Below are 57,671 nucleotides of genomic sequence, written 5' to 3'. Positions count from 1 at the left end.
CCTAACCTCTCGCCCTGATCTAGCAGATAGATGGGCGCCCACAGATCCATTAGGCTGTTCGGTGCTGGCGTTCCTGTTAGGCCGATAACACGCTTCATCATTGGCCGAACCCGGCGAAGTGCCCGAAACCGTTTAGACTGGTGATTCTTAAAGCTACTTACCTCATCGATGACTACTGTATCGAATGGCCATTTGCTTCCGTACTCGCCTACTAGCCACTCCACATTCTCCCGATTGATTACGTAGATGTCGGCCTCAGCTTTTAACGCCTTCCGTCGTGCTGCAGCGCTACCCAATACTTTACTAATGCGGAGATGCTGCAGATGATCCCACTTGTCAATCTCCCTTGCCCATGTGTCGTCAGCCACTCGTAGCGGCGCTATTACTAGAACCTTCGTGGCTTCGAAGTAGTCATTCAATAACAGGTCGACTGCTGTTAGAGTCGATACAGTTTTTCCAAGACCCATCTCCAAAAACAACGCGATGTATGGTGTGTCCAGGATGCGGGACGTCGCATACTCCTGATACTGGTGCGGCTTATATCTCATCCAGTATCACCTTCGCTATAAATCTGTTGATACCCTCAACCGAATCTATTTTATAAACCTTGTGACCTAACTCTTGAAGGGTACGAGCCCATTTTTGCTGTAGAGGTCGTAATGGCTTACCGGGGGCTTTCATCTCTACGAAAGCCACTCTGCCACCCGGCAGAATTACAATTCGATCTGGTACGCCGCTATTACCCGGACAAGTCCACTTTTCTGCTCGCCCGCCTACCCTAGCAACTGCGTTCACCAGCTGTCGTTCCAGTGTTGACTCCCTCATGTTTTATCAACCTCCGCATGTATCAGCAGTAACACTCGCACGCGCGTACTGCGTTTTTTCGCGTTTAACTACGCTCTACGTATACTTAATCTATCTTTTATCTAATCTAAAGGAATTTACTGATACAACTGATACAATCGCCTGAACCGCTTGATCTTAAAGGCTTTACGGTGTATCATTAATTTATTTTTTACTGTTACATCACTGATACAACTGTTACATTTTTTGTATCAGTGTATCAGTGATGTATCATTTACTGATCGGGGTTACTGATACATCTTTCAAACACGGTTTGGAGCCCATAACCCGAAACTCGCGCTCTCCCTTTTCGTTCACGCCACCCCGGAATGCGGCGCAAGATGTCGCACACTTCTTTCGCTTCCCATGGCCGCATAGTACCTTTTTTATTGCCCAAGCACTCCGTCCATATCTGGGCTGCACACACACGGTCGCGCAGCTGGCCGTCTGGCTCGTCCGCCCATTCATCTTCAACAGGAGTTTCTAGCCATTCCTGTATGAGCCCTTCGCGTGGATCCGACTCCATATGCGCAGCTTGCTGCCGCTCCGCTTCCATGCGGGCTTCGCTATCCAGTTCCAAAGGTTCCCCCGCCTTAAACCAGCTCAAAACCTCCGCCCAGATTTGCCGTACCTCTTCATCGGTCAGATGATCCCAATGGCTAAGTTCTGCCCGTTCTGGCACAACCTCTACGGGCCAAAAGCGACGGTTCCCGGTTGCATCTCTTAGGAAGTCTCGTGTATTCGTTGTTCCGAAAAAAACACACTTCCGTGGGAACTCAGATACTTGCCGATCATATGCCACCCGATAACGGTCTTCCGTCTTCGAAAGAAACGCCTTAACCTCTTCGACTTCCGTCCGCTTCATGGCCGACAGCTCGCCAATCTCGAAAATCCATCCTGACTGCAGGTGTTCCCCAGCCTCTTTATTCTCAAATGTGCGTAAGCTATCGCTGAACCACTCACGGCCAAGCTTAGCCAGTAATGAGCTCTTACCTGCTCCTTGCGGACCAACAAGCACAAGCATCTGATCAAACTTACAGCCTGGATGATACAACCTAGCAACTGCAGCAAGCAGCATCTTACGTGTCACTTGCCGGATGAAATGGGTATCGGCTGCACCTAAGTAAGTCACGAATAACCGTTCAGCTCGCGGCACTCCGTCCCATTCCGCACTTTCAACAAATGCCTTGATTGGATGAAAGGTATTCATATGCACAACCTCCGTGAATGCATTTTGAATCGTCTTGGCCGAATTGATTCCATACACTTTAGCGAACCAGTGCTGCAGCCGTTTATCATCTGCCCCTAGCCATGGCTCATATGTCCGATTTGGCCGTTCCTGCTTTCTCCAAGGTAAAGCTTTACGAATGACTTCTGTATTTCCAAAAGCGTCATAGGCAAGCACATTACGCCAGAAGCCATGGGTTAGGATGATTTCAACATTGCCGGCAGTCGGAAGCGGTAAACCCGTCTTATGATGACAGTCAAGCTTCGTTTCCCAATCATCGCCCTCCGGCTCCTCTTCATCTTCAAAATCGGACTCGTCAACCATCTCCGCAAATTCAGCATGCCGTTCAGCAATACTGAGCTTCTTTACTTCTGGCCGATCAGCTGCCCAGCGTTCCATGGCCAAGTGACTTGGCTTCTTAGCATCCGGCGTATGATCTTTCACTCGCTCGTCGAGATGGCCGAATTTATGAACACGGATAAGATCAAATAGGTTATAAGTGCGCCCATCCGCTGCGGGATCGGAGTCCTGGTGCGAGTAAGCCAGATCCTGATCGGGATATATCTCTAGCCCATTGGCCGATGTACCGTGTTGATATGTGTAGCGATTAGGCATTGTACCAGCAACGTATATATCAGAAAGGAAAGTGTCGATACCTTCCTCAATTGTGTAAGAACGACAGAAGAGCCCTATTACGCCTTGCTTTTCCCGTGGATCCTGAGCACGTTTCCCCGTAAGCACAGGCCCAGCCTTTTCGTCTTTATGCCGAGGCCACTGCATGACATCTTGCCAGTCATCATACTGGGCAAGGATACTATTCACTCCGAGAGGCTCGCCCTCGTTAACTTCGAACACGGGATCAGCGTCCTTGCTGCAGCTTGGTAAATACATAAGTCTATGGACGTCGAAAGTCGTTTTGTCGAAGTAACCCATGCCGATCATCTCAGCCACTTTTCGGCTTGTAGCTGCGTACTCGTCTGGGCTCATTGCCCGATCAGCCGGAACAATAAGCCGATATTTAGGCTTAGCCGGGCGGTGACTATGCGTCGAGTACACGACATAAGCTGTGCCGCCCAGTACCAGCTCCACGGTGAAGAGGAAATCATCGTCTGCAAAGTCAGCGTCAAGGGTAATCAAACTCCTCGAGTCAATGTTCTCCTTCTTCCGCCGCCCAGTCCGTACAAGCCCGCCGACAAATGCTGGCCCGTCCTTGACTTTCCCTTTCCCTGCGCTGTGCATCTTCTCGTACTGCTCCATGGTTTCGTTCGTCCGGCGTACCTTGCGCAGCCGATCAACGAACTCATCCCAAGTCAGATATTCAGGTTTCCAGTTCGTGTCGGCACGATGTTTGCCGAAACTAATATCAAGCTCAACCATGTTTACACCTCACTCATCTATAGCCGCTCATTCATCTTGTTGATAGTTGTTCGCACAGCTCCTTTATACTTTTCGTGAAGCTCCGAATCGCCTTGCATTTCAGATAGAGTCGAGAGAATATCCTTGAAGCAACTCACCAAAAACTCGAATTGGTATTTGAACTTAACGGCTAAGTCATTACCAGGCTGCGCTGCTTTCTTCCGCAGCTCCTCGAGCTCCTTTTCCACGGCTTCAGGGATTTTCTCGACGACTGCCACATCAATCGGCTTTGCCTTGAGTTCACTTTCTAGCTGCTTAATTCGCTCCCGTGACTCTTGTATCTCAGCTTTGAGCCGCTGTTCCTGTTCTTCATCGAAGTCCGCTTGCGCTTCTTCCAACTGCTCATTGAGCTTCTGGAGTGCGGCGCGCTCTTTCTCCGCTGCCTTCAGCTGCTTCTCTAGCTGCTTCTTCTCCTTAATCACCTGCTGCAGTTCACGCGCTGACTTATCCTCATTCTCGGCAGCAAACTGTTCTCGCTCCTCAGTCGGAACACCAAGAAGGGCCAGTGCCTTCGTATAGCTCATATTGCCAAGCGCTTGTGAATTTGAACCGTATTCGTCGGCCAGTCGCATGAAGTTGTTCGCAGTAGATTGGCTGTATTCGACATTCTCCTTCAGCCAATTTCCCCAATCGCCGTGCGGCACTAGCTCCTTAACTTCCTTGAGCCGCTTTCCGATTTCCATCGCGCTGCGCAGAACCATCTCTCTGGCCTGAGCATCAATGCTACGAATCTCGGCCGCTATTATATCAACTGATCTCGTTACCTGTGTCATACGGCTACCCCCTGGATTGCCTTAATGCGTTTCTTCTTAGTCAGCTTCTCATCGATGAATTTCTCAACGAATGCTTTTACTTCTGGCGTCATGGCACCATTTTTAAAACCACGGCACTGCACGACCTTCCCGCCTTTTACCTCCACCGTGTAGAATGGTTTATCCGGTTCGGAAACACGTCGTATGAATAGCAGATCACAATTACCATCAGCGTAATTCTTGGTATACCCACCGACACAATGGCTCAGCTGTTTACCTTCTTGTACGAGTTCGGCACTGCTCGCTGCTGGCCGGATTATCAGACCATTACTCTCAAATCGATACTGACTATTAAGTTTTTTGTATCTATCAACAACCCGCAAATTGAGGGCTTGATCCTCCGCATACTTCACTTTTTTTATCGTTTTCTGGTGTGCTGTGTGAAGATTATTGGGGTACAAAACAGCATTTGAACCTGTATCCATGCCGAGCTTCTTACAGTCTGCCAAGTAGTCTCTCCAATCTCTAAGAACAGATGAGACATCATAGTAATGCTTATTAGCACCTGGACGGGAGAATTGTTTATAGATGTATTTCACAGATAATTCGAATGGTAGGTCCAGCTGCTTCAATATCTTCCAACCATCAGAGTGAGTAAGCTCGCTTAGCTCATGTGCTTTCTCAAAGGGCATAGGTAGTCCTCTCTTTTTATAGAAGTTGTAGCTGTGAAGATGTAAAGGCGTAACTTTGATATTCAAAGCCCTTAATTCCTTTATCTCTGCTTTGGATAGGCGGAGTACCTTTTCCATCGTCGTCCCTCTCCAATGGATCGCCCCGTACGTTCCCCAGCCATTGATTTTCCTTTCAATAAAAGAAGTGAAGCCCATTTTCACTAGATATTCTGTGCATGGATACTTGGCCGCGATTTCGAAGAACTTCACCAGATCCGTCCGAGGTTCCCCTTCGCGACGTGTTGTGCCAAAAAGACCGCCAACCCACTCGTCGAACAATCTATACGAGATAAACTCCTCCCATCCGCTATACTGAAACGGTGTGCCCTGTACAGCTTTCGAGATGTTATCTTCAGATAAGTAAAAAGGCGGTCGCCTCATAACGCTATCTCTTTCACTAAAAATAGATGAAGTCTCGTAGAAGTTTTGATAGTAATCTCTACGTATCATCCTTGCTGTCCCAAAGCGATCCTTACCAGCTGCTTTTGGATCTCCTGGAGTAAAAACATATTCAGCTTGTACATAGAATTGCGTCTCTACTTGTTTATAGTCACCTGTGTAATCACGTCGAACGTATATCCCGTGGGCAACAATTGATTTAGGATCCTTACGTGACTTGTCATACCAGACGATATAAGCATCGTCGATTAGTTTCTTTCGTCCTCTGCCGCTTGCTTTGACGGTACAGAATGAGCCACATTTCGGGCACATTTCCGTTTTGCCGTGACGGAATCCTTTAGTCGAGTATTCGTTCTTGCAATGGGTGCAGTAGCCGTACTGGTAACTTCCAGCTCGACGAGTGAAGATGTAGCGGCTATCCCCAAGCGCCTCCTCAATGACGTAACTATTTAGCTCCTCGCTAATCTGCTGAGGCATATGATCCGTAAAGTCTTTAGGAATCCCAAGTGACATGTCCTGCCCCTCCTCACTTCAACAAGTCGTCAAGATCGATATCAAAGTCGCCATCGTTAGAATCCACCTTAGCCGCAATTGGGGGCACCACTGGAGCAACTGGTACGGATCCCGGCGACTTAATGCCGTAATATTCGAACACGACAGCAAACCCTTCCTGCGGTGTCAACATGGCCACGTTGCCCTTTCTCTTCTTCTCAGCAGCTTTGCGCATGGCTTCCAGACTCTTTATGATCGATTTTTCTTCGACCATGACCTTGTCAGCATCTTTAGGATGGGACTCAATATGGTTAAGCAGGTATTGCCCTACGAACTGCACATAATCGTTATCTTTAGCTCCGGCCATTTCGGCCTGCAGCTTTGCTTTTGCTTGATCTAACATTCCAGCTCCTCCTCCGGATATTAGTCTTTTTGATAGAAATCACATTCAAACCCTGCTGCCTTCAGCGGCAGCCCCGGTGCCCACTCAATCGGCCGCCCCATTATCTCTGTCACATGCTCCACGGATCCTGTACCGATCGGCACATCCAAAACAACCTCGTCATGGACATGCATTACAATGCTGTACCCTTCAGTTGCCAATCCCTCCATACTGACGGCCAAGCAGTCCCGAGCAATGGCCTGAACCAAGTTCTCCACCAGCCGCCCGCCATATGTGCGGTGCGACATCCACTTTTTCTTGACCTGATCCATACCATCGAAGACAATCCCATCCTTGCTAAAGTTCGGATCCGTCTTAATTCGAGGGTTTACATATGCAAGGCTGCGGCCACTCGGTAGATCAGCGAACAGCATGCCTGCTTCGTATCGATACTGCACACCGTGTGCGAGCTTGACGGTCGTCTTCTCCCTCACAGCTGTAATAGCTGCCTCCTCAGCTTTATACCAAAGCTTTCGTATATTTGGATTGGCGTCTCGCCATTGCTTTACTAGCCTAGGGTAGTCATCCGGATCAATCTCTTTTTTCGAGTCCATAGCGGCCATGGCATTCGGCCCGCCTTGATACCCGCAGGCTAACACCGCTACCTTGCCGCGTGCCCGCAGCTCGTAATTCGGATGCCCTTTTGTAATCGTCTCGAACTGCACACCGAACATGTTCGATGCCGTTGCTTCATATATCTTGCCGTGCCCGCGAAATACGTCGAGCACCCACTGCTCATCTGCCAACCATGCAACGACACGTGCCTCGATGGCTGCAAAGTCTGAGACAATGAACCGGCAACCTGGTGACGGTATGAATGCGGTGCGGATAAGTTGGGAGAGGATGAACGGCGGCGCACCGTAAAGCATCTCAAGTAGCTCGTAATCGCCACAGCGTAATATCTCCCTTGCCAGTTCCAAGTCATCAATCTTGTTCTGTGGTAGGTTCTGTACCTGAATGAGCCTTCCAGCCCAGCGCCATGTGCGGTTAGCTCCACAAAACTGCAGCAGCCCCCTTGCCCGTTCGTCTTCGCATATTGAGCGATTCATAGCGTTGTATTTATCGACGCTCGTCTTTCCCATCTCCTGGCGCAGCTCTAGCGCTCTGCGTGTGTCGTCGTCTGGAGCAGCATCCAGCAGGGTCGGCATATGTTCCTTTGCCAGACTCTCTGCTTCTAAGCCGTGTTCTGATAGCCAACCCTTGAGCTGAGTATCGCTGTTCGGGTTATCAAGTCCGGTGAGCTCCTTGGCCTCTTCCAGCAGCCGGACCCCATATTGCATGTCGCAGTCGATAGCAGCTTTGAACAGCTTGGGATCCAACCGAACACCCCGATCGTTGATTTGCTGATCGAGTGCCCATAGATGCCACTCATGATCTGGAACAGGGAAGCGTTCCAACTTGCGGCGAATCTCGCGTTCTACAACCACGTCCTGGCGGCAATAGTCTATGAACTGCTGCCATTTCTCCAGATCGTGGTGAGGGTGATTCCGAGTTCGCTGCCCATTCACTTTGGTAGGCTTACACGGTACAGAGAAGTATTTAATGAGCGCCTTTCCCTTGGCGTCCTTCTTCGCCTCTAGCTTCAGCACATCTGCCACACCTTCTAGGTAACCAGGAAGCCCTAATGTGAGTGCGTGAACTGACGTACATTTCCAATGCTGTGGTTCGCATCTAATCGCCAAGTGCTTGCTTATGCAAGTTCGTTCGAATGCTGCGTTGTATGCCGTCTTTATTACGTCCATCCGAAGCGCGTCCAAGACGTCTCTCGGAATGTCCTCGAATGCGGTTAGGTCAATGACTTGTACGGGATCATTGTCAAAGGCGAATCCAAAAAGCAATATCTCGAAATCCGAGGCTTCTACGTAACGATGGACACCGCATTTAATTAAATCGATGCTGCTGTATGTCTCAAGGTCAATCTGCAGAACTGTCACTCTCTCATCTCCCAGAACTTTATTGAGAAAGGGGACTCATTGCTGAATCCCCTCTAAGAAATGCGCTAGTTCAAGAAATCTTCCTCAACATCAACGTCGATATCAATATCGAAATCCTCGTCACTGAAATCATCGTTCAGGCTGCTGCGGCCGCCCAGGAAGTCGCCATCCTGAACTTTAACGATATTGTTCAATCCGGCAGCGACGCCGCGGTTTCCTTTTGCGTCGAATGGATAGAAGTTGAGAGATACTTTGGCATAGCAGCCGCTGTAAACTTCCGTTGTGTCCGTAATCTCTTGGAATTTTGTTTTTCCGTTGCTGTCCTTGCCGATAGGCTTTGCGATACCTGGCTTGTTCTTCGAAGTAGCATTCAAGAAGTAGTGGCCAGCATATGCTTCATCGTCTGGACGCTCCTCGTCGCCATCACGCAGCGGTGTCTTGCAGTTGGCCGGGATCTTCCCGCCCCATTTACCCTTGCCGAGCTCCTTCGCTGCATCAACTGCTGCCTTGATCTTACGCAGCGTCTCCTTGTCGCTCTTTGGAATCAAAATGGCCGTACTGTATTTCTCATCGCCACCGTCGATAGATTGCGGTTCAAAAACATGAGTATAAGAAAGACGTACCTTTCCCGTGATTACCTTTGTTGCTTGATTGTCGATTGCCATTTGAACATTTCCCCTTTTCGTTGTTTTATAACTTCCTACAGACCATTTGCCTGAAGCCATCATGTCTACGTGGTAATCTGCAATATCACCCATTCGCTATACCTCAAATTCCACGTTAGAAAATTCATCTCCTAAGCTGTTCAGCTCAGAGCGTGGATCAGTCTCAGGAACGAGGACTGGCTTGCCTTGAGGCTTCACTATCAGCCCGTCCAGAAGCTTTGTCAGCTCTTTCTTACCGATCCGCTTCTCAAGCTCACCAATGCCATAAAGCTCCTGTGGCTTGAGGTACTTGTCCGATTCTAGTTTTGCAGCTCTGAAAGCTGCCCACGCCGCATCCTTATCGGTGATTGTTCGATTACTCCGCCCTTCGACAAGCTTCCACTGAGGGATACGGTTACCGATCATGGCTTGCCCGAAGGCGTATTCCTGAACATCTTTTGCCCATGCCTGCAGTTGTTCAGCGACAACTAGAGTCAAGCCGATTTCCTCCAAGGAGAGCAGAGCCGGATCCTTGAACTCGTGTGCCAACGCCTTCATGTTCTCGTCAGCTCGGGCACGGCAATTACCTTTCACCTTGCACCAGCGGCAATGGCTTCCCGCCATAAAAACCCCCTCGCCAGCAAAAGCGAGTGCCGCTGCAGGTTTGACCACTGTTTCCGCCCACTGTAGCAACTCGTCGACCAGCAGCGTGTCCGTGCTGACACTATCGAGGCGTGGCTGTACAATGGTCATGCGCACCTCTTTGATATCAAACATCCAGTTATAAGCGGACCAGGCACCGAGGCCATACAAACGAAGCTGAGGGTTTCCGACAGCACTAACGGGAACACCTTTCCCGTATTTGAGATCGATGATCTCCAGCACCCCATCCGCTATCAGAACCACGTCTCCGGTGCCGTATCCTTCTGGAACCCATTCCGTAAAATCCAGACGTTCCTCCAGCATTACCACTGCGTCAAAACTACGGGCTTTCGCTTCCATGAATCTCTCCTCGACTACTTCAACGTATCGCTGGACAGCGTTCTCCATCTCAGCGTTGTAGTATTCGTTTGTTCCCGTAAAGAGCTGCATAGCGGCTTCTAACTCTGCTCTTGCCTTTGAGTTACACGGGAATATACTACGCTTAAGCTTCAACTCTGACAGCTCATGCGCCGCTGTCCCCTCGTCTGCATACTCACTTCGTCTATCAGGAATACTCTCGCAAAGCCGTGCACTAGGCGGGCAGTTGATCCAACGATCAGCCCCAGAAGCACCAAGCAATGCGTGAGCACGTTCTGCATGTGCTGGCTGTGTCATAGAGCTTTCAACCGTTCCAGGAACGCAGCTCGCTTCTCCTCTGGTACTTCAGAAAGAGACTTACTCTCAAACTCGTCGAGCAGTGCCCTAATGGCCGCCTTGCCGTCGGACGTCGCTCCCTTCTCCTTCCCTACGGCACGCAAATCTTCAAAGGTCGGTATATCCTCACCAGTGCCCTCACCAGTAACCTCAGCAGTCGACTTGTCTTTCGTTTTTCAACCGATTCAGTTTCCTTCGTCGATTCTGGCTTTGGCTCAGTTTTAGTGGTGCGCTGGCGCTTCGGCTTTTCTTCTTGCACAGGAGCAGCGGCAGTTACAGTGTTGACCGCCCCCGTGAATGCTGTTGACAGTGCTGCAAATTCCTCAATGGCTTGACCGGCATTTTCGCCCGTTATTTGAATCATGACTGGCATCTATAAGTCCTCCTTGAATTTGGGTATGAATTAGTGATAAACTTGCTTTGAATTGAGACTAAATTTCTGCAGCTCCTTGCGGCTCCTACCCCGCTTGGAGCTGTTTTTCGTTTTTGAGCCTGCTTGCAACCATTCGATACTGCCTACGGTACATTTGGCGCGTTCGAACCGATCCAGACGACATGGCCAATACAAGCAATTTCAAACATACTCCCAGTCGTTTCGCTTGTGACACCCTCTCTATCACCTCCCTATTGGAATCTAAAACCCAACTTCTCAGCCTCGACGGACGCCCAAGCCCAGAACGGATAGTACGCCGGATCGATTGCCGATTCACAATACACGTCAGCCAGATGATCCAGAAGCTTATCGGGTATCGGCATATTGCGTACCCTCCGTCCCTGCGATAACTGACTTCACCTTTGCTTGCTGAATCATACAAGGGACGGAGCAACATAAAGCATGCCCCTCTTTCCAAACACGTTGACCGAACATGATTTCTGATTTACATGGCGGACAGTAGTCGATTACTTCCCTAGACACTTGATCCAGAACTTTACTCATGCGGAATTCTCCTTTCCCATCAAAATGCGTCCATCGACGCCTGAAGCTTTTCAATCTGGCCGCAGATCTCATGCTGCCAATCTGTGTCGTTCATCTCGTAAGCATGCTGGCTAAGCTGCTTGAGGCCGTCTAACCGTTGAATCAGGTTCGCGTTGATTCGCATGCAGTGAACTAATTCCATCATTTCGAAAGCTGTCCATTGTCGCTTCTGTTGGATTAAGTGAAGCTCTGCCAGGCGACGGTGGACAGGGTGAATGCCGATCATGGTAATTCCTCCTTAGCTCCAAAAATCAGGTTGAAATACTTATCTAGGAATGCTGCCATCTTTGACGCCTGAAAAGCCCAAGCTTGACCCTGCACCTTTGGATAAGAAACGAAGCCGCCATGCTCAACATCTAGGATTTTTCTAAACCGAGAAGGGTAGAGAATGTTTTCTTTTAACCAGTCCATCCTTCTCCCTGTTCGCTTTTCTAAATCCTTAGCTCCCCAGTACACTCCTGCTAACTCACATTCCTTGAGTTTGAGAAACTCAACTTTAGTGATGATGATCGAATCTTCCGGTATAGGAATTGATAGTTGAACATTAAGATGTTGCATTTATGTAGCACCTCCCCTCATACAGGAAATCATGGTTTCTATTTTGAAACCTCGGGGCGTAAAAAATATTCATCTGCGCTGATTTTGAATGTCGCGCAGATGAGTCTCAGCTCAGCTACAGAGAAATCGCCACCAGTTCCATTCAAATTCTGATTGAGAGCTGATGTTGACTTTCCTAGTAAATGAGCTAGTTCCTTTTGCTTTACGCCAGTTTCATCTAAGTATGCTTTAAATTTAGTGTAAGGAGTGTGTCGACGACTCTTAATCTGGTTCAATACCTCACCTCCTCTTTTTGGGGTTTCTTTTTCGAAACCTAGGTCAAGAATAACTCTGCATAGTTTCAAAGTCAATAACATTTTTTCTATTTTTCTAAAATAATGTTGCATTTTTGAAACCCTAGATGTAATATGATTTTAGATACATCTAAATTAAGGGAGAATGAAAATGACATTTCAAGTAGGTAAAATGATTAAAGAGTTGCGTGTAAAGCAAGGACTATCTCAGGATGATTTAGCTGAAAAGTTAAACTCAAAATTCGGATCTTCTATCAACAAGGGCATGATCTCGAAATGGGAAAACGGTCTTGGTGATCCGCGCTTAGAGACTGTTCGGCACCTTTCAATGCTGTTCAACGTTTCCCTTGATCACCTACTAGGACTTGAACAGAAGGTAGAAGAAATAAGTACAATCGCTGCCCATCATGATGGAGAGGATTGGACTGAGGAAGAACTTGAGACTATCAAAAAATTTAAGGAATTCGTTAAATCCCAACGCAAATCGCAGGAGTGATTGCATGCATGCTATATGACAAGCTTCTCAGTGAAACTAGAGCAAATGTTTTTGAAGTGGACATGCCCCTCACTATAAAAGGCCTTTACTCGGACGGAAACATCTGGATTAACAAGCATATTGAAACAAGGGCTGAAAAGGCATGCGTACTTGCTGAAGAAAACGGACACGATTATACATCATTTGGTGATATTTTAAATCAGAATACTATCATTAACCGGAAGCAAGAACTTCGAGCTAGACAGTGGGGTTATGAATCTGTAGTCCCTTTGGAGTCCTTTAAGAGGGCACATCAAGCAGGAATTCGTACCCGTCACGAACTAGCCGAGTTCTTGGATATTACTGAGGAATATTTATTAGCTGCAATTGAACGATACCGTCAACGATACGGACTTTATGCTGACATGGGTGATCATTTCATACACTTCGATCCGCTCGGAATTACATACTGCTTCCGCAACATTGAATAAAACTTACAACACCAGCCGCAAGGCTGTTTATATATACCACGAAACCGAACATATGTTTCTAAAAAGTAAAGGAGATGGATCATAATGGCATCTATCCAAAAGCGTGGAGACGTGTGGAAATATGAGGTGAACCACACCGAGGATGGAAAGAGGAAAAGAGTAAGCAAAAGCGGATTTAAGACCAAGAAAGAAGCCGAAATAGCTGCTTCTGAAGTTGAATTGAATTCGCGATCCCAAAGAAGGGAGTAGTCCGAATGGCAAGCTTCACAAAACGCGGGAAGACATGGCAATATACCGTAAGCCACATGGTAAATGGAAAGTCCAAGCCTATTCGCAAGGGCGGTTTTGCTACTAAGAAAGAAGCCCAAGTCGCGGCTGCAGAGGTAGAAACAGAACTTAGCAAGGGAATTGTTCCGCAGCTCAAGCCTGTACCTATGGCTGAATACTTCGAAGAGTGGTTGAAGCTTTATAAAAAGAATGTTGTTGCTCAGAATACCTACCAACGTTATCTGAACACGTTCTCGACCATTCAGGAGTGCTTTCCAGGCGTTCCTATTCAGAACATTACTAAACGTCAGTACCAGGCATTCCTGAACGAATATGGAGCCACTAGAGCTAAGGACACAACCAGAAAGCTAAATACACATATTAGAGCCTGTGTAAAAGACGCAATTGACGAGGGATTGATAAGAACAGACTTTACGCGTGGAGTTGTCTTGACTGGAGGTGTTCCTTCTAAGCGCCCTGAAGAAAAGCATCTTAGTTACTTTGACAGTAGACGGTTATTAAAAGGGCTGCACAGCAATCTGACATCTCTTACCCATTATCTAATTCTTCTCGGCTTAACGTCAGGATTGAGATATGCTGAGCTTGTTGGTTTAACTAAAAGCGATTTCAATTTTAACACCAACGAACTTAGAATTAATAAAACATGGGGCTATACAAAGAAGATGCATAAAGGATTTGGACCCACAAAGAATGAACAGTCCAAAAGAGTAATTAAGATTGACGCTGAAACAATGAATCGATTTAAGGAACTTTTCACAAAATTGTCTGACAATATTCATGGGCTAGTCTTCTTCAGTCCAGAATCAAAGTACAAAGTGTTGTGTAACACCGGGGTTAATAATGTGCTAAAAAACATTCTCGTTAACATGAACATTGACCCGATTACGGCTCATGGCTTACGTCATACGCATGCAAGTGTATTGCTTTACAAGAAAGTATCAATTTACTACGTATCTGAACGGTTAGGCCATGAGAACATCGAGACCACCATGAAGTATTATGCCCATATCGTTAAAGAACTACGAGCAGAAGACGAACAAAGTACAGTCGATATCTTCAATGCAATGGTTGTATAGAATTTTACACCGGAAAATCATTTTACACATATTTTACACAGCCTACCCCAAAACCCTTGAATACTCTGGGATTTCCCATTGATTATAGACGTCCTCCTGGGACGCCATTCATTGCTTACAATATACATGAGCAGCCTCGCAGAGCCTAACTTGGTATGTGAGGCTTTTTTTATATCCCCAAAATCTCTACGGACATCTAACTGCATAAGAGGCCCTGCATATCGCAGAGCCTTGAATAATTGCGCTTCATTTCAGAATCCAGCTTATTTATTGTGAAACTCCCAATGGTTCTTTTCGCCCGGATGCTTGAAGTTCTTCGACAGAACCGCATCCGCATGTTTCTTCTGATGCGCATATTTATTGCCCTTATTTTGCTTGAATTGTTCTGGCATATTTACTCACCTCCCTTCATCGTACATCAATCACCTTAGTATGAACACGATGATAAGAAGCAAACCAAGTTGTTTACCAATTCATTTGGAACAAGTCGTCAACCGCTTCCCGTACCTCACTCGATCCAAGCACTGCATCTACGATCGAATCCCGGTCGCTGCAGCTAATTTCGTTATTATTGATAAATGTCTCTGCAGCCACTTCCTCAAAGGCATTATGCAAATTATTGTCGTACCAGTCTGCTTCAAAATGTGAATCATTGCGCAGCAAGCGAACAATCTCATAACCGCCATTTTGTACAGGAGCCACATACGCAAGCAGGGGAGTCTCCTTGTCATCATCTGGGATAAGTCCTACTTCTGCACACAGACGCCCTTCGATTTCAACCGGACGGCGAAATTTTGCAGCCTTAAATTCCATCATTGTCTTCGCTCCTCACTTCTCGTAATTGCTCCACAAATTGCTTTGTTTCTGTGGTTCCGAATTTGTGTATGTAGGCATATACACTATTGAGGTTTTGCTGATACGGCTCGTTAATCATGTCATTCGATTTGCTTGTAAATAACATGAAGCTGTATACTTGATCCGTTTCGGCGTCTCCCACCCCATTCAGCAGCCTTTGAAGCTCATCCCTTTCTGCCTCATTCACATGGACTACAAATTCATAATCACCCGCATCTTGTTCCGCAACAACAGAACGATTCTGTACGGATACATAATAAGGTCGGCGCTCCATTAAGCACCTCCTTTCCTTAATAGAACCATTGCTTCGCTTTGTTTAGATCAGGTTTCAGCTTTTAAGGGAAGCTTTTTTATCATCTCCCGATGGACATACATCTTATGCCGATTTGCGCATACCCATGGTATTATCTCAATCTTCCAGCATACCGGTATTCGGTCTTCCGGGTGGACAGATTGGTGCGGAAAGGATGAACGTAACATGTGTGGAATTACAGGATGGATTGACTGGAACCGTGATTTGGCCCAATGTTCCGACGTTGTCGAGCAAATGACCGAAACATTATCTTCTCGGGGCCCTGATGCGAAGGGAACATGGATAACCGGTCCATGTGCACTGGGACACCGGCGCTTGTCTGTTATTGATCCAGCTAACGGCGCCCAGCCGATGATTCGGCACACGGAGCATGGCGTGTTCGCGATTGTGTATAATGGCGAGCTGTACAATATGAGGGAATTAAGATCGGAGTTAATGAGCCGAGGACATTTATTTGTAACACAGTGTGATACGGAAGTGCTGCTTGTAGCCTATCTGGAATGGAAAGAAGCATGCGTAGAACGGTTCAACGGCATCTTTTCTTTTGCCATATGGGATGAAGCTGGAAAGCATTTGTTCATGGCCCGCGACCGGCTTGGGGTGAAGCCTCTATACTATTCTCAAGGTGAAGGATGGTTCGCATTTGGTTCCGAGCCTAAGGCGCTGCTTGCCCATCCGGACATTGAGCCTGTCATCAGCTTAGAGGGAGCAGCTGAAATATGGATGATCGGGCCTGCCCGAACTCCAGGACACGGCATCTATCAAGCAATGTCAGAGCTGCGTCCAGGTCACACCTTGCAGTATAATCCAGATGGCCTGCGCATCCGCAGTTATTGGAAGCTGGAGAGCACTCCGCATGAAGAGGATGCCGAACAAACAGCCAAACATGTGCGCGAACTTCTGGAGGATACCGTTGAACGCCAGCTTATTTCTGATGTTCCTGTATGTACCTTATTGTCAGGAGGATTGGACTCAAGCGCGCTAACCGCCCTAACGGTTCAACATTATAAGCGTCACAAGCTTGGTCAGGTGCATACGTATTCGGTGGACTATGTGGATAACGACCTTTACTTCCAATCTCACGCCTTTCAACCAAATGCGGATGAGCCTTGGATTCGACGAATGGTAGAAGAGCTCGGAACGACTCACCATTGGATTCAATTTGATACCCCTGAGCTCGTTGCTTCGCTTGAGCACGCGGTAAGGGTTAGAGACATCCCGGGCATGGCCGACATTGACGGTTCATTGCTTTTATTTTGCAAAGAAATCAAGAAAGGCGCCACTGTCGCACTCTCTGGTGAAGCTGCTGACGAAGTATTCGGCGGATATCCTTGGTTCCACCGGAAAGAGGCGCTCAATGCCGGGACATTCCCTTGGGCGCTTGCTACGCCTCTCAGAGCCAGTTTGTTGAAGCCTGAGGTCGCTCATTTGCTCCGCGCAGAGCAATATGTAGCTGACCGCTATGCAGATGCGGTGCGCGAGGTGCCTGTATTGCCCGGAGAAGAGGCTCAAGCCGCGAAAATGAGAAATATGTCCTATCTCAACATTACCCGCTTCATGCCAACCTTGCTGGATCGCAAAGACAGAATGAGTATGGGCGCTGGTCTCGAGGTTCGCGTCCCATATACCGATCATCGGCTCGTCCAATATGTATTCAATATTCCATGGAACATTAAAACTTACGGCGGACGGGAGAAAGGGATCTTGCGAAAGGCGCTGGAGGGCGTTTTGCCAGATGATGTCCTCTATCGCAAAAAGAGCCCTTATCCAAAAACCCACAATCCAAATTACTTGAATACGGTTCGCCGACTGGCACTTGAGAGATTGGATGACCCTTCATCCCCACTCCATCAATTTGTCAATGCAGAACGAATACGGACGATTGCCGCTTCCGAGGAAGCAAGCTCAAATCTGCCTTGGTTCGGCCAGCTGATGTCTGGCCCTCAATTATTCGCTTATCTGCTGCAGGTAGATGCATGGCTGCGAGAATACGGCATCCGTGTAGCATGGTAATCTAACACTGAAATGCTGGTACCCACTGGCTTCCAACAAAAAGACACACGGTAAACGCTGCAGCGTACCGTGTGTCTTTCTTCATTTGTACATCGATTCTTATTTTACTGAGGCAGGCTGACTCGCGCGAATCGCCTGATCCAAATCATACAAAATATCGTCAATCGATTCCGTACCGATAGATAAACGTATAAGTCCTGGAGTTACACCGGCAGTAATTTGCTCCGCTTCATTCAATTGCTGATGCGTCGTACTTGCTGGATGGATGATGAGCGACTTGGAATCGCCTACATTGGCGAGATGAGAGAAGAGTTTGACATGATTTATTACCTGCCGCCCCGCTTCGATTCCACCCTTGATCTCAAATGTCAAAATCGCACCCTGTCCCTTAGGCAAATACTTCTGTGCCAACTCATAGGAAGAATGGCTTGATAGGCCGCTGTAGCTGACCGACTGCACCCCTTCATGCGCTTCCAAGAACTGAGCTACCTTCAAAGCATTCTCGCTATGGCGCTCCATGCGCAGATGAAGCGTTTCGAGCCCCTGCAGAAGCAGGAATGCGTTGAATGGAGAGATCGTAGCCCCCATATCACGCATCAATTGTACACGAGCCTTAATAATATATGCAATTGGCCCGACTGCATCCGTATACACTAACCCATGGTAGCTAGAATCTGGCTCTGTCAATCCAGGGAACTTATCAGTGGCAGCCCAATCGAACTTGCCGCCATCCACGATAATCCCGCCAATCGAAGTACCGTGGCCGCCAATGAACTTCGTAGCGGAATGTACGACAATATCCGCACCATGCTCAAGTGGACGAAGCAGGAATGGACTCGGGAACGTATTGTCCACGATGAGTGGAATGCCATGCTCGTGTGCTATATCGGCCACTGCCTCGATATCCAGTACATCGCCCTTAGGGTTGCCAATCGCCTCCGCATACAGCGCCTTTGTCTTATCCGTGATCGCCTTGCGGAAATTTTCCGGATCACTGGAGTCAACGAAGCGGACTGTAATGCCAAGCTTCGCCAATGTCGTTGAGAATAGATTGTAGGTTCCGCCATACAGACTCGTCGCAGAAACAATCTCATCTCCTGCTCCCGCGATATTCAAAATGGCATACGTGATCGCAGCTTGGCCTGATGCCGTAGCCAATGCCGCTGCCCCACCTTCCAATGCGGCTACACGCTTCTCAAATACATCTGTCGTTGGATTCATCAGCCGTGTATAGATATTGCCGAATTCCTTCAAACCAAATAAATCTGCAGCGTGATCGGTATCTTTGAAAGTGTAAGACGTTGTTTGATACAACGGGACTGCACGCGATAGTGTAGTCGGGTCGACCTCCTGTCCTGCATGTACAGCCAATGTTTCCAAGCCAAGTTCACGTGGCGCTTCACTCATCTTCATCAATCCTCCTTCGTCTTATTGCCCATAATTTTCTCATATTTTTCCGTTGTTGGAAAGTATAAAATCTGAGTATTTTGATAAGAAAAAAGGACACCTAAACTGGTCATCTAGTCAGGTGCCCTTCGCTGAAAGGTTTTTGCTTTTAATTTTCTTATCTTTGTTGTGTCATCACGCTTCGAAATACGCTCGATTGACATGGTTACACTTGCGAGTGCTCCTTCTGCAGTACATCAAGTAGCATACGAATTGCATTTCCACGATGGCTAATGCTCTGCTTCTGCTCCGGAGTCAGCTCCGCCATTGTCTTGCCGAATGCAGGAACGTAAAATAGCGGATCATAGCCGAAGCCATGTTCCCCGCGCGCCTCGTCCAAGATGAACCCATCACATGTACCGGTCACATCGACATACTGCCGCTCTGCAGGATCATACAGTACTAGGCAGCAAACGAATTGCGCAGCACTAAGCACATGCTCCGAAGCTTCTCCCAGCTTATCGTGCTCCACGCGGCGAGCAGGCAGCTTCTTCAGCTCCTCAAGAAGCTTAGCATTATTCGCCTGCGTATCCCCGTGCCCACCGGCATATCGTGCGGAGTATACGCCAGGCGCACCAGCTAAACGTTCTACACAAAGGCCCGAATCATCAGCAAGAACAGGAAGTTGTATCGCTTCTGCCACTTCCTTAGCCTTCTTGAGCGCATTCGCATTGAAGGTATCCCCATCCTCTACCACTTCAGGCAATTGAGGATAGTCGGCCATACTGAGCACACGCTTGCCGAGCGAGGCGAAGGCAAGCTGAAATTCCTTTAGCTTGCCTTGGTTGCTGGTTGCAACAATAATCGTATCACTTGCTAGATGCATGTCCGGCCGCCTCTCCGCGTTCTAACGCTGCTCGTGCAGCAATCTTGTCCGCAATTGGGCCGAGTGCCTCCTTCTGCATCTCAACAAGCTCCAAGATTCCCTTCTCCGCAATGGCCAGAAGCCCGTTAAGCTCTTCGCGCGTAAATGGACTCTCTTCCCCTGTACCCTGTACTTCGACGAACTTGCCCTGACCTGTCATCACGACATTCATATCAACCTTCGCCGTGGAATCCTCTTCATAATTCAAGTCAAGCAGCGTATTTCCTTGGATCACTCCAACACTAACCGATGCAAGAAAATCCGTTATCGGATATTTATTTAATGAATGCTGGCTCGCTACTTTATGAATCGCCATTGCCATCGCAATAAAGGAGCCGGTAATGGAAGTCGTACGCGTACCGCCATCAGCCTGAATAACGTCGCAATCAAGCGTTATCGTTCTTTCACCTAATGCATGCAAATCAACAACCGAGCGCAATGCCCGTCCGATCAACCGCTGGATTTCCATCGTACGACCGGTTAGCTTGCCTCGATTCGCCTCACGCTGGTTGCGTGTCTGCGTTGCACGCGGGAGCATTGAATATTCCGCTGTAATCCAGCCTTTGCCTTGCCCCTTCATAAAAGGAGGAACTTTCTCGTCAACCGTAGCCGTGCACAGCACCTTCGTGTCGCCTACTTCAATGAATACGGAGCCTTCCGCGTATTTGTTCGTGTTAGTTCGAATCGTAACTGGGCGGAGTTCATCCGCCTTTCGTCCGTTGCTTCTCATTTAATAGTGCCTCCTACATTTCCACTGTCGTCCGTAAAAAGTAACATCCCCTATTCTACCAAAGAGCTTGGCGAAAAGCATCTATCCTTTCCAAGCCATGTTCACAACAGGCCGCGAAACCGGCTCCGAATAGTTTATCTTGTCTGTTCCTTGAATATCCACATCGCCATTGATTTTCAACTTCACCTTCTTCACGCCCTGGCGCTCTGTAAGGGATAGAACGACAGCCTTAACCAACTCCGCAGGGACTTGATCTCCTTTTTCGAACATCGTGTCTGCCAAATCGATCGTAAGCATATCGCCATCAACCGCAATATCATTTATTTCCGTTTCCTTGGTTGCAACCATGTTCATCGATTTTTTGTCCAACGGTCCCGCTATCATCTGTTCGAGCGTTGTTCTCACTGGATCAGAAGATGGCTCAACCAATCTTGTCACAGGAATAAAGTAAGCTCTTCCCTCTTCGCTGTAGCTTGAGAAATATAAAGTCACCGGCATCGAGTGCAGGTAATTGACCGATAGATCCTTCTCTAAATTAATCCCAATTTGGCGTGACAATGGGGTGTCCATCGGCGTATGGTCAACCGGCATTTCGGTCAGTCTCTTGGAATCCATCCATAACTGCACCTGATCTACATTTGGCAGCGATGTAAGGGTCCAGGCGATAGACTCCATCACCTTGCGTTCATCGTTTTTGTCGTATGAAGCAAATTCCTTGGACAGCTCCACCAATGCGGTCTTCTGCTCTGGCTTGAGGGTAACCTTTAAACTCGTCCCCTTCGGAAGGGTAGCGGTAAATCCCGGAGGCAGCATTCCCTGATGCACACCATCCTTCACAAGCATCTCCAGTGATGCTTGGGCAACAACGGCAGGATCTTCAGAGCTCCATTGATACGAAATGGGCGCCAAATAGCCATGGCGATCTTGAGCGTAAACCGTCATATTTGCTTTCTGCTGCGCTGCATCAGTTGGATTGACAGCACGATCAACCGCACCGCCCTCTCCTCCTGCTGCAGACATCATTTTGGCTTCCACATCTGCTGGCGGCGGATCGATTGCACCGCTTGTGCCACCACAAGCCGTCAATAGAAAGGGCAGCATCAGTACTGCTGCCAGTACACCTTGTCGAAAATATTTTGTCCGCACCATAAGCGCAGCAACCTCCTCTATGCATCTATCGTGTGATCTGCGGGAGCCTGTCTACCTACATCGTGCATGCATAGGCGTCCCTTCGTCATACCCCTATATATACGATAAGGCTGTCCAAAACATGACGTAGTTTCATACATTGTAGCCTCAAAAAGCAAAAAGGAAGAGTAAGGAGAGAAGGGAATGGGTATATCATTGTCATATACCTTTCTCATGCTATGGTGAAGAATGAGTAGGTAGCATGCAATACGAATCAGAGATCGAGGTGACTTCCATGTCAGAACAAAAAGACACGAGAACAGCCAAAGCCTACAGCCTGGACAGCGAGAAGGTCGAAGCAGAAACACGCGAGTGGCTGCGCAAACGGGGAGTTCGTGTAGAGGATATTGCAGAATTGGTCATGTTCCTGCAGCAGAATTACTTCCCTGAACTGACAATAGACTACTGCATCTACAATGTGGAACAGGTGCTGAGCAAACGCGAAGTTCAAAACGCCGTCCTGACCGGAATCCAGCTTGATATTATGGCAGAAGAGGGCAAGCTTACACCTGCGCTGCAAGAGATGATTGAGAATGATGAAGGATTGTACGGCGTGGATGAAATACTCGCCTTCTCCATAGTCAACGTATACGGAAGTATCGGGTTCACCAATTATGGCTATGTTGACAAGTTGAAGCCAGGTATATTGGAGCGCTTGAACAATAAGGACAGTGGACAAATCCATACGTTCCTCGATGACATCGTAGGCGCAATTGCTGCAGCGGCAAGCAGTCGGATTGCCCACCGCAAGCAGGCAGAGCGTGAACAAGAAATGCAGTCCTTGTAATTCACTAAGATGATTGCCACCTTATGACTTGCTCAGAGTCCGTATTGGCAAGGCCACGACGTCTAAGCTCTACGAGATGAGCAAGAGTCTCACCCATGGCGAAACGGAACTGATGCACCGTTAAACGATCCAGCGTACCGAAGCTGATACAGCACAACTCGTAAGCCGTCATCGGCTCATGAAGCGCGGCCTGCATCTCCTGTAGCCGTGCTTCATGATGCCGGATCAGCTCATCTGTCCGGTTCTTATAATAAGGAAACGGATGCCGGTGTCCCGGAAGCGCCAGTTCAACATCGAAAGCAGCGAGCCGTTCCAACCCAATAAGGAAGGAGTACAGCGGCTCGGGATCACTATTCGGCATAAGGCTAACATTGGGCGTAATTTGCGGCAGAACGTGATCACCGCACAGCATAATGCGCGAATCAGCATGATAGAAGCTCATATGCCCCGGAGCATGGCCACCCGTCTCTATTGGCTGCCAGTAATTATCTCCCAACAGCAATGGTTCTCCATCTCTGATGAAGGACACTTCCGGCAAAGGAGAAACTTGGGGGATAAAGCTATTCATATGTATGCCAATTGATTCTACAACCTCTGCAGGCGCTCCCTGCTTGTGGAACAGATCCTGCATATCCATCGTCATTGCAGCAGTTCCAGCCCACATCCGTTCCACATGTCTCCACCCGATTTCTGATAACCATACTGGTGCAGCTAAGCGCTGCTGAAGCCAGCCTGCCATACCGCTGTGATCTGGATGATAGTGTGTAAGGACGATGGAAGCCGTGTTTCCAGCCTCTATATTCAACTCTTCCATCAGATCAAGCCATGCAGCCTCTGTTTCCTCAGTTCGAAGACCTGGATCGACGATTGTCCATCCGGTTGAGCCTTGCAGTAAATATGTATTCACCCACCGAAGCGAGAAAGGAAGCGGCATTCGAACCAGAAAGATATGCTCATTCACTTGCTGAAACTTCATCTTAGCGTTCCCCCCAGACTAGATTGAGTCAATCACGAACCACGCATGCCATTATTTTCCCATCTTATCATCAACAGTGCTAGCATACCAACATCTCAATATCTCATTCCGGACGGGATCCAACCATAATCATTCGGGAGGAAGTAAACTCATCATATAACGACCCGTCATACCCGCCATATACCCTATCCATATGCAGCCCAGCCTGTTCAATCATCGAATGAAAATCCGCCAATTCATACAAACGAACAATTTCTTCATAATGGCGCCGTTCCCCTGTAGACTCGTCTGTTAGTGTAATCTCCTTCTTCACGAACCCATCCTCAATGAACCGGCGCTCTTGAATGGTTACCTCTTCATCCCTACGCTCCGATTCTGGAACCAGATGCTGTGATACATAGCTTGGATTTAGGAAATCAATAATAAATCGTCCGCCTGGGCGAAGCACCCGATTAATTTCATGGAATACCTTTCCATTGTCTTTGTCCACTTGAAAATACCCAAATGAAGTAAATAAATTCACGACGGCATCAAACGGCCCGCTAACTGGGAGCTCCCGCATATCCCCGGATAAGAAGGTTACTGCATGCATCTCATCTTGCTTAATCGCTTCCTTCAAAAGAACCTCAGATAAATCCACTCCTGTCACCTTGTACCCTACTTCCGCAAGCGCAAGAGAATGTCTGCCCATCCCACAGCATAAATCCAGTACCCTCGCTGCAGGAGAAAGCTCCAGCCATTCCATCATCTGATGCACTTCCTTAGCTGCACCCTGAAAATCACGATGCTTATATACAACCAAATAGTCACGACCGAAGCTTCGCTCGTACCATTCTTTCATAACCATTCACCTCAATTTAAGTCTTCACTCCATTGTATCGAGTTGGGTTCGAAATGCAAAGATTCTTGCCTCATCCCTGCTGCAGGGTTTACACATATGATGGAAAAGGACTGCCCGACAGATAAGTAATTATCAGCGCTAGGCAGCCCCTTCCTATTAATTGCAAAGGCAAAAAAATTCTTATTCCCTATTCGTTCGATTCCCTATTACTTCCCTTTTCCTTGCACACTTTCGTTCTACTTCCCGGCAGGATTGATTTCAGTGAGCAGTACTTGGAGCTGATCAAACGAATAAGCGCTGTTGTCCTTCTCTTCCACAAAGCCACCGTAATTAGGGGATGAAGGGTGCTGTACAGCAAATGCATACATCCTGTGCTTCAATTGCTCAGCAAGCTCATGCTCATCCTTGTACTGAAGGAGTCTAACCGCAAGCGCATAGACCGATGGGGATTCGAATTCTTCTCGAACACTTCCATCCTCCGCATACACACTCGGAATCTTCCCTTTGTTTCTGCTCCACTCCTGTTTCAGAAATTGAATAGTTGCACTGACATCCTCGCCCTCTTCCGCCAAATAAAGCGCGGTATATAAGGAATCAATCATATTAATTTTCCCTGTTGAGGAAAAACCTGTAGAAGGATTCCAATTGGCCCTAAACAACCCATTGCCCAAAGAGGAATCCTTCATCAGATTCAAACTGTTCATTCGAACCGTCTCCCACTTCTTATCAAACGCAGCAAGCATCCCCATCGTATGGATATCCATATAAGACATTGTTACACAAGCCGAGCGGGATTTGAATTTCCAATCATAGTGATCGAACATGTAATCCTTGCTCACATTGCCATCAAGCAATGCCTTGCTGATCCCCTTCGCGATCCGTCTCGCCTCTTCAATTCCCCATTCCCGATCCGCTTCAAGCAATGCACGTGCAATGCGCAAATCATCGACTGCTGCATTCACCGCCGTCGGATCGTGCCGAGGGGAATACCGCCAACGGATATAGCCCTTGTCGGCTAATAGACGCCGCTGCAAAAAGGAAAACTGATTATCAAACAAATTGCGGTTGTTGATTTGTACCGCATGCAGCAGCATCAAGCCTGTTGATTCAGACAGCATCTGATGATTGGCCGCCTGATGCTCCGATTCGGGCAGATCATCACGTAAATTCGTGAAGATGCCCCCTTCTCCGCTCATCATGTGCTTCGTGACAAACAGCATGAGCGGGGATTCCTGTCCCGTCAGCTGGAGCGGCACTGCTGAAACCTGATTCGTATCTGACATCCATATATGTGCACCCACCCAAATGACTACAGTGAGTAGAACGGCCCCTACTAGCTTCCAAATAGTCGACCGAATTCTATTCTTTTTCAATGGAGATGGCTCCTTCCAAGTGAAATTCCGTTATTTCCGTCTCCTCTGTATTTCTCTTCAAATAAGCTCCGTTGTCCCTATAAGCACAATGCCGGACACTGCCGCTTTAGCAAACCGCACCTAATTGAACTTGCAATGAAGCAAGCCATTGCGTTCACCTTGCTTTTCCTTGATCAGATTATACGAACATGTTCGGTTTAGCGCATTAATAGCCATTACCTAGTCCTCGAGACGCATTGCCGCTGTCTTCATAAGTGATCTTTCTTATGAATATGCGTTCACGAGCCATTCTGCGGCGCACGCAATCATCATGCAATGATCCCCGCTCAATGCGGTCAGTGTGTATTCATCCGTACAGAATGGTTCGCACTTTAAGGAGCTGCATCATTTCAATTCTTCAATCCTTTTCAGGATGCCATACTTCCCCCTCCAGTGTCCACCCTTCACGCGAGCCAATGAATATCATCTTCTGATCCTGCCTACTATGCAGCTTGGAACTCAGAAGTCTATTGTTCCATGATGCATTCTCCATTTCGATGATAAAGCTTAATGCTGCAGGCATCTCGCACTAGGATGTGCTCGCTGTACGCAAAAAAACCTGAATGGCGAGGAAGCATGAGGCTCCCTTGCCATTCAGGTTGCGTTAGTAAAATGAATGAAATTACAGTCTAATTTCTCGGCCAAGCTCCGCCGATTCATAAATCGCATTCAGGATGCGAATCATATCTACACCTTGTTCTGGAGTAAATATAGGCTTCGCTTTGCCTAAGATGACGTCAACAAAATGATCAACATTTTCCTTATGTCCCGCTCCGTCTGTGAAACCTTCCGGCTTCATATTCATATGCTTGCCTGCTGCGACAGTGAACATTTGAAGCTCATTGTCATGCAGACTAAAGCCCGCTTCTGTCCCGCGCAGCTCAAGGAACGATTGCTCCTTCTCAATATGAGAAGCCCAGCTTACCTCAAGCTGAAGCGTCGCTCCATTGTCAAACCGGATAAATCCAGTCGCCAAGTCTTCTACATCGAACGTATCCCGACTGGCAGCAGGCGCTGCCTTATCCATGAAATGGCGGTATGTTGCTCCTGATACAGATACAGGCTTCGGATTGCCCATCAACCAAATAGCCAAATCGATCATGTGCACACCCAAATCAATGAGCGGGCCTCCCCCGGATTTCGATTTGGTCGTGAACCAACCGCCTGCACCTGGGATGCCTGATCTGCGAATCCAACCGCAGCGTCCCGTATACAACTGACCCATCTGGCCTTCCTCAATATACTGCTTCAAAAATTGGGAACGAGAACGGAAGCGGTTATTGCGCATTACCATCAGCACTTTGCCTGATTTCTCGGCAGCCTGCTGCATGCGAAGCGCATCTTCCGGGTTTGTCGCATCCGGCTTCTCGCAAAATACATGCAGCCCTTTCTCTAAAGCAGCAATTGCAACAGGCGCATGCAAGTAATTCGGGGAGCAAATATCTATAATATCCAGTTCCTCGCGTTCAAGCATCTCCTGCCAATCCTCATAAATCCGAACCTGACCAATGTGATCGGCAACTTCGCAGGCAGATGGCTTGTGCGGATCGCACACAGCGACGATCTGGACATGTGGATTTGAGAGAAATGCGGGCATATGCGCCCCACGGAATATGTTCCCTGCCGAAACGACTCCGACGCGTAATGGTTGTGTAGAATCTATTGATGTCATGTTAAATACCCACTCTTTCTTTCCTAAATTGCGAAATGCTTAATTCAAAGGCTCTAACGGCTGTGCATTCCCATACTTCGGATAAGGACGCTCCGACGGCTTCGCCCATTTCACTGCATTTGCGATTACACGACGAATCTGCTCATTGTAGTAAGTTGGATATGTCTCGTGTCCTGGACGGAAATAGAACACTTTTCCCATACCGCGGTTATAACAGCATCCGCTGCGGAATACTTCCCCGCCTGTAAACCAGCTGACGAATACCAGTTCATCAGGCTCTGGAATATCGAAATGCTCTCCATACATTTCTTCGGCTTCTAGCTCAATATATTCCCCAATGCCTTCTGCAATCGGATGCCCAGGAGATACGACCCACAGCCGTTCTTTATCATTCGCCTCGCGCCATTTCAAATCACAGCCGGTGCCCATAAGCTTCTTGAAAATCTTCGAAAAATGTCCGGAATGGAGCACAATCAGTCCCATCCCGTGGAGCACGCGTTGATAGACGCGCTCAACAATCGCATTGTCCACCTCGTCGTGTGCCTTATGCCCCCACCAAATTAACACGTCGGTATCATTCAATACTTCCTCCGTTAAACCGTGCTCAGGCATATCGAGCGTTGCGTAGCGCACATGAAACTCCTGACCCAGTCCTTCGCCGATAGCTGTATGAATTCCTGTCGGATAAATGTCAGCTACCGTTTTGTTGTGTTGTTCATGTCTGTACTCATTCCAGATCGTTACGTTTTGTTTTGTCATCGCTGCATGCTCCTTTGTAGTCGAATCGTCCATTCGATTATATAAATCCATGAACAGACATTTGCTATTGTTCGTAAAGCAAAACGCATCTCCCTAACATCCCCTTATGGACGAGAACGAGGAAGATGCGATGCAAGTACACCTTATTTTTCGATTATACCCACCACATCTCGCCAAGCGGTTCCTTCATCAGAATTGGCTTCACATTCTCAACTGCCTTCGTGAAGCCCTCATCAACCGACATTAAGCCGTCTTCATGCTCAATACTGACAACATAGTCATAGCCTACAAGACGGAGAGCACTAATTATATCCGCCCATGTCTTCATATCATGACCATAACCGACCGTGCGGAACTGCCAAGCGCGATCCAACATCATCGTATAAGGCTGCATGTCTGTAATCCCGTGCTTATGCACGTTCACAGGATCAATTGTCGTATCCTTCGCATGGAAATGATGAATCGCATTTGACTGCCCTAATATGCGGATCGCTTGAACAGGATCGATGCCCTGCCACCACATATGGCTTGGGTCAAGGTTCGCTCCAATCGCTTCGCCTGCTGCCTCACGCAGACGGAGCATAGTGCCTGGAGAGTGAACCGAGAAGCCGCCATGCAGCTCAAGTCCGATTTTCAAGCCGCGTTCAGTTGCTAGCTTGCCAACCTCTGTCCAATAAGGAATGACCTTCTCATTCCATTGCCAGTCCAAAATTTCCTGATAGTCATTAGGCCATGGCGCTACCGGCCAGTTCGGGTATTTCGCGCCCTCATGGTCGCCTGGGCAGCCGGAGAAGCCGTTCACCACCGGCACATCCAGCTTGGCAGCCAAATCCAGCGTAGCGATGAAGTCGTCATGATATTGCTTTGCAATATCCTTCTGCGGATGCAGTGGATTGCCATGACAGCTCAATGCGCTAATCGTCAAACCACGGGAAGCAACTGCTTCCTTGAAAGCCTTGAGCTTCGCATCGCTAGCCAGCAGCTCATGCGGATTACAGTGCTTGTTGCCCGGATAACCGCCAGTACCGATCTCTACTGCCTCTACGCCTTTGGCCGCTACCGTATCAAGCGCCTCTTCCAAGGGCAATTGTCCGTACAATACTAAGAATACACCTAATTTCATAACCGTTCTTTGCCTCCTTCGGTTCTCAGTAAGCTCGCCTTCGTTGTCTTCTTACCGATTTAGTCAAAGTCAATAGCGTTGCATAAAAGAATCCCACTGCAAATATTAAAGGAAAGATATTGTTGCAGATAAAATAATTTACAGTTTTCTTGCTTTCATATAAGCCAAAAAGTTAAGGGTTCTATGAAAGCAAGTAGCCGCGCCCATTTGGTAATATCTATCATTTCAAGGAACTATTTTCCTGAATCTTAGGTCTTTACGACTTTCTGCCGACCTTTGGAAGTGCGAGCAGGCTTCCGAAAAACAGCTTCTCTGAACGTTTCCCAGGGCTGATACAGCATTGAGATAAGTAGTCGATGTAGATCTAATAAGCTCTTCGTTGTACCAAGCTCCATTTTCATCAAGAGCTGAAGGCTATATGCGATCAAACAAATGAGGATCTGATTCCATACCGCGTTCTCTTGCTCTCCATAGAAACGCGTCAGCTTCAGATGCTGTTTAACCCAACGGAAGAATGTTTCTATCTTCCAACGATTGCGATACAGCTCACTGATCTCTTCTGCTGTTAAATCAAAGCGATTGCTAATGATGCGGATCAGCTTACCCTTTAAATCGGTCGTTTCTACAAGTCGCAATGCCTCTTCCATCTGTTTCTTTCCTTTACCGATTCGAACCATTTGATCCCGATGGATCAAGGAGTTTTCGGCTACTGGAAATTCGGAGAGCGTCTCCACGACCGCGTTGTTCTTCAAACGAGTTACGAAAAAAATGCCTTCCCTGCAGTAATGATCATACTTCTTGTAATCGACATAGCCGCGATCGAACACATAGGTGGCTCCGGTTTCATCAATAAGAGCATCCATTTGAGTACGATCCGCAGGCTTCGCAGGTGTAAGCACTGCCTTTTCTGGATAAACCGTGTCCGGATCGCAAAAGGTTACTCGCAAATGAAGTTTGACACCGGATTTTGTTTTTCGGTACGTTGCCCATTTGTATTTACTTAAACATAGGCTCATCGTCGTGGAATCTAGCAATTTTACTGTGCCGATTCGCCCTGAAGCAGGACGGCTGTGCTCGCTGATTTTCAAGACCAGATCCGCAAATATGCTTTGCAAAACCTCACTGGAAAGCTTGTTGTTTTTCCTTGATAGCTGTGAGGTGCTTATGGACGTAATTCCAAGTTCTTTCTGGAACGCTTCGTTACACTGCAATTCAGTAACGATAGTTCGTAAACAGTCTCGCTGCTGCAGCTGTGCATCCATAAAGATCAAGAGATAGGCCAGTGAATGCAGCTTTTTAACGTACTTATCTTCGCCGGTTTTATCCGTCCAATCTGAAATGATTTGTGCATTTAGTGGTGCGACCCATTTACCAAATGATGAAAGTAGTGTATCCTTGTCCATGTACGATCTCCTATGATTAGGGATTTGGACAGGACTACCTGCTCCCCTAATTATGGAGATTTTTTCTTTGAATGGACGTCGATAATTTAACATTTTTAGTACAATTTAGAATTTGTAATTAGGTCTGAAATTTAATGCAACGCTATTGAGTCAAAGTAAATTGCTTTGCCGGTGCGGGAAGATTCGTAAATCGCTTCTAGAATCTCCGAAACCACGCAAGCTTGCTCAGGCGTAATAATTGGTGTCTTATCATTGTCAATCGCGTCGATCCACATGCGCATCTCTACATCTGGCGGGTTCTCAGAAGCACCCTCATAGAAATCAACGCCGCCAGCGTTCAGCTCGAATTTTTGTTCATACAACTGGCCATACTTTTCGCCATTAATAGACAGACCGTCATTCATGTCCGCTCCGCCTTCTGTACCGCAAAGTGTGCACTTCGCTTCAATACCGGAAGTCACGTTCAGCGCCCAGCTTGATTCCAAAATAATGGTCGCGCCGTTTTTCATCACGATCATACCAAATGCGGAATCTTCTACCGTGAATTTTTCTGGATCCCACGGCCCCCAAGCGTTTGCTGCATTCTCGCGGCTGCTCAGCTTATGGTAAGCTTTGCCGAGCACAATATGCGGCTCATAGTTGTCCATCATCCACAATGTCAGGTCGAGCGAGTGGGTACCGATGTCGATAAGCGGACCTCCGCCTTGCTTCTCTTCATCCAGGAATACGCCCCATGTGGGAACCGCACGGCGGCGGATGGCATGTGCTTTAGCAAAATAGATGTCGCCAAATGTGCCGTCTTCACACAATCTCTTCAAGTAGCGGCTGTCGCTGCGGAAACGGTTGTTATATCCGACAGTCAGCTTCTTCCCCGTCCGCTTTGCCACTTCAACCATACGGCGTGCATCTTCTGCCTTCTTCGCCATTGGCTTCTCGCACAGAACATGCTTGTCGCTCTCCAAGAAAGCGATCGTAATTTCAGCATGAGAGTCGTTCGGCGTACATACGTGCGCGATGTCGATGCTGTTATCTTTCAAAACTTCTTTATAATCCGTATATATTTTCGCATCTGCCGTGCCGTATTTCTCTTTGGCTTCTGCCGCGCGCTCTTCAATGATGTCGCAGAATGCTACCATTTCCACATTGTTCAGCTTCGCCAGACTTGGCATATGCTTGGCATTCGCAATGCCGCCGCATCCGATGATTGCAATTTTATAAACCTTGGACATGAATCCATTCCTCCCAGAAAAGTGAATTAAATTGATATAAGATAAAAAATTTATCGTTCTATTTGTAGAGGCACGCACCTCTTGAAGTTCGTGTTACAGCCCAAGATTGTCCTTAATCCATTCACGGCTGCCGCGCACGCTATCAAGCGGAGCGCGCTGACAATCATCCTGCTCGACAATCAGCCATTCCGTTCCTGCTGCACGTGCAGCCTGTGCTACAGCTACCAGGTCGAGTTCGCCTTGACCAAGCTCCATCGTCATTGGATTGCCATTGTCATCATACTTCAAATCCTTGTAGTGAATGAAAGGAACACGGCCTGAATACTGATTGATGATCTCGAGCGGGTTATATCCGCCATGCTTCACCCAGCATACGTCCAGCTCAGTGAACAGCTTGTCTCCGGGCAACTTGCCAAACAGCAAGTCAAATACGGTTTCATCCCCGATTTTCGCTTCGAATTCATACCCGTGATTGTGATAGCCCAGCTTCATCCCATGAACTGCAAGCCGTTCAGCGACAGCCTCAAGCTTGCTTACTGACTCATTCAATATGTCTTCATCGGCCTCATGCAGCTTCGGGATACCTGGACAAATGATGTTACGGTTGCCAATAGCAAGATTCATTTCAATCTGCTCATCCAAATGATCTGTCAATTGCTCGATGCTGACGTGCGAACCTGCTGCCTTCAAGTTCAACCGCTTCAGTTCGCTGGCCAATTGCTCTGGCGTCAATCCACCGTAACCTGCAAATTCCACTCCCTCATAGCCCATAGCTGCCACTTGCTCCAGCGTTCCGATAAAGTCTCTGCCCATATCGTCGCGCAAGGTATAAAGCTGCACTCCAATTTTCAATGGATCCACCTCATTTTGTGTATGAATCTTTATGAAAGATAATGATATCAAGTTGTTTTTTGAAAAGGTTTTCAATGAGCTGACTTCATTGTGCCACATTGCAAATTGGGTGTGAATGAAGGATATCCTTTTAACATGAACAATCTTGCTATCTTTGCTATACTCTTTGTAAAAGAAGCGAGGATTCTGAATTATAGGCACCGCGGAGGAAAATATGACTGAACCTGCTGTCAAACAAGAAGAATTTACAATTATGTACTCTGGACATGCCAGACACACCAAGCCATTCACGCTCGGCATACCGAAGCTGGAGCATTATCTCATTCGGATTCAGCTAGAGGGCAATGCCCATGTTTGGCTTGATGAAAGATATGTCGAATTCAAGCCTGGCGATATGCTAATGCTGGCTCCAGGCAGCCACTATGACTTGAAGATTGGTTATCGCCAGCCTGAAACTGGCGTTCCCCATAAAAAGGTTCATAGCCTGGACTATTATTTTATCTTAAATGGGCCTTGGATACAGGAATGGTGGAATCAGATGAAACCGCTCGGAAAGGCAGACATCGGAATCGATGATCGCCTCCTTTCCATTTGGCGGGAGATTATGCAGGAGCAGCGTTTGTACGGAAGCCACAACATGAACGATATTGTTAAACACCTAAGCTTCGCGTACTTCCGCATGCTGGAGCGAACACTGAATGAGCGGGCACATCCCTCCTATTTGAATCGAAATCGAACAGAGCAGGTCGCCCATCACATGAAGCATTATATTGAGATGAATGTAACCGAGCCGTTCACCCTGCAAAATGTTGCAGACCGTGTCCAGCTCAGCGTCTCGAGAGCCTCTCATATTTTCAAAGAAACGTTCCATCAATCCGTCATGGATTATGCCATTCAACTACGATTGACGATGGCATGCGAGCGGATTCTGCACGGATATATGCCGCTGGAGCAGATTGCTGAAATGTGCGGATTCCAGAGCTATTCGTACTTCCATCGTACCTTCAAAAATCGTCTCGGCATCGCCCCAAGCGATTTCCGAGAACAGCGTCAATTGGACAACCATGCCGAATCAGGCAAGTGATTGGGGCAAGAGTTGTGAGGAAATTGTGGTATTTTGCATAACTTCCTTGTGTTTCTGCTATAGATTGACTATGATGATATTGAAATTATTTTCATGATTATGAGATTTATCACTAAAATTATTTTCACCATATTGATGTAAGAGGATGATTGTTTTTGTCTAGCATATTGCACGCGATTCGGCAGCAGGTTCAGGATTTCCATCCGCAGGAGCGCAAAGTGGCGGACTATATTTTGCAATTTCCGGGTAATGTAGTGACGATGGGCATCACGGAGCTGGCTGAACAGTCCGGCACTTCACCCGCAACCGTCACTAGATTTTGCAAATCCCTTCATTTTCGGGGTTATCCGGATTTCAAAACGAAGCTGGCAGCCGATATGGCACAGCAATCCACTCCACTCTCCTATCAGGACATTATCGCAGGCAATCCGCTGCGCGATATTGTTACGGCCATCGAGTCCAATCATATTCGCTCGATATCCGACACGACGCGGCTGTTAGACATGATCACACTGGAACGTGCCATGCGCGCCTTCCAGGCGGCAAGACAGATCGATATGTACGGGATGGCGACATCCGGCATTGTAGCCTTGGATTTCTATCAGAAGCTGATTCGCGTAGGCAAGCGTGCAACCTGCTTCTCTGACCCGCATATGCAGATTACATCTGCCGCCAATTTGAATGAGCAGGATGTGGCGTTCGCCATTTCCTATTCCGGAGAAACACCAGAAACGATTGATGCCTTGCAATGCGCGAAGGAGCGCGGAGCGACGACTATCTCACTTACGAAGGTCGGCGCCTACCGCCTAGCATCCCTGGCCGATATTAATTTATCCGCCTCCTCCTTGGAGGAGGGCATGCGCCGAGGCGATATGGCTTCACGCATCGCACAGTTGCACATCATCGATATCTTGTTCGCCGGAATGGTTAGTGAGAAATTCGATGATCATATTCCGAAGCTTGAGCAGTCGTATCGCATGGTACGCAAGTACCGTAAAGATAAAGGGAGGTAAACCTACTAATGAACATCTTGACTTTCCAAACGAATGAAGAATTGAACCAAATTGGTGCAGGCATCATTGCAAGCCTGGTTCAAACGAAGCCAAACGCCGTTCTCGGCTTAGCTACAGGCAGTACGCCAATCGGCATCTACCAAGAGCTGATTCGCTTGAATGAGAAAAAGCATGTTAGCTTCAAAAATGTACGTTCCTTCAATTTGGATGAATATGTAGGCCTTCCTGAAGGTCATCCGGAATCATACATGTCGTTCATGAACAAGCAATTGTTCGACCATATTGATATCAACAAGGACAACACTCGTGTACCGAACGGAAATGCAGCTGACTTGGAGCAAGAGTGCAAGCAGTATGATGAGATGCTCGCTGACGCATCTATCGATCTTCAATTGCTCGGCCTCGGCCACAATGGCCACATCGGCTTTAACGAGCCAGGCCAAAACCTGCATGCAGGTACACATCTCGTACAATTGAAGGAAGAAACGCGACAAGCAAACAAACGATTCTTCAATTCTATTGATGAGGTTCCTACCCAAGCGGTAACCATGGGTGTAGGATCGATCCTGAAGGCGAAAATGATTATGCTCGTCGTTCGCGGTGCGGACAAGGCGGACATTGTACATCGTGCGCTTAAAGGCCCGGTTACGACTGAAGTACCGGCATCGCTCTTGCAAACTCATCCGAATGTAGTAGTTCTGCTTGATAAGGAGGCTGCACAACATTTCCATGGCTAATTCAACATTTACCTTAACCAATGCAAATGTCGTAACACCGAACGGCGTATTGTATGATGGAGTCGTTCGGGTAGAAGATGGTCTGATTTCCTTTATTGGAAAGTGGTCGGAATTGCCACAGCCCGAGCAAGATGCTTGGGGCAAGGAAAGTGTAGACGCTAAGGGCGGCTGGGTGCTCCCTGGCTTTATCGATTTGCATATTCACGGAGGCTTCGGCGCAGACTTCATGGATGCTAACGCTGAATCCTATAATAAGATTACGAAGTTCCATATGGAGCATGGTACAACGGCTATGCTTGCTACTTCCATGACGCAATCTCATGAAGCATTGGATCAGGTTATGGCAGCCGTTGATGCTTATATGAAGCAAGGTATGAAATACACTCAACTGGCAGGCGTTCACTTGGAAGGCCCGTTCGTGAATCCGAAGTACAAGGGAGCGCAGAACGAAATCTACATGATCGACCCTCAAATTGATTGGTTCGAGGATTGGCATGCACGCTTCCCTGGATTAATGAAGCAGGTCAGCCTTGCTCCTGAGCGCGCCAACGCCACAGAAGCCATTCGCTGGCTGCGCGCTCACAACGTAAATGCTGCAGCCGCGCATACGGCCGCAACGTACGACCAAGTAACAGCCGCAGCAAATGCAGGCTTGAATCAAGCGGTTCATACCTTTAACGCCATGACGCCGATTCATCACCGCGATCCAGGTGTAGCAGGCGCTGTGCTGACAGATGACCGGATTACAGCTGAGATCATTTCTGATGGCATTCACGTGCATCCGGCTTGTATCAAAATGCTAAGTCGTACGAAGACTTCCGGCAAGCTTGTAATGATTACAGATGCTATGTCTGCAGCAGGTATGCCAGATGGCCAGTATGACCTGGGCGGCCTCGCGGTAACGATGAAAGAAGGCGTATGCCGCCTGACTGAGGGCGGTTCGCTCGCCGGCAGTACGCTTACGATGATTCAAGCTGTCAAAAATATGATTCAATTCACAGGACTTCCGCTGCATGAAGTATCGCGTCTTGCAAGCTTGAATCCTGCGAAGCAAATCGGAATCGACAGCTTTACCGGCAGCATCGAAGTTGGCAAACAAGCTGACTTAGTATGGACAGATGCTGATTTGAATATCGAACGCGTATGGGTGAAGGGCAGCACTCATATGTAAGTTATTTTTAGAAAACAAGCCTATAGGAAAAAAAGATGGCTTCCCGATCGATGCGCATCATCGTACTTCGGGAAGCCATTTGTTGATTGCAGGGCATGACCATCGGAACAAAAAATAAAGCGTATGGGCCACGATGCTCGTTCTACTGCAGCATGGATATACGCTCGAATCTATCCGAGTCTGTCATTCGGACCTACTCTCAGAGAACCTTTCTTCCCACATCAAGCGATATGTTCCAGAAGGCTGAATTGTCAGGGCGATGGGCTTAGCTTATTGTTAGATTTTTAACTCCCCAAGCTTGATTAGCTCGACAACCGCTTGCGAACGACCTTTTACGTTCAATTTCTGCATCACATTCGAAATATGATTTCGAACGGTCTTCTCACTGATGAATAACTGCTGCGCAATGTCACGGGTCGTTTTGTCCTGAACTAATAATTCAAAAACTTCGCGCTCACGATTAGTCAGTAGAAACTTATTTTTGTGATCGCTACCCTTCAAGTGTCACCCCTCCTTGCCCGAGTTTTTGTAATTTAACAAGGTTAAGGGATACAGTCAAATTTATACTATGAAGGGTCATTACACTTGGTGCGGTACTGCTCAAAAATGGGCTTACTTATGTGGTGGAAAGATGCATTTCACGTATAATTCCGCTTGCATGACGAATGCTAAGCCTTATGTGCGAATATGTAAACAGGACTCCGTCCTCAGCAGTTGTGAGGAATGAAGTCCGTTCGGAACGAAAATTAGCGAGTTCCTGGTGCCATGTTATGAATGCGAGTCGGTTGATTGTAAGATTGGCTCGCAGCATTTGTTGGGAACAAACGGTACACCAGTTCTTGGAACTCATTAGTAAACCCTGCGATTGGATGTCCGGCAGCCGCTTGCTTGCTGTAATCATTCATGCGGTTGACGAAGTCTGGATTCGCAGATACATACACATTATTACAGTTCGGAGCTTCTTTCTTCACAACGTTGGCAATATGTTCTTTGACTGAAGCAGGCATATTATCATTTCCAGCAGGTGTGCCGTCATACGTACCCAAGTTCCCTGCAGAGTAAGGACCTTGCCCATGGCCGGCTGGGAAGCTTTTGCTCTTCATGCCGGATGTTGTGTGATCCGTAACGACCGCCACATAAGCATTATTATTGTTCGTCAACATAACATGTGCCGACTTTACGCCCTTGACAGATGTCAGTTTTTTCGCAATCTTTTGGTTCATTTCCATCTTATTTACCGAATGAGCTCCATAGCGGCCTCCATCCATACGATTGAAGCCGTCCGTACGATTGAAGCCGTCCATTCGATTGTAGCCATAGTTGCGATAAGTACCGTTGCCGTAGTTGTAGTTGTTAGAACGGTAACCGTCTGGGCCGAAATCATTGCTGTAAGAGCGCAAACCGTCGCCTTGGAAGTTCGTATTGTAACGGTTCGCATTGTAACGATGATCCGTTCCAAGTGGATTTATGCCATCATAATTATGCTGGCGCACACTCTTCGTGGACATATTTCTATTTCCACAACCTGTAATCCCCATTGTCATCACTAATGCTGCCGTCAACGTTAGCAGAACTGCTTTTGCTTGCATCAATGTTCCTCCTTGTTCAGTTCATAATTGGGGTGCCACCAACTTTAGCATGCGCCGACGCTCTAATGTTATGCCGATAGGTTTTTCCGATAATTCCACTCCTTGACTTTCATCATGAAGCTTTTAACAGAATGAGGAATGTTAGGATAATACTAATGAGAACAGAAGCTTGGATTGACAATAATTAACGTGAAACGTATTATTTTAGTATTAGGACATAGTACCAGATACTAATTTTATTTCACAATTTCACATGCCCTCATTATGAAACGGATTATTCAGCCTATAACCCATCATTGATTAGGAGAGGATATACCCTATGCAAACGGTTAAGCTTCATACGAAAGCCCAAATCACAGCTTTTGGTACCTTTGTGCCTGAACGCCGTTTAACGAATGAGGATCTGTCGCAAATGGTCGATACGAATCATGAGTGGATTGTTCAACGAACGGGCATGATTGAACGCCGTATTGTTGATGAAGGAACCTATGCCAGCGATCTTGCTTACGAAGCTGCTAGAAATCTCGCCGACACGTATCATGTTGATCTTCATACGGTTGATGCGGTGCTTGTAGCTACATCAACACCAGACGCCTTCTTCCCGAGCACGGCTGGCATCATTCAAGGTAGACTTGGCATTCCTCATGCAATGGCACTGGATATATCGAATGCCTGTGCAGGTTTTGTTAGTGCCATGCAATTGGCAATAGGACTCATTGATGCGGGCATGCATCGGAAAGTATTGGTGATTGGCACAGAGGTTCTGACCCGTACGGTTGACTATGCGGATCGCAGCACCTGCATCTTGTTCGGAGATGGGGCTGGAGCGATTCTTCTGGAGGCTGGCACTGCTGAGCAGCAATCTTGTTTCCTTGCTTCTGGATCATTGACGACAGGAGATTTAGGCGGGATATTGCATCGAAAGGCTGTCGCCGATCGGATTGGCGATGTAGAGATGAAGCCTGACAACACTTTAGTTCAAAACGGGCGTGAAGTTCTGAAGTGGGCACTCCGCCAAGTTCCTGCAGGCATCCAAAAATTGCTGTATGATACTGGATATACAGCAGAGCAAATTGATATCTTTGTGCCACACAGCGCTAATCTGCGGATGATCGAATCAATCTGCGAACGCAGTGGGATTCCGCTGGAGCGTACCCTCACAAGTGTTCAGTATTACGGTAATACATCCGCAGCCAGTATCCCGCTAGCCATCGCTGAGGGATTACGTGACGGACGTCTAACTCCAGGAGCACTCACCTTGTTGTACGGATTTGGCGGGGGTTTTTCGCAGTCGATATTACTGATGCGCTGGCCGGAATTACGGACGTGACCATTTGTGATTTCCCTGTTTCCCTACTAAAATGAATCCTGCACAAATAACCCGGCTATGTTTTTTCATAACCGGGTTATTATAAAGTGCAACTACGCTATTCTGCTTTTTCCACTCCAGAGTCTATCCAGGCCTTGCATGTCTCGTCAAACGCATTCTTCGGAACAGCAAAGGCCCATGCTTCGCCCTGAGGGATGATCCATACCTTATCCCCTATTACATACCCTTCATAGCTCTTTTTCTCCGCTGAGCTGATCTCATCAGGCTTTAAGGACAGTTCGAGCTTCCAATCCGGATTGCGGGGTTTTCCGCCCAAAAGTTCTTTTTTTGCTTCGGAAGCTCATTCGTAGACCAATCCCGAAACTGATTCATAAGCACAGAAGCCTTATCCTCCGTAATGGGCTTGCCCTGAAGCTGCCAATCCAGCTCGGTTTGCTCTGTCTGTTCAGCTTGATCGGATTTCCCCTCACCTGCTGTAGTTGTATCCTGTTTTTTATCCGCTTGTGAAGGCTTGGATTCCTTCAATGGGTTCAATGTATAGGTCTTGCCTCCATAGCTCCACACGAACTGTTCTACACGTTCAAGCGGAAAGGTAATCGGCTCCTTCAGCACGAAATCATACGTACTCCGCTTCAGTCCCGACCATTCGGATTCCGAGACTTGATATACCTTGCCTTGATCATTCACCAAAGCGTAATAGGTGCCCGAAATCGGCGATTCATTGCCAATCTTGATCGTATACTTCGCTCCGTCTGCACCGATTGCCTCAAACGTCCATGCTGGCTGATCCAGTCCGTATTTCTCTAAATGATTGGCCTGTTCCTCTACGACAGACTCTGCCTTCGCCTTCGTCAAAAGAGAAAGCCAATCCTGTACTGGATAAGTGTTGAGCGGATATGCGTTAGGCTCAGTCATCCCCCATTGTCCATTTTTCTTATGAAACGATACCTTAGAGCCGTCTTCCGCTCCTGTTATTGTAAAAGAATTTACGTCCTGCTCCTGTAGCGATAAGAGCGACACGGATGTATCCTCCTTCTTACTACGGAAGAAATCATGAGAAGAAGCATATACATAGCCGGCAATAAAAACGAGCACCAGCAGCAAGGTTGGAATAAGCTTCTTTACTTGCGTATTCTTGTTCATGCAGCCCTTCTCCTTCTCCACCATAATGCAGCTCCGATCCCTAACAGGAGTACAGGGAAGCCGATAACTGTCGTCCAAAGTATCGTTTTACCTTGCCCAGGCGTGAGATAGGCGATTTGGTACGCTTCATTTTCCCGTGGACGAATCGTCACTTGATCTTGATTGCCTTGCAGCCAGTTCATGCTGTTCAATGCAAAATCACGATTGCCCTGCGTATAGAGATTCTGATCCTCAACATAGCTGGAACCACCGACAATGACTGCCTTCGGCTTCCCATCTGTAGTCGTCACAGCTGCTCCCAATGTCAATGGGCCCGCAATATCCTTAGCATCACGCTCACTCCCCTCCTGCATAAGGCGAGGAATATCTGTTTCACCATAGGAGTTGGCGGAAGTCTTCAAGATAGGCTCCACCTTTAGCTTATCTGTTCCCACTGCATCCAAATGTAGGCCAAGTGTAAGCAGCGTAAGCAAATTATATTGCGACAACTTGGATGTTAATTCATGCTCTCCGTATTCAGGCACAATTGTAAAAGGATCATACAGCGTGCTCTTCTTCGGCTCGACAGCGACTGCATGCTTGTTTGTCACACCTAGATGCTTCAGCAGACCATCGATATTTTTCCACGACTTAGCCATGTCCGGATTGAAGCCGAGCGCAATGTACAGTTTCCCTTTGTTGTCCACATATTGCTGCAGCAGCTTCGCTTCCTTGTCCGTTATATCCTTATTGGCTCCCAGCATCATGACAATATCCGCGTCTTGCGGGATTGCGCCCTCTCGATACAGGTTCAGTTCTTTCACTTGAATATTGTCCTCTTCCAGACTTGAGCGAAGTGCAGATATTTGCGATAACGGCAGTTCTTCATGTCCAGACAGTACGTAAGCTGTCGATTTATGATCATTGGTCAAGCTTCTTACTGCTTGCGTCATTTTTTCCTCACCGCTGAAACGATAAGCCCCGTATCCTTCACCACTGCTGAACATTTCATACAATCCCACCGTCTTGCGCTTCGTCCCGCGCTCGAACACAAGGGAGCTCCCTGCTAGCCCATATTGCTGAGCTAAGGATGGTTCCTTCATTAAATCAATCTGCTCGAACGTAATATGCTTATTCCGCTTCGCATACTGCTCCGCCATGTCAGCAACCTCCCTAACAAGAACAGCATCATCCTGCGGCGTATAGAACAGCTTCAAATTCACCTTATCCTCGATCGAAGATAAAGCCGTAGTCGTTTGCTCGGACAGTGTAAAAGACTTGTTCTTCGTTACATCCCATTGCCAACCCGTCATTGATTCCAAAAAATAAGTCAACAACACAAATATTCCGAGAACGGCAGCCGATCGCACAACCGCATTCGTTCTTCGCAGCCATTTGTTCATCATTCGTTACCTCCACCGTTTTCTTTCAAGCACTTGGATGCTCAGCACAACGAACACAAGCGCAAGTGTTAGGAAAAAGAGTACGTCGGATCCATTCAGTACCCCTTTCATAAAGGATTGCAGCCGGTTGTTCATCGAAAAAGGAGCAATCCAATCGCCGACGGCAGATGACGATACGGAATCTAACAGCCAGAACATCAGCAGGATCACGAATGCGGCAATGGCAGTTACCATCTGATGCTCAGACAGTGCAGATGCGAATAAGCCAATGGATGCCATGGCAATCGTTAGCAGCAGCAGGCCAAGTACTGAAGTCATCAGCACAGGCATGTCCAATTTTCCAAAGAACGACATGACAAATGGATAGACCAAACTAAATCCGACCAGTACAACCATTAAGACACATGCCGCTGCATATTTGCCAAGCACAATTTCACTTATTCGCGCAGGTGAAGTGAGCAGCAGTTCATCTGTACCATGGCGGAACTCATCTGCGAATAGCCGCATCGTCAGCAGGGGGACGACAAAGATATACATAAAAGTCGTATTACCCGTTACAAGCCGGAAGTCAACGATACTCGGCTGAAACAAAACAAAATTCAAATAGAACATAATCCCGGAAATCAGCACATACACCGCAAAGGCCGCATAGGATGTCGGCGATGTGAAATATGCAAGCATTTCTTTGCGAAATATCGCGCTACATCTACGCATCCCCAGACTCCTCCTCTGTCGTCAATCTTGTAAACACATCTTCCAGGCTTGTTGATTCCCGCTTCATTTCGAGAATTGGGAACCCTGCATTCGCCAAAGCAAAGAATAGGGCTTCCCTTACATCCGCCTGTTCTGTCGAGGTTATGCAAAGATGAACCTCTTGATCATGGCTTTCAGACTCAATATGAGCAATCTTCGGCACATTTGTTGCCGCATCTACTACCTCTGAAGCAGGGCCCTTCACGATTAGATGAAGTTTCGTTTCCTGACCTAGCGCCGCTCCCACCCGTTCAGGCAGTTCGTCTAGAACGATTTGCCCTTGGTGAATAATAATAACCCGGTTGCACAGCGCGTTCACTTCCGGAAGAATATGTGTACTTAGCAGTACCGTATGCTGCTCTCCCAACTCACGAATAAGCTGGCGTATCTCGACAATTTGGTTCGGATCAAGACCAGATGTGGGCTCATCAAGCACAAGCAGTTCCGGCTTATGAATGATGGCCTGCGCCAATCCCAGCCGCTGCCTGTATCCCTTGGACAGCCCACGAATAGTCTGAGTTTCTCTCCCTTGCAAGCCTAATCTGACTACCATCTCATCCATTCGTTTGCTTCGCTCTCGAACTGATACGCCTCTAATATCTGCTACAAAGCGCAAATACGACTTCACCGTCATATCTGGGTACAGCGGCGGCGTTTCTGGCAAATAACCTATCTTGCTTCTCGCTTGTTCCCCATGATCCGCCATGGAAATGCCATCAATCGAAATACTCCCGCTTGTCGGATGCAAATAACCCGTTATCATTCGCATCGTCGTTGTCTTCCCTGCGCCGTTAGGGCCGAGAAAACCCACGACTTCGCCGCGAGCCATAGAGAAGTCGATATGGTGAACACCTCGACGTTCGCTGTACAGCTTGCTGACGTCTTTCACTTCCAGCATCATAATCCCCCTTGTTCAGACTTAATACAAGGCGTACCTCGCCAGCAAGCATAAAGTACGCCTCTGTATGAATCGTTACTTCCATGTTATCGATCCAACTCTAAAGCAAGCTGAAAATAGGCTGAAAGGCAACTTAAAAACTTGTGTCTAATTTGTGAATAAAAAATCATAGCCCGCTTACGGCTATGATTCATTCAGTTTATATGGGAAGCATGATCATCATACGCAGTTCCTGTAATTTTCATAGTCGTTATTTCGTTCGCAAATCCTCCCATTCAGAGAGGACGAGTACATCCATATGCCTTGCCTGGCGCATCAGTGCCTCCATTGCCCCCAGCCTGCCCCAGCGGCGGGAGCGGATTGGCATACCTACGATAATTTGACTGGCACGAAGCTGATCGGCCATTTGTACAGCCGACTCAGCCCATTTTCCTCGCGTCACTGCCGCGCGCTCGTGGAACGTACCTCCAAGCCGCTCGGTCAGTGCCCGCACTTCGGACATTTCCCTCTCCAAAACAACAGATGTCTTGCGCTGCCCCCAGGGTGCAACCGGCAAATGAACGACATGCATGGGGGCCTTCAGGCGATGAGCAATCCGAAATCCATGCCGAACGAGTCCTTCTGGACGCACGTCAGGGCCAATGCAGACGAATATCACCTCTTGCCTCCGCCATGGACCGCGGAACAGTGCCCTTCGCTCCCACGATTCCAATCGCTCATCGACATCGTCAGCCACCTCTCGCAGCGCAAGCTCCCGCAAGCCGATCAGATTGGGAACGCGGAAGAAGTTCGATAAGGCTTGCTCTACTTTATCCGCCTTATAGATCAACCCAGCACGCATTCTTTCCTGTATCGTCTGGGGAGTTACATCTATTAATTGAATTTCCCGCGCTTGCCGAAGCACGATATCAGGCACAGTCTCGCGCACACGTACCCCGGTCAAATGCTCTACCGCGTCATTCAAGCTTTCTAGATGCTGGACATTGACTGTCGTGACCACGGATATGCCCGCTTCGAGCAAGCATAATACATCCTCATAACGCTTGGCGCGCATACTTCCTGGTACATTCGTGTGGGCCAACTCATCAACGAGCACGACTTCGGCATGAATGCGAAGCAGTTCTTCTGTATCCATCTCCTCCAGCATCTTGCCGTTATACGCAATACGCTTGCGCGGAACGATTGTCAGTGCTCCTACTTGAGACGCCGTTTCAGCTCTGCCGTGCGTTTCCAGCAGACCAATAACGACATCAACCCCTTGCTCAAGCAACCGATTGCCTTCTTGCAGCATATGATACGTTTTGCCTACGCCGGGTGCTGCACCAATAATCACCTTGAGCCTTCCCCGCTTCAAGCCAGCAGCCTTCTCTTGAATCCGCTGCTCCGTGACCCGCTTAAATAGCGGCTCCGCCTCAGCCGATGCAGCTAGGCGAGCAGGCAGTATCCGCTCTCCTTTCACGAGTGAATGATCGGCGATCAGGAACAAGTCTGTCGTTTCAATGCGTCTTAGCAGCGCTCCAATTAGCGAGCCATTCCACCACTCCTGCCATCGTGTCTGACGAGAGTGGCCGAGTACAAAGCGCGTGATGCCATGAATCTTCGCATACTCAGCTAATGCAGCGGCCATATCGCGGCGAGAGCGCGAAGGAATCTCCTCCCATACCGCTTCAGTCTTCATGGCCATCTTCTTCAGAGAACGGCGAAAAGCAGCCTGCTCCGTCGTTAATTCCATATCCGGCTGAACAAAGGTCACAATATAAAGCTCCCCGTTCAACCGCTTAGCAATCTGCTGCCCTCTTCGAACATATATCGAGCCATTCCAGCCGAATTGCGCGAGAACAAGAATTCGTTCGGATGCCCCCGATGGCCCCATAAGCCCCAGCTCATTTCGATGCTGCTCCAGAGAACCGTTCACATGATCAGCCATCGTTCGCAGTGCAAGCTCACGCAAGATGCTGATTCGGCTGCGTTCTTCTGCCCGGTGCTTCCGCGAATGACCCTTGCCTCTAAGCTGCCCATACGTTCTGCGCTCCATTAAAGACTCCGCAGACACGTCAAGGAGGCGGACTTCGTCTGCCTCCTTCAACACCTCACTTGGTACGGTCCATTCGCTGACGACCCCTGTCATTTTCTTGGCCGCCGCTTGAACACTTTCATCTTCATAGGCATTCATCGTCGCAATGACACTGATGCCGCGTCTGAGCAATTCCCGCACATCCTCTAGCCTTGTAGGACGCAAGGCAGCCATTCGATTACGATGAGCCAGCCCATCAATTAATACAACATCGGGCATCCGTGCCGTAATCGCCTCCACATCGATATCGTATCGATGCAGACCGTCCTTCTGCCATGCGATCATCGCTATTGCTTTAAGGGGAGGCTCTTCTCCGCCTGCATCCAATCCTACCTCAGACCATATCTCCTGTGTTGGCAGCGCTGTCCCATATACGACATCAAGCCCTTGCTTGGTGCAATTCCATCCTTCAAGCAGAAGCTGCGTAGTCTTGCCCGCTCCACTAGCAACGGCCATCAAAATACGGAGTCTCCCCCGCTTCATTTGCTCCAGCATGCGCAATATCATTTCTGGCGACTGCCGACGATATTCATCCCCTTCATTCACAGCCGACACCTAGCCTTTCATTTCGTGCTGCACTTCCAGGTTAAGCATAAATACATTGACGCGCATCTGTCCAAATACGCCCAAGTCCCTGCCTTCCGTATATTTCTCAATCAATTGTTCCAACCGTTCCTTGGAAATACCGCTTGCTTTCGCTACACGAGTCAGCTGTACGCGCGCCGCTTCCGGTGTGATATGCGGATCAAGACCAGACGCGGAGTTCGTCAACAAATCCTGCGGGATCGGCTTTGCAGCTACATCCGGATTCACCTTGCCCCATTCCTCAACCGACTTCACTACTCTCTCCTGAAGAGCTAGATTTGATGGAGCGTAGTTCGGCGAACCAGAGCCGGCAGCATCATTGCCAATGCTCGAAATTCGTCCATGAAAATATTGCGGTTCTGTAAAATTCTGTCCAATCAGCTTCGAGCCTAGCAATTGCCCCTTCTCATTGTATACCATGCTTCCATTCGCCTGCTTCGGCATGACCGCCTGCGCAAGCCCCGTCATCGCAAATGGATAAGCTAGTCCGCACAGCAGCAGTAGACCGATTGTCGTCCGTACCATCGCTCCACCAATATTCATACGCTCTCCCATGTTCGTTCATCCTCTCTTCTTCCTTGATCGAACCCGAAATCATATATTCAACAATATTCTCTATCTATGTCATTGCCGCCAAACACCCAAGCCGATGCTACACCAGCATTCCCACAATCAGATCGATCAGCTTAATGCCGACGAAAGGAGCTATCAGCCCGCCCAAGCCATACACGAACAAGTTACGCTGCAGCAGTTTAGCCGATGACATCGGCTTATAGGCGACGCCTTTGACCGCCAACGGAATTAATAACGGAATAATAATGGCATTAAAGATAAGTGCCGATAAAATGGCCGATACTGGCGAATGCAAGTCCATTATATTCAGGGCAGACATTTGCGGGATGGCAATCATAAACATTGCGGGTATAATCGCAAAATATTTCGCTACATCATTTGCAATACTGAATGTCGTCAGAGCACCGCGCGTCATTAGCAACTGCTTGCCGATAGACACCACTTCAATAACCTTCGTCGGATCAGAGTCGAGATCAACCATGTTCGCAGCTTCCTTCGCTGCGGCCGTACCGCTGTTCATCGCAATGCCGACATCGGCTTGCGCCAGCGCAGGAGCGTCATTCGTACCGTCCCCAGTCATTGCTACAAGCTTGCCCTCCGCTTGCTCCTTGCGAATAAGCGCCAGCTTATCTTCCGGCTTGCTCTCCGCGATGAAGTCATCGACACCAGCTTCCCGCGCAATCGTCGCCGCCGTCAACGGGTTATCCCCTGTACACATCACGGTACGGATGCCCATGCGGCGAAGCTGCTCGAACCGCTCCCGCATCCCGGGCTTCACCGTATCCTTCAAATAAATTAAGCCATATATGTCACGTCCTACGGCTACCGCCAGCGGCGTGCCGCCGGCAGAAGCGATCGCATTCGAATTGGCATCCAAATCCTGAGGCACAGTACCTCCTTGGGCGATAACCCAGCGTTTCACCGCATCGACAGCTCCCTTGCGCACACAGCGTCCATCCTTCAAATCCACGCCGCTCATGCGCGTTTCCGCTTTGAAAGGGATGAATTCTCCTTGGACAGCAAGCTCAGCATTATACGTAATTCCTGCCTTGGATACCCAATCCACGACGGAGCGCCCTTCAGGCGTTTCATCATGATGGGAGGCAACTGCCGCCCATTCAGACAAGGTATTCACACTCACGCCTTGAACCGGAATGAGCTCATGAGCCAAACGATTACCGAACGTAATGGTTCCTGTCTTATCCAAAATAATCGTATGAATATCCCCGCACGCTTCAACCGCCTTGCCTGATGTTGCAATGACATTAAAGCGGGTTACGCGATCCATACCAGCGATCCCGATAGCGGACAGCAAGCCGCCAATCGTGGTTGGAATCAAGCAGACCAGCAGGGCAATCAGTACCCCGGCATTCAATTCAACCTGCAAATAGTTACTGAATATAGGCAGCGTAACGACAACGACCAAAAAGATAAGCGTCAAGCTGACAAGCACGGTATGAAGTGCAAGCTCATTTGGTGTCTTCTTGCGCTGTGCGCCCTCTACAAGCGAAATCATCCGATCCAGGAACGATTCTCCAGGGTCGCTTGTAATTCGAACACGAATCTCATCACTGATCACTTTCGTTCCGGCCGTTACGGAGCAGAAATCCCCGCCTGCTTCTTTCAATACAGGAGCAGATTCTCCCGTAATCGCCGATTCATCAACAGAGGCCAATCCAGAGATTACCTCACCATCTCCAGGAATTGTTTCCCCTTCGCGAACAATTACGACATCTCCCTTGCGCAGCTCGGATGAGGATACGCGAACCGTACCTGCTTCCGTAATTTTATTAGCCCATAAATCCCGCTTCGCTTGCTTCAAGGAATCTGCCTGTGCCTTGCCCCGACCCTCTGCAAGAGCCTCAGCAAAGTTGGCGAACCACACTGTAATGAACAAAATGAAGCTGACTGTGCCGTTGAACCAACGCGGCATTGGCGAGCCAAATGCATCTGGTGCGAATGTAAGCAGCAGCGTAATGACGAAGCCTACCTCGCAAATGAACATCATTGGATTTTTAACCATCTGACGCGGATCAAACTTTCGCAGCGCATCGATCGAGGCTGCCCGCATTAAGCTGCCTTGGAACATGCTCCGTTCCTTCGTATCTGTAGTATGTCTGCGCGCCGGTTCATATGGTGCGGGTGTTTTCATCTGTTTTTCCGTTCTCATTTTCCGTTCCCCCTTATTTCCACAACGTCAGATGTTCTGCGACCGGTCCAAGCACGACTGCCGGGAAGAACGTCAGAGCACCTACAATAAGCACTGTGCCGACAAATACGATACCGAACAGCGCCGTATTCGTTTGGAACGTACCGCTTGTATTCGGAATCGGCTGCTTCTTCGCCATCGAACCGGCTACTGCCAGCAGCGTAATGAGCGATACATAGCGCCCTAAGAACATGACGATCCCTGTGGAAATGTTCCAAAATGGTGTTGCGTCGCCCAACCCTTCAAAGCCGGAACCATTGTTCGCAGCCGAGGACGTAAACTCATACAACGCCTGAGACAATCCATGGAACCCTGGATTGGACAGCGTATCCGCCTGTGTAGCAACTGCAATCGCAGTCGGTACAAGAATCAGGATCGGATGCACCAGCAAAGTAACTGCCAGCAGCTTCATTTCCCGGCTTTCCAGCTTGCGTCCCAGAAACTCAGGTGTTCGTCCGACCATGAGACCGGATAGGAATACGGCAATCATGACGTACAGCAGCACATTCATAAAGCCTGCACCAACACCGCCGAATACGGTGTTCAGCATCATATTCGCCATCGGGATCAAGCCGCCAAGCGGTGTCAGCGTATCATGCATATTATTGACGCCGCCCGTCTCTGATGCAGTCGTAACGACCGAATATAGCGAGGATTGAGCAACGCCAATGCGTACTTCTTTCCCTTCCATGCTGCCAGATCCGCTTAATCCCGCAGCGTTCAATACCGGATTCCCCATATATTCCGCCGTAAGAGAGGAACTAAGCATAATTAGGAACAGGATCGCCATCGAGACGAATAGAACTCGTCCTTCCTTCTTGTTGCCGACCATACGGCTGTAGGTAAATGGAAGTCCTGTACACAGCATTAGCATGAGTAAAATATGAATTAAATTCGTCACACCATTCGGATTCTCAAATGGATGAGCAGAGTTCGCTCCAAAGTGGCCGCCACCATTGTTGCCAAGCTCCTTAATCGACATCATAGCTCCTACAGGGCCAAGCGGAATGTGCTGCTCTGCTCCTTCAACAGTTACTGCACTTTCCATTGGACTTAAGGATTGCGGTACCCCATTCCAGATGAACAGCACACTGGCAACGATCGCAATTGGCAGGAAAATACGCGTAATCGAACGTACAAGGTCTGCCAAGAAATTGCCGAGCGGTTTGCCAGTCAAACCGCGAATAATCGCCATCACTGCCGCAAGAGCTGTAGCAGGAGACGTGAACATTAAGAAAATAATGCCCATCATTTGCGACAGCAGGGACAGCCCACTTTCACCGCTGTAGTGCTGCAAGTTCGTATTCGCCATGAAGCTGATCGCCGTATTGAATGCCACTCCCGGTTCCATGCCCGGAATCCCATTCGGATTAAGCGGCAATACCCCTTGAAGGCGGAATATTGCATATGTCACCACAATCATCAGCACGTTGGTGGCAACTGCCGTAAAGGCGTATGCCTTCCAGCTTTGCGATTTGTCCTTAATGCCGAAACATGTAAATAAAAATCGATCTATCGGCCCAAATACAGAGTCCAGCGGTCTTGGAGCTCCGCTATTATCAAACACCCCTGCCATATATATTCCGATCGGACGCGCTATCGCCAAGGCAAGCAATAAGGTAATTCCAATGGCGATCCATTCGATTGCACTCATCGTTCCGTTCCACCCTTCTCTAATGTACAAATATCAACAATGATTCTGCCTAAACTAAAATCGTTCCGGCTTGACTAAGGCATATAACAAGTAAATGAACAAAGCCGTAATCAAGGTGAATAAGACGATCATCATGAGCGATCACCTCGTTCTTCCACTTCCGCCTTGCACCAATGGAGAATTCCCAATACGCTCAGTCCAAGCAGCGCGATAAGAATCATCATGACTGCATCAAACATTGTCCCTTCCTCCTCCTGAATAAGGTTCTCATCTTACAGGCAATGCTGCCGCGATCCCGTTCTTATCAAGCCTTATTGGCTCAATAAGAACGCGCAGGCAACACAAAAAGCCACACGGAAAGAGGGACCCTTTCCGTGTGGCTTCACTCACGCATTGTCAAATAAACGTACGCGTAATTGTTCCACGACGAAATAAAGGCTGCCTCCTTGGACGCTTACGAGGTTAGCTGACGGATTCGGGCGCGAAGAGTCGCCCTACCAGCCAGGAACGGATTCCTGTGCCGGATTCACCCCTTGCGCGAACTGTAAATGTACAGTTGGCGCACTAACGTTGGTTCCCCCGTTCCCATGAATGGGATTCAGCGGTGAGCATTGCCTATATGGATAAATTAGATGATATCAGATAGTAAAAATGATACTTGATCCGATTGCGTATAAATGACGTAATTCGCACCAAGCAATCGGTAAATCGACTGCGGATGATGACGCTTCGTTACGATTGTGATCGGCTCCGTCGTCCATTGTCGGCATATTTGAAGCAGCCGGCAGGATAGTGCAAAGCTTTGTTCAAATACATAGATTCGGCCAATTGGAACATGAGGCACAGCCCACGCCTTCGGCTCCGTCGTATTGATTCGACATACCGGAGTAACTCCAATACCTTCCAATCGCTTCGCCAACCGTCCATTATGGGCGATACCCGCTATCGAATATCCTGCTCCTTTCAATTGGCGTATAAAGTCAATTCCCATCTCACAGCCTGCGAACACTGCAATGACCCGGTCCGCATCGTACATATCCATTTCCTCCTGTTCATCTGTCCGAAGCCCTGCTTGCAAGAAAGAGGTACGTCGCCATCTGATCAGGCGCGCCTCTCCCGTACGCTTACGAGGTTAGCTGACGGATTCGGGCGCGAAGAGTCGCCCTACCAGCCAGGAATCGATTCCTGTACCGGATTCACCCCATGCGAACGTTGGCTGCTGACTATTACTCAGCTCTGCATTCGCTTTATTGGTTCCCCCGCTTCCGCTTTCTGCGCAATTCAGCGATTGAGACGCAACGGATATCGTTGTTGTTGCTGAACTGAATCTTACGCCTTTCCCCCTCCTGCTGTAAATGAAATGAAAACCATAATTTCTCCATTTCCAAGCAATTGTGATGAACTAATCCCATCTTATCTCTCATTACAGCCTTATTACCTCGCAATTTCTCCACTTTGCTTGTACGGCGATGATTTCATGAGAAAAACAAAGAAATTTAAATAAATACCCGTATGTAAACGCTTTGCTTGACAATTCATTTCAAAATCATGGATTGGCATCTATTTACAATCTTTGTGCCAAAAGGTAGGATACGCAATACGATCGAATGGCTTTCCCATTGCCGTCGGTACAGACAGATTCAATGCATATGTGTAGCGCTTCAATACAAATACAGGAGGATGGACAGAATGTCATACGCAGAGCTTGGCGAGTCCCAAAAATACAAGCTTACAGAACAATGGAAAATTTGGAACGACCTGCATGGCGAACAGCTATTCCAGCCGCAAGATACACAAATTTATATATCTGACGAGCTTGTTTTTGTTCGAATGAAGCCCGCTCAGCTCCATGCCGACTACATGCCTAGCAGGATCAATAAGCACTTACTCCAACGGGCGCAGCGCGCCTTTTCCCAGTGGGAGCAGCAGCAGCGCGGCATCATGTGGGAATCAATTATTCCCCGCGCCCTGGGAGTTCATATTGCACGCATGTGGCTTTCCATGCCTTTGCAAGGAGGTTCTACGTTGGATGTCATTCAGCTTGAGGTGCGGCCAAAATAAGAGATCGTTACAATTAGGGAGATGTTGAAAACAGCGAAATTCGCAATTCAAAAGGGGATGCCATCACCGAAGACTTTATGTCATAAAACACAAAAAACAGCCCTCCTCTTGCTTCGCAAGCGTCAGACTGTCTTTGATCCTATACTTGATTGGAATATATCAGGTGATGGCCATCTTCGAACCCCTTGGCAAACCCGGCTTCGAAGCCATCTCGATACGCAGTTGCTTCAGCTCCCTTATAAATGTTCGAATGCGTCTTCTTTGTCAGCTTAGATTTTCGGTGTCGAATACGTTGCTTCAGTCCCGACAATTGTCTATCCGTTTGTCGGATTTTCCGTATCCGCTTCATTTTATCCAATCGTGTTCTCCCCCTTTCTGCCGCCATTCAACTGCTGCTTAACGGACTCATTTATAACAGATGCAAATGAATTTCTGGAGCTGCCATAATGGGGAGCCCTTCCTCAAGGGCTTCCTTGTCGATCTCGGTACGCTCCACTACTTTCTCAGTCAATTCCCAGCGCGTTAAAGCATGCTCACTCATGAATTCCCTGTATAGATCCCCTTGTCGTTGATAATACCTTCCGGATTCTGTAGTAAACACACTGCCCTCCGCGATTCCCCCATCTTCTGTATGTGATTCCTTCCATTTCTTCGTCACGCTTTCCGCGTCTACCGTTGATCCTGTCGGCCATCCCCTCAGATCAACCTGACTTACGCTTACGATCGGGATGGTTAGGTTCCCTTCAACCGGATGCTTGGTACCCTGTTCAATCCAATAGACAGTCTCTGACAATCCCGCCACAGCCACATGAGTCGGATAGAATGTCTGGCAGCGTTCACCGTTTTGTTTGCCATAACGTTCACGAACACGATGCATCCAATTATAAGGGTTCCGCCACTTTTTCTGGAACAGACTTGCATAATTATCATTTGTGGATTGAGATTGATCCCCAGATGCAGTTGTCCCTTTACTGACAACCTGATATATGCATGTATCCTGAGCGACGACTAGCTTCCGACCACTAAGCCTGATTCGGACATTGTAATCCTCGACCTCATAATATACATGACCATAGCCCTCGTCAAAATAGCCAGTCTCTTCAAATAAGCTACGACGGAACAATAAACAACCGCTTTCCAAATGATCAGCACTGTTCCATTTACTAGGATCCAAAACAGGGCTAGTGGATTCTGAATGATAGTGATGCAAATTTTCCATCTGTTCATCGGTATCCGCAAGCTGCTGCTTCTCATCCAGAACGTACGTCACTGGGCCAACCATTCCAATCTCAAGATCACTATTCAGACATGCCAGCATATTCGTCAGCCAATTGGATGTAACGAACGTGTCTGGGTTCAAAATACATATCGACGTGCCTTTTGACATCATCAATCCTGTATTCACAGCACCAGCAAATCCTCTAACTTTCTCATGAATATAAAACCGAAATTGTCCGGATTTCTTATTCAAAAAAGCAGATGTACCATCCGTAGACGCATTGTCAACGACGATAATCTCATAAGGCACTTCCGTATAGGCGCGTATGCTGTCTACACACTGTTCAAGAACATCCACCTGATTGTAAGTAGGTATGATTATACTCGTACCCTCAAACTGCTCACCATACTTCTCCTGTCCAGCTTGAAGACCTTCTATATATCCGAGCGAATAGCCGTATTCATAACGTTCAGTCAGCCTTTCACCCTTGCGCTTTCCTAGTAAATGGCGAGCTATTCGCTGGCCTTGAGCCTTTGTCTGCCGAGATGTTCGCGGCAACGGTCGGCGTTTTTTGAACATATCTTTCGGCCCCTTTTTCTATCGTTTTACCAATTGTCACTCTTGTTCGTTGAAGGCAGCCGCTGCTTGCTTGAACCAAAAACTAGCGGCTTTCTAAATACGCATTAGAGCGCACTCGCTCACACCATGCTTGATTCGATACATACCATGCAACCGTCTGGCGCATCCCCTGTTCAAGCTCAATTTGGGGACGCCAGCCTAATTCTCGCTCACTCTTACTAGGGTCAATAGCATACCTCTTGTCATGTCCTGGACGATCCGAAGTAAACGTAATAAGAGATTCCGGCTTATTAAGCACTTGAAGGATCATCCTCACGACATCCAGATTCGTCCGTTCATTATGACCACCTATGTTGTATACCTCACCGACTTTGCCCACTCGCAAAGCAAAATCAATCGCAGTGCAATGATCTGTCACATGCAGCCAATCCCGTACATTTGATCCGTCTCCATAGATAGGAATCGGCTCGTCATGCAATGCCCGCAAAATAATAGTCGGAATCAGCTTCTCCGGAAATTGCCGCGGTCCATAGTTGTTCGAGCAGCGTGTAATAACAACAGGCAGTCCATACGTCTGCCCATACGCGCGGGCAAGCAAATCGGAGCCGGCCTTGGATGCGGAGTAGGGGCTATTAGGTGCAAGTGGCGACTCTTCCGTGAAACACCCGGTATCCTCAAGCGATCCATACACTTCATCTGTGGAGACATGGATAAACTTCGAGACTCCGTGCCGTTTGGCAGCCTCCAGCAGTTGAAACGTCCCCCATACATTCGTTCGAACAAACGCCTCTGGATCAGCTATACTTCGGTCAACATGGGATTCTGCCGCAAAATGCACAACCGCATCGTAAGCCGTTTCAGCGAAAATACGCTCCAGTTGCACGTGATTTGTAATGTCTGCCTTAACGAACCGATAGCGCTCAGAAGACGACACCTCTTCCAAGTTATCAGGATTGCCTGCATACGTCAGAGCGTCCAGATTCGTAATGCGTAAGTTGCTATATTGGGACAGCATGTAGAGGATAAAATTGCTCCCGATAAATCCCATGCCGCCTGTTACCAGCACATGCGTCATAACTGCACCTCCCATAGCTGCTGAGATGCCTCAGACAAGGAATCAAATGTCCCCGCATCGATCCACCATTTCTCCAGCAAGTTGTAATGCAGCTTGCCAGCTTGGGCGTAACAGTTGTTCACGTCTGTAATTTCCAGTTCTCCTCTGGTAGAAGGAGCGATCGACCGAATGTGCTCAAATACATGAGTGTCATACATGTAAATGCCGGTTACACAATAAGAGGAAGCAGGGACTTTCGGCTTCTCAACGATTCTTACAATGCGATCCTGGCGCTCCTTATCGAAAATCGGTACGCCATATCGATGCGGATCCTTGACCTTCTTAAGCAAAATACGCGCTTCCCCAAGATCCTGATTGCGATATTCGTCTACATAAGGCGTTAAATTATCCAAAAATAAATTGTCTCCTAACAAGACAACGAATTTTTCATCTGGCGGAAGATAGGGCTCTGCTAGCGACAGCGCCTGTGCAATGCCTCCTGCCTCTTCTTGAACTGCATACGTAATATTGACCCCCATGGATTGTCCGCTTCCGTAATATTCGGTATATAGCGCAGCTGACGTTTTGCCGATGACCATGAAAATATCCGTGATACCCGCTGAGCGAAGACGCTCAATCGCATAACTGACCATAGGATGCTTCCCAACGGGTATTAAGTGCTTATTGATCAGCTTCGTCAATGGATAGAGGCGTGTCCCCGTGCCTCCAGCCAAAATGATGCCCTTCATTACATACACCCTCCCTGAGTGGAACATATAGAAATGAGCTCTCACGTCATAGATTTTACTCATCGCTCGTGTTCAATTGTGACATGTGCGGAAAGTCCATTATATGTGGGAACAATTTGTCATGTGAGTAGATGTTGGTTGGCAAGGATAGAACGCAACCGCCAGCTGCCACAGATGAAGCTGACGGTTCCGGTAAGCTGGGAATATGGGAGTATCACACTCCGTTACTCCTACCCAATTGCTATCCAAGACACCAATCCATTCGGATGTGGGCTAATGCGTGTTCGCATAATTTCGATAATAGCGTGATCAGTGGATTGGGATTTCATTACGGCGTAACATGCAGAATGATTCGTCATCGCTACCAGTACATAATTCTTATTTTGATAGGGCTCATCAAATGAAATACGCAATTCGATCATCTCATCAAGATCTCGGAATGAAAATGGCACCGTGCCAAATTGCTGCAGAGCGGCAGTATGAGTCGATGAGGCTCGAATTGGTGTAAATGCACAATGTTCTGTTGTGATTACGCCAGGAGTGATATCCGCTGAGCCAATTAACGGTTGCTCAGATATTTTGGAATCCCACGTTTCGGATAACATAAGAAACAGTTCCTCATCCAAATGCTCGACACTTATTACTCCCGACGCCAGATGATCACGCTCAATCGACTGTGCTTGAATATGCGATCCACTGACTGCATGCGGAGCAATATGGTGCTGTTGAACCGATTCTACTGCTAGATGATGCGGATGCACGGCTCCTTCGGCCAGATGTTGCGGATGCACAGCTCCCTCTGACAGATGTTGCGGGTGCACGGCTCCCTCTGCTAGATGATGCGGGTGCAACGCTCCTTCGGCCAGATGTTGCGGATGCACGGATCCCTCTGACAAATGATGCGGATGCACGGATCCCTCTGACAGATGTTGCGGATGCACGGCTCCCTCTGCTAG

Annotated in this window: 61 protein-coding genes and 2 riboswitches (1 of these 63 running past the window's edge); of the genes, 12 read left to right on the top strand and 49 right to left on the bottom strand. The window is 48.1% G+C overall.

The window, feature by feature from the left end; all coding sequences use genetic code 11:
* The 16 genes from PAV_RS13975 to PAV_RS13910 form a co-directional block, all read right to left on the bottom strand.
* Positions 1-548, bottom strand: the 5' end (the start) of a protein-coding gene (locus PAV_RS13975) for a DEAD/DEAH box helicase (RefSeq protein WP_005547248.1). 829 nt of this gene lie to the left of the window's left edge; the window shows 548 of its 1,377 coding nt (coding positions 1-548); its start codon is at positions 546-548; its stop codon lies beyond the left edge, outside the window.
* Positions 538-825, bottom strand: coding sequence for a VRR-NUC domain-containing protein (locus PAV_RS13970; protein ID WP_005547247.1), 288 nt, complete (start codon positions 823-825; stop codon positions 538-540). Before PAV_RS13970 ends, PAV_RS13975 begins: the two co-directional genes overlap by 11 nt.
* A gap of 253 nt (positions 826-1,078) precedes the next feature.
* On the bottom strand, positions 1,079-3,448 hold the full coding sequence (locus PAV_RS13965) for a virulence-associated E family protein (protein WP_005547245.1): 2,370 nt from the start codon (positions 3,446-3,448) through the stop codon (positions 1,079-1,081).
* Between the two features lie 17 nt (positions 3,449-3,465).
* Positions 3,466-4,260, bottom strand: a complete 795-nt coding sequence (locus PAV_RS13960) for a DUF3102 domain-containing protein (RefSeq protein ID WP_005547243.1) — start codon at positions 4,258-4,260, stop codon at positions 3,466-3,468.
* A complete protein-coding gene (locus PAV_RS13955; RefSeq protein ID WP_005547241.1) occupies positions 4,257-5,882 on the bottom strand; it encodes a PcfJ domain-containing protein in 1,626 nt (541 codons plus the stop codon). The genes PAV_RS13960 and PAV_RS13955 overlap by 4 nt, the downstream gene beginning before the upstream one ends.
* Before the next feature lie 13 nt (positions 5,883-5,895).
* Positions 5,896-6,264, bottom strand: coding sequence for a hypothetical protein (locus PAV_RS13950; protein WP_005547238.1), 369 nt, complete (start codon positions 6,262-6,264; stop codon positions 5,896-5,898).
* A gap of 20 nt (positions 6,265-6,284) precedes the next feature.
* A complete protein-coding gene (locus tag PAV_RS13945; protein WP_005547237.1) occupies positions 6,285-8,237 on the bottom strand; it encodes a DNA polymerase in 1,953 nt (650 codons plus the stop codon).
* A gap of 65 nt (positions 8,238-8,302) precedes the next feature.
* Positions 8,303-8,902 (bottom strand): DUF2815 family protein, encoded by a 600-nt coding sequence (locus PAV_RS13940; protein ID WP_036619939.1) that lies wholly within the window; start codon positions 8,900-8,902, stop codon positions 8,303-8,305.
* A gap of 96 nt (positions 8,903-8,998) precedes the next feature.
* Positions 8,999-10,198, bottom strand: a complete 1,200-nt coding sequence (locus tag PAV_RS13935) for a DUF2800 domain-containing protein (protein ID WP_005547232.1) — start codon at positions 10,196-10,198, stop codon at positions 8,999-9,001.
* A gap of 130 nt (positions 10,199-10,328) precedes the next feature.
* A complete protein-coding gene (locus PAV_RS13930; protein ID WP_005547231.1) occupies positions 10,329-10,610 on the bottom strand; it encodes a hypothetical protein in 282 nt (93 codons plus the stop codon).
* A gap of 85 nt (positions 10,611-10,695) precedes the next feature.
* Positions 10,696-10,845 carry a hypothetical protein gene (locus PAV_RS34660; RefSeq protein ID WP_157266860.1) on the bottom strand — a complete coding sequence of 50 codons (150 nt, stop codon included), beginning with the start codon at positions 10,843-10,845 and terminating at the stop codon, positions 10,696-10,698.
* Between the two features lie 16 nt (positions 10,846-10,861).
* Entirely contained in the window at positions 10,862-10,993 is a 132-nt protein-coding gene (locus PAV_RS36900; RefSeq protein ID WP_005547228.1) for a hypothetical protein, read from the bottom strand.
* Entirely contained in the window at positions 10,977-11,174 is a 198-nt protein-coding gene (locus PAV_RS13925; protein ID WP_005547225.1) for a hypothetical protein, read from the bottom strand. Before PAV_RS13925 ends, PAV_RS36900 begins: the two co-directional genes overlap by 17 nt.
* 19 nt (positions 11,175-11,193) lie before the next feature.
* Positions 11,194-11,439 (bottom strand): DUF7667 family protein, encoded by a 246-nt coding sequence (locus tag PAV_RS13920; RefSeq protein ID WP_005547223.1) that lies wholly within the window; start codon positions 11,437-11,439, stop codon positions 11,194-11,196.
* Entirely contained in the window at positions 11,436-11,771 is a 336-nt protein-coding gene (locus PAV_RS13915; protein WP_005547220.1) for a DUF771 domain-containing protein, read from the bottom strand. The genes PAV_RS13920 and PAV_RS13915 overlap by 4 nt, the downstream gene beginning before the upstream one ends.
* 38 nt (positions 11,772-11,809) lie before the next feature.
* Complete coding sequence (locus PAV_RS13910) at positions 11,810-12,046, bottom strand: helix-turn-helix domain-containing protein (RefSeq protein WP_216633983.1); 237 nt, start codon at positions 12,044-12,046, stop codon at positions 11,810-11,812.
* A gap of 169 nt (positions 12,047-12,215) precedes the next feature.
* Here PAV_RS13910 and PAV_RS13905 point away from each other — a divergent pair, with 169 nt between their 5' ends.
* The 4 genes from PAV_RS13905 (at position 12,216) to PAV_RS13895 (ending at position 14,394) form a co-directional block, all read left to right on the top strand.
* Positions 12,216-12,560, top strand: coding sequence for a helix-turn-helix domain-containing protein (locus PAV_RS13905; protein ID WP_005547216.1), 345 nt, complete (start codon positions 12,216-12,218; stop codon positions 12,558-12,560).
* 8 nt (positions 12,561-12,568) lie between these two features.
* Positions 12,569-13,030: an ImmA/IrrE family metallo-endopeptidase gene (locus tag PAV_RS13900; protein WP_005547214.1), complete on the top strand. Its 462-nt coding sequence runs from the start codon at positions 12,569-12,571 to the stop codon at positions 13,028-13,030.
* Between the two features lie 84 nt (positions 13,031-13,114).
* Complete coding sequence (locus PAV_RS33425; protein WP_005547212.1) at positions 13,115-13,279, top strand: Arm DNA-binding domain-containing protein; 165 nt, start codon at positions 13,115-13,117, stop codon at positions 13,277-13,279.
* 5 nt (positions 13,280-13,284) lie between these two features.
* Complete coding sequence (locus PAV_RS13895; RefSeq protein ID WP_005547210.1) at positions 13,285-14,394, top strand: site-specific integrase; 1,110 nt, start codon at positions 13,285-13,287, stop codon at positions 14,392-14,394.
* Between the two features lie 263 nt (positions 14,395-14,657).
* Here the strand turns inward: PAV_RS13895 and PAV_RS36895 are convergent, their stop codons facing one another.
* The 3 genes from PAV_RS36895 to PAV_RS13885 form a co-directional block, all read right to left on the bottom strand.
* Positions 14,658-14,786: a hypothetical protein gene (locus tag PAV_RS36895; RefSeq protein WP_005547207.1), complete on the bottom strand. Its 129-nt coding sequence runs from the start codon at positions 14,784-14,786 to the stop codon at positions 14,658-14,660.
* 73 nt (positions 14,787-14,859) lie between these two features.
* The gene (locus PAV_RS13890; RefSeq protein ID WP_005547205.1) at positions 14,860-15,210 is read right to left on the bottom strand and encodes a hypothetical protein; all 351 of its coding nucleotides are present in this window, start codon (positions 15,208-15,210) and stop codon (positions 14,860-14,862) included.
* Positions 15,197-15,523 (bottom strand): hypothetical protein, encoded by a 327-nt coding sequence (locus tag PAV_RS13885; RefSeq protein WP_005547203.1) that lies wholly within the window; start codon positions 15,521-15,523, stop codon positions 15,197-15,199. Before PAV_RS13885 ends, PAV_RS13890 begins: the two co-directional genes overlap by 14 nt.
* 204 nt (positions 15,524-15,727) lie before the next feature.
* Here PAV_RS13885 and asnB point away from each other — a divergent pair, with 204 nt between their 5' ends.
* On the top strand, positions 15,728-17,575 hold the full coding sequence (gene asnB, locus PAV_RS13880) for an asparagine synthase (glutamine-hydrolyzing) (RefSeq protein WP_005547202.1): 1,848 nt from the start codon (positions 15,728-15,730) through the stop codon (positions 17,573-17,575).
* 99 nt (positions 17,576-17,674) lie between these two features.
* Here the strand turns inward: asnB and PAV_RS13875 are convergent, their stop codons facing one another.
* The 4 genes from PAV_RS13875 to PAV_RS13860 form a co-directional block, all read right to left on the bottom strand.
* Complete coding sequence (locus PAV_RS13875) at positions 17,675-18,982, bottom strand: homocysteine synthase (RefSeq protein ID WP_005547200.1); 1,308 nt, start codon at positions 18,980-18,982, stop codon at positions 17,675-17,677.
* Between the two features lie 205 nt (positions 18,983-19,187).
* Positions 19,188-19,847 (bottom strand): XTP/dITP diphosphatase, encoded by a 660-nt coding sequence (locus PAV_RS13870; RefSeq protein ID WP_005547196.1) that lies wholly within the window; start codon positions 19,845-19,847, stop codon positions 19,188-19,190.
* Entirely contained in the window at positions 19,831-20,616 is a 786-nt protein-coding gene (rph, locus tag PAV_RS13865) for a ribonuclease PH (RefSeq protein ID WP_005547193.1), read from the bottom strand. Before rph ends, PAV_RS13870 begins: the two co-directional genes overlap by 17 nt.
* 81 nt (positions 20,617-20,697) lie before the next feature.
* Positions 20,698-21,765: a GerMN domain-containing protein gene (locus PAV_RS13860; RefSeq protein ID WP_005547191.1), complete on the bottom strand. Its 1,068-nt coding sequence runs from the start codon at positions 21,763-21,765 to the stop codon at positions 20,698-20,700.
* 274 nt (positions 21,766-22,039) lie between these two features.
* On the opposite strand from PAV_RS13860, the gene PAV_RS13855 reads away from it, so the two are divergent.
* Entirely contained in the window at positions 22,040-22,591 is a 552-nt protein-coding gene (locus tag PAV_RS13855; protein ID WP_005547188.1) for a phosphatidylglycerophosphatase A family protein, read from the top strand.
* A 4-nt stretch (positions 22,592-22,595) separates the two neighbouring features.
* Here the strand turns inward: PAV_RS13855 and PAV_RS13850 are convergent, their stop codons facing one another.
* The 9 genes from PAV_RS13850 to PAV_RS13810 form a co-directional block, all read right to left on the bottom strand.
* Positions 22,596-23,567: an MBL fold metallo-hydrolase gene (locus PAV_RS13850; protein ID WP_005547187.1), complete on the bottom strand. Its 972-nt coding sequence runs from the start codon at positions 23,565-23,567 to the stop codon at positions 22,596-22,598.
* Positions 23,568-23,670: 103 nt separating this feature from the next.
* Positions 23,671-24,408: a class I SAM-dependent methyltransferase gene (locus PAV_RS13845; protein WP_005547186.1), complete on the bottom strand. Its 738-nt coding sequence runs from the start codon at positions 24,406-24,408 to the stop codon at positions 23,671-23,673.
* 236 nt (positions 24,409-24,644) lie between these two features.
* A complete protein-coding gene (locus tag PAV_RS13840) occupies positions 24,645-25,781 on the bottom strand; it encodes a glycosyl hydrolase family 8 (protein ID WP_005547185.1) in 1,137 nt (378 codons plus the stop codon).
* A gap of 661 nt (positions 25,782-26,442) precedes the next feature.
* Positions 26,443-27,492, bottom strand: coding sequence for a Gfo/Idh/MocA family protein (locus PAV_RS13835; RefSeq protein ID WP_005547184.1), 1,050 nt, complete (start codon positions 27,490-27,492; stop codon positions 26,443-26,445).
* A 39-nt stretch (positions 27,493-27,531) separates the two neighbouring features.
* The gene (locus tag PAV_RS13830; protein ID WP_005547183.1) at positions 27,532-28,251 is read right to left on the bottom strand and encodes a ThuA domain-containing protein; all 720 of its coding nucleotides are present in this window, start codon (positions 28,249-28,251) and stop codon (positions 27,532-27,534) included.
* A 154-nt stretch (positions 28,252-28,405) separates the two neighbouring features.
* On the bottom strand, positions 28,406-29,374 hold the full coding sequence (locus tag PAV_RS13825; RefSeq protein WP_005547182.1) for a sugar phosphate isomerase/epimerase family protein: 969 nt from the start codon (positions 29,372-29,374) through the stop codon (positions 28,406-28,408).
* 248 nt (positions 29,375-29,622) lie between these two features.
* Positions 29,623-30,777, bottom strand: a complete 1,155-nt coding sequence (locus PAV_RS13820) for an IS4 family transposase (RefSeq protein ID WP_005543483.1) — start codon at positions 30,775-30,777, stop codon at positions 29,623-29,625.
* A 131-nt stretch (positions 30,778-30,908) separates the two neighbouring features.
* Positions 30,909-32,006 (bottom strand): Gfo/Idh/MocA family protein, encoded by a 1,098-nt coding sequence (locus tag PAV_RS13815; protein WP_005547181.1) that lies wholly within the window; start codon positions 32,004-32,006, stop codon positions 30,909-30,911.
* 93 nt (positions 32,007-32,099) lie between these two features.
* Positions 32,100-32,867 carry a sugar phosphate isomerase/epimerase family protein gene (locus PAV_RS13810; RefSeq protein ID WP_157266896.1) on the bottom strand — a complete coding sequence of 256 codons (768 nt, stop codon included), beginning with the start codon at positions 32,865-32,867 and terminating at the stop codon, positions 32,100-32,102.
* Positions 32,868-33,072: 205 nt separating this feature from the next.
* Here PAV_RS13810 and PAV_RS13805 point away from each other — a divergent pair, with 205 nt between their 5' ends.
* The 4 genes from PAV_RS13805 (at position 33,073) to nagA (ending at position 36,863) form a co-directional block, all read left to right on the top strand.
* Positions 33,073-33,942: an AraC family transcriptional regulator gene (locus PAV_RS13805; RefSeq protein WP_005547179.1), complete on the top strand. Its 870-nt coding sequence runs from the start codon at positions 33,073-33,075 to the stop codon at positions 33,940-33,942.
* Positions 33,943-34,097: 155 nt separating this feature from the next.
* The gene (locus PAV_RS13800) at positions 34,098-34,955 is read left to right on the top strand and encodes a MurR/RpiR family transcriptional regulator (RefSeq protein ID WP_005547178.1); all 858 of its coding nucleotides are present in this window, start codon (positions 34,098-34,100) and stop codon (positions 34,953-34,955) included.
* An 8-nt stretch (positions 34,956-34,963) separates the two neighbouring features.
* Positions 34,964-35,692 (top strand): glucosamine-6-phosphate deaminase, encoded by a 729-nt coding sequence (gene nagB / locus PAV_RS13795; protein ID WP_005547177.1) that lies wholly within the window; start codon positions 34,964-34,966, stop codon positions 35,690-35,692.
* Entirely contained in the window at positions 35,685-36,863 is a 1,179-nt protein-coding gene (gene nagA / locus PAV_RS13790) for an N-acetylglucosamine-6-phosphate deacetylase (RefSeq protein ID WP_005547176.1), read from the top strand. The genes nagB and nagA overlap by 8 nt, the downstream gene beginning before the upstream one ends.
* Positions 36,864-37,139: 276 nt before the next feature.
* On the opposite strand, the gene PAV_RS13785 is transcribed toward nagA, so the two are convergent.
* A complete protein-coding gene (locus PAV_RS13785) occupies positions 37,140-37,364 on the bottom strand; it encodes a helix-turn-helix domain-containing protein (protein ID WP_005547175.1) in 225 nt (74 codons plus the stop codon).
* Between the two features lie 245 nt (positions 37,365-37,609).
* The gene (locus PAV_RS13780) at positions 37,610-38,452 is read right to left on the bottom strand and encodes a YhcN/YlaJ family sporulation lipoprotein (protein ID WP_005547174.1); all 843 of its coding nucleotides are present in this window, start codon (positions 38,450-38,452) and stop codon (positions 37,610-37,612) included.
* A gap of 319 nt (positions 38,453-38,771) precedes the next feature.
* Here PAV_RS13780 and PAV_RS13775 point away from each other — a divergent pair, with 319 nt between their 5' ends.
* On the top strand, positions 38,772-39,782 hold the full coding sequence (locus PAV_RS13775; protein ID WP_005547172.1) for a ketoacyl-ACP synthase III: 1,011 nt from the start codon (positions 38,772-38,774) through the stop codon (positions 39,780-39,782).
* Between the two features lie 267 nt (positions 39,783-40,049).
* On the opposite strand, the gene PAV_RS13765 is transcribed toward PAV_RS13775, so the two are convergent.
* The 10 genes from PAV_RS13765 to PAV_RS13725 all read right to left on the bottom strand — a co-directional run bounded on the left by PAV_RS13765 (position 40,050) and on the right by PAV_RS13725 (position 52,089).
* The gene (locus tag PAV_RS13765) at positions 40,050-40,925 is read right to left on the bottom strand and encodes a DUF4340 domain-containing protein (protein ID WP_005547171.1); all 876 of its coding nucleotides are present in this window, start codon (positions 40,923-40,925) and stop codon (positions 40,050-40,052) included.
* Positions 40,922-42,307 carry a GldG family protein gene (locus PAV_RS13760; RefSeq protein ID WP_040736025.1) on the bottom strand — a complete coding sequence of 462 codons (1,386 nt, stop codon included), beginning with the start codon at positions 42,305-42,307 and terminating at the stop codon, positions 40,922-40,924. The genes PAV_RS13765 and PAV_RS13760 overlap by 4 nt, the downstream gene beginning before the upstream one ends.
* A gap of 6 nt (positions 42,308-42,313) precedes the next feature.
* On the bottom strand, positions 42,314-43,021 hold the full coding sequence (locus PAV_RS13755; protein ID WP_005547168.1) for an ABC transporter permease subunit: 708 nt from the start codon (positions 43,019-43,021) through the stop codon (positions 42,314-42,316).
* Positions 43,014-43,958 carry an ABC transporter ATP-binding protein gene (locus PAV_RS13750; protein ID WP_005547166.1) on the bottom strand — a complete coding sequence of 315 codons (945 nt, stop codon included), beginning with the start codon at positions 43,956-43,958 and terminating at the stop codon, positions 43,014-43,016. Before PAV_RS13750 ends, PAV_RS13755 begins: the two co-directional genes overlap by 8 nt.
* A gap of 250 nt (positions 43,959-44,208) precedes the next feature.
* A complete protein-coding gene (locus tag PAV_RS13745; RefSeq protein ID WP_005547164.1) occupies positions 44,209-46,578 on the bottom strand; it encodes a histidine kinase in 2,370 nt (789 codons plus the stop codon).
* Positions 46,579-46,587: 9 nt separating this feature from the next.
* Positions 46,588-47,172, bottom strand: a complete 585-nt coding sequence (gene kdpC / locus PAV_RS13740) for a potassium-transporting ATPase subunit KdpC (RefSeq protein WP_005547162.1) — start codon at positions 47,170-47,172, stop codon at positions 46,588-46,590.
* 97 nt (positions 47,173-47,269) lie between these two features.
* Complete coding sequence (gene kdpB, locus PAV_RS13735) at positions 47,270-49,279, bottom strand: potassium-transporting ATPase subunit KdpB (RefSeq protein WP_040736022.1); 2,010 nt, start codon at positions 49,277-49,279, stop codon at positions 47,270-47,272.
* A 94-nt stretch (positions 49,280-49,373) separates the two neighbouring features.
* Positions 49,374-51,053 carry a potassium-transporting ATPase subunit KdpA gene (gene kdpA / locus PAV_RS13730; RefSeq protein ID WP_005547158.1) on the bottom strand — a complete coding sequence of 560 codons (1,680 nt, stop codon included), beginning with the start codon at positions 51,051-51,053 and terminating at the stop codon, positions 49,374-49,376.
* 54 nt (positions 51,054-51,107) lie between these two features.
* On the bottom strand, positions 51,108-51,185 hold the full coding sequence (gene kdpF / locus PAV_RS37615; protein WP_227775128.1) for a K(+)-transporting ATPase subunit F: 78 nt from the start codon (positions 51,183-51,185) through the stop codon (positions 51,108-51,110).
* A gap of 304 nt (positions 51,186-51,489) precedes the next feature.
* A riboswitch (cyclic di-AMP (ydaO/yuaA leader) is annotated at positions 51,490-51,667 on the bottom strand.
* Between the two features lie 14 nt (positions 51,668-51,681).
* Positions 51,682-52,089, bottom strand: a complete 408-nt coding sequence (locus tag PAV_RS13725) for a hypothetical protein (RefSeq protein ID WP_005547154.1) — start codon at positions 52,087-52,089, stop codon at positions 51,682-51,684.
* 70 nt (positions 52,090-52,159) lie between these two features.
* Positions 52,160-52,350, bottom strand: a riboswitch (cyclic di-AMP (ydaO/yuaA leader).
* A 392-nt stretch (positions 52,351-52,742) separates the two neighbouring features.
* Here PAV_RS13725 and PAV_RS13720 point away from each other — a divergent pair.
* Positions 52,743-53,114 (top strand): hypothetical protein, encoded by a 372-nt coding sequence (locus tag PAV_RS13720; protein WP_005547152.1) that lies wholly within the window; start codon positions 52,743-52,745, stop codon positions 53,112-53,114.
* Between the two features lie 139 nt (positions 53,115-53,253).
* Here the strand turns inward: PAV_RS13720 and PAV_RS13715 are convergent, their stop codons facing one another.
* The 5 genes from PAV_RS13715 to PAV_RS13695 form a co-directional block, all read right to left on the bottom strand.
* Entirely contained in the window at positions 53,254-53,472 is a 219-nt protein-coding gene (locus PAV_RS13715; protein ID WP_005547150.1) for a hypothetical protein, read from the bottom strand.
* 51 nt (positions 53,473-53,523) lie between these two features.
* Positions 53,524-54,912 carry a glycosyltransferase family 2 protein gene (locus tag PAV_RS13710; RefSeq protein WP_005547149.1) on the bottom strand — a complete coding sequence of 463 codons (1,389 nt, stop codon included), beginning with the start codon at positions 54,910-54,912 and terminating at the stop codon, positions 53,524-53,526.
* 82 nt (positions 54,913-54,994) lie between these two features.
* Entirely contained in the window at positions 54,995-55,987 is a 993-nt protein-coding gene (rfbB, locus tag PAV_RS13705; protein WP_005547147.1) for a dTDP-glucose 4,6-dehydratase, read from the bottom strand.
* On the bottom strand, positions 55,984-56,715 hold the full coding sequence (locus PAV_RS13700; RefSeq protein WP_005547145.1) for a sugar phosphate nucleotidyltransferase: 732 nt from the start codon (positions 56,713-56,715) through the stop codon (positions 55,984-55,986). The genes rfbB and PAV_RS13700 overlap by 4 nt, the downstream gene beginning before the upstream one ends.
* 230 nt (positions 56,716-56,945) lie before the next feature.
* Positions 56,946-57,671: WIAG-tail domain (locus PAV_RS13695; protein ID WP_040735968.1), on the bottom strand; the 726-nt coding region annotated here is incomplete at its 5' end.

Source organism: Paenibacillus alvei DSM 29 (assembly GCF_000293805.1).
In the GTDB taxonomy this organism is placed as follows: domain Bacteria; phylum Bacillota; class Bacilli; order Paenibacillales; family Paenibacillaceae; genus Paenibacillus_B; species Paenibacillus_B alvei.
This window is presented reverse-complemented; position numbering and strand designations above follow the sequence as displayed.

Excerpts from the sequence above, each read along its gene's own strand:
- PAV_RS13970 (WP_005547247.1), bottom strand. The coding sequence starts at position 825 with ATGAGGGAGTCAACACTGGAACGACAGCTGGTGAACGCAGTTGCTAGG.
- PAV_RS13965 (WP_005547245.1), bottom strand. The coding sequence starts at position 3,448 with ATGGTTGAGCTTGATATTAGTTTCGGCAAACATCGTGCCGACACGAAC.
- PAV_RS13960 (WP_005547243.1), bottom strand. The coding sequence starts at position 4,260 with ATGACACAGGTAACGAGATCAGTTGATATAATAGCGGCCGAGATTCGT.
- PAV_RS13955 (WP_005547241.1), bottom strand. The coding sequence starts at position 5,882 with ATGTCACTTGGGATTCCTAAAGACTTTACGGATCATATGCCTCAGCAG.
- PAV_RS13950 (WP_005547238.1), bottom strand. The coding sequence starts at position 6,264 with ATGTTAGATCAAGCAAAAGCAAAGCTGCAGGCCGAAATGGCCGGAGCT.
- PAV_RS13940 (WP_036619939.1), bottom strand. The coding sequence starts at position 8,902 with ATGGCAATCGACAATCAAGCAACAAAGGTAATCACGGGAAAGGTACGT.
- PAV_RS13935 (WP_005547232.1), bottom strand. The coding sequence starts at position 10,198 with ATGACACAGCCAGCACATGCAGAACGTGCTCACGCATTGCTTGGTGCT.
- PAV_RS13930 (WP_005547231.1), bottom strand. The coding sequence starts at position 10,610 with ATGCCAGTCATGATTCAAATAACGGGCGAAAATGCCGGTCAAGCCATT.
- PAV_RS36900 (WP_005547228.1), bottom strand. The coding sequence starts at position 10,993 with ATGCCGATACCCGATAAGCTTCTGGATCATCTGGCTGACGTGTATTGT.
- PAV_RS13925 (WP_005547225.1), bottom strand. The coding sequence starts at position 11,174 with ATGAGTAAAGTTCTGGATCAAGTGTCTAGGGAAGTAATCGACTACTGT.
- PAV_RS13920 (WP_005547223.1), bottom strand. The coding sequence starts at position 11,439 with ATGATCGGCATTCACCCTGTCCACCGTCGCCTGGCAGAGCTTCACTTA.
- PAV_RS13915 (WP_005547220.1), bottom strand. The coding sequence starts at position 11,771 with ATGCAACATCTTAATGTTCAACTATCAATTCCTATACCGGAAGATTCG.
- PAV_RS13905 (WP_005547216.1), top strand. The coding sequence starts at position 12,216 with ATGACATTTCAAGTAGGTAAAATGATTAAAGAGTTGCGTGTAAAGCAA.
- PAV_RS13900 (WP_005547214.1), top strand. The coding sequence starts at position 12,569 with ATGCTATATGACAAGCTTCTCAGTGAAACTAGAGCAAATGTTTTTGAA.
- PAV_RS33425 (WP_005547212.1), top strand. The coding sequence starts at position 13,115 with ATGGCATCTATCCAAAAGCGTGGAGACGTGTGGAAATATGAGGTGAAC.
- PAV_RS13895 (WP_005547210.1), top strand. The coding sequence starts at position 13,285 with ATGGCAAGCTTCACAAAACGCGGGAAGACATGGCAATATACCGTAAGC.
- PAV_RS36895 (WP_005547207.1), bottom strand. The coding sequence starts at position 14,786 with ATGCCAGAACAATTCAAGCAAAATAAGGGCAATAAATATGCGCATCAG.
- PAV_RS13890 (WP_005547205.1), bottom strand. The coding sequence starts at position 15,210 with ATGATGGAATTTAAGGCTGCAAAATTTCGCCGTCCGGTTGAAATCGAA.
- PAV_RS13885 (WP_005547203.1), bottom strand. The coding sequence starts at position 15,523 with ATGGAGCGCCGACCTTATTATGTATCCGTACAGAATCGTTCTGTTGTT.
- asnB (WP_005547202.1), top strand. The coding sequence starts at position 15,728 with ATGTGTGGAATTACAGGATGGATTGACTGGAACCGTGATTTGGCCCAA.
- PAV_RS13875 (WP_005547200.1), bottom strand. The coding sequence starts at position 18,982 with ATGAGTGAAGCGCCACGTGAACTTGGCTTGGAAACATTGGCTGTACAT.
- PAV_RS13870 (WP_005547196.1), bottom strand. The coding sequence starts at position 19,847 with ATGCATCTAGCAAGTGATACGATTATTGTTGCAACCAGCAACCAAGGC.
- rph (WP_005547193.1), bottom strand. The coding sequence starts at position 20,616 with ATGAGAAGCAACGGACGAAAGGCGGATGAACTCCGCCCAGTTACGATT.
- PAV_RS13860 (WP_005547191.1), bottom strand. The coding sequence starts at position 21,765 with ATGGTGCGGACAAAATATTTTCGACAAGGTGTACTGGCAGCAGTACTG.
- PAV_RS13855 (WP_005547188.1), top strand. The coding sequence starts at position 22,040 with ATGTCAGAACAAAAAGACACGAGAACAGCCAAAGCCTACAGCCTGGAC.
- PAV_RS13850 (WP_005547187.1), bottom strand. The coding sequence starts at position 23,567 with ATGAAGTTTCAGCAAGTGAATGAGCATATCTTTCTGGTTCGAATGCCG.
- PAV_RS13845 (WP_005547186.1), bottom strand. The coding sequence starts at position 24,408 with ATGAAAGAATGGTACGAGCGAAGCTTCGGTCGTGACTATTTGGTTGTA.
- PAV_RS13835 (WP_005547184.1), bottom strand. The coding sequence starts at position 27,492 with ATGACATCAATAGATTCTACACAACCATTACGCGTCGGAGTCGTTTCG.
- PAV_RS13830 (WP_005547183.1), bottom strand. The coding sequence starts at position 28,251 with ATGACAAAACAAAACGTAACGATCTGGAATGAGTACAGACATGAACAA.
- PAV_RS13825 (WP_005547182.1), bottom strand. The coding sequence starts at position 29,374 with ATGAAATTAGGTGTATTCTTAGTATTGTACGGACAATTGCCCTTGGAA.
- PAV_RS13820 (WP_005543483.1), bottom strand. The coding sequence starts at position 30,777 with ATGGACAAGGATACACTACTTTCATCATTTGGTAAATGGGTCGCACCA.
- PAV_RS13815 (WP_005547181.1), bottom strand. The coding sequence starts at position 32,006 with ATGTCCAAGGTTTATAAAATTGCAATCATCGGATGCGGCGGCATTGCG.
- PAV_RS13805 (WP_005547179.1), top strand. The coding sequence starts at position 33,073 with ATGACTGAACCTGCTGTCAAACAAGAAGAATTTACAATTATGTACTCT.
- nagB (WP_005547177.1), top strand. The coding sequence starts at position 34,964 with ATGAACATCTTGACTTTCCAAACGAATGAAGAATTGAACCAAATTGGT.
- nagA (WP_005547176.1), top strand. The coding sequence starts at position 35,685 with ATGGCTAATTCAACATTTACCTTAACCAATGCAAATGTCGTAACACCG.
- PAV_RS13780 (WP_005547174.1), bottom strand. The coding sequence starts at position 38,452 with ATGCAAGCAAAAGCAGTTCTGCTAACGTTGACGGCAGCATTAGTGATG.
- PAV_RS13775 (WP_005547172.1), top strand. The coding sequence starts at position 38,772 with ATGCAAACGGTTAAGCTTCATACGAAAGCCCAAATCACAGCTTTTGGT.
- PAV_RS13765 (WP_005547171.1), bottom strand. The coding sequence starts at position 40,925 with ATGAACAAGAATACGCAAGTAAAGAAGCTTATTCCAACCTTGCTGCTG.
- PAV_RS13760 (WP_040736025.1), bottom strand. The coding sequence starts at position 42,307 with ATGAACAAATGGCTGCGAAGAACGAATGCGGTTGTGCGATCGGCTGCC.
- PAV_RS13755 (WP_005547168.1), bottom strand. The coding sequence starts at position 43,021 with ATGCGTAGATGTAGCGCGATATTTCGCAAAGAAATGCTTGCATATTTC.
- PAV_RS13750 (WP_005547166.1), bottom strand. The coding sequence starts at position 43,958 with ATGCTGGAAGTGAAAGACGTCAGCAAGCTGTACAGCGAACGTCGAGGT.
- kdpC (WP_005547162.1), bottom strand. The coding sequence starts at position 47,172 with ATGGGAGAGCGTATGAATATTGGTGGAGCGATGGTACGGACGACAATC.
- kdpB (WP_040736022.1), bottom strand. The coding sequence starts at position 49,279 with ATGTTCCAAGGCAGCTTAATGCGGGCAGCCTCGATCGATGCGCTGCGA.
- kdpA (WP_005547158.1), bottom strand. The coding sequence starts at position 51,053 with ATGAGTGCAATCGAATGGATCGCCATTGGAATTACCTTATTGCTTGCC.
- kdpF (WP_227775128.1), bottom strand. The coding sequence starts at position 51,185 with ATGATCGTCTTATTCACCTTGATTACGGCTTTGTTCATTTACTTGTTA.
- PAV_RS13725 (WP_005547154.1), bottom strand. The coding sequence starts at position 52,089 with ATGTACGATGCGGACCGGGTCATTGCAGTGTTCGCAGGCTGTGAGATG.
- PAV_RS13720 (WP_005547152.1), top strand. The coding sequence starts at position 52,743 with ATGTCATACGCAGAGCTTGGCGAGTCCCAAAAATACAAGCTTACAGAA.
- PAV_RS13710 (WP_005547149.1), bottom strand. The coding sequence starts at position 54,912 with ATGTTCAAAAAACGCCGACCGTTGCCGCGAACATCTCGGCAGACAAAG.
- rfbB (WP_005547147.1), bottom strand. The coding sequence starts at position 55,987 with ATGACGCATGTGCTGGTAACAGGCGGCATGGGATTTATCGGGAGCAAT.
- PAV_RS13700 (WP_005547145.1), bottom strand. The coding sequence starts at position 56,715 with ATGAAGGGCATCATTTTGGCTGGAGGCACGGGGACACGCCTCTATCCA.